Source organism: Alcanivorax sp. (assembly GCF_002726155.1).
In the GTDB taxonomy this organism is placed as follows: domain Bacteria; phylum Pseudomonadota; class Gammaproteobacteria; order Pseudomonadales; family Alcanivoracaceae; genus Alcanivorax.
Genome location: NZ_PBSH01000035.1, coordinates 1 through 57,671 on the forward strand (window position 1 = coordinate 1; position 57,671 = coordinate 57,671).

53 protein-coding genes (1 of these 53 running past the window's edge) are annotated in these 57,671 nt (G+C 57.8%); 41 read left to right on the top strand and 12 right to left on the bottom strand.

What is annotated here, in order from left to right; all coding sequences use genetic code 11:
- The first annotated feature begins 13 nt into the window (after window positions 1-13).
- The 7 genes from sdhA (at window position 14) to sucD (ending at window position 10,687) form a co-directional block, all read left to right on the top strand.
- The gene (gene sdhA / locus CL546_RS10490) at window positions 14-1,789 is read left to right on the top strand and encodes a succinate dehydrogenase flavoprotein subunit (RefSeq protein ID WP_290494760.1); all 1,776 of its coding nucleotides are present in this window, start codon (window positions 14-16) and stop codon (window positions 1,787-1,789) included.
- Window positions 1,790-1,801: 12 nt separating this feature from the next.
- Entirely contained in the window at window positions 1,802-2,518 is a 717-nt protein-coding gene (locus tag CL546_RS10495; protein WP_007151181.1) for a succinate dehydrogenase iron-sulfur subunit, read from the top strand.
- A 392-nt stretch (window positions 2,519-2,910) separates the two neighbouring features.
- Window positions 2,911-5,745, top strand: coding sequence for a 2-oxoglutarate dehydrogenase E1 component (locus CL546_RS10500; protein ID WP_290494761.1), 2,835 nt, complete (start codon window positions 2,911-2,913; stop codon window positions 5,743-5,745).
- A gap of 16 nt (window positions 5,746-5,761) precedes the next feature.
- Window positions 5,762-7,036: a 2-oxoglutarate dehydrogenase complex dihydrolipoyllysine-residue succinyltransferase gene (gene odhB / locus CL546_RS10505; RefSeq protein WP_290494762.1), complete on the top strand. Its 1,275-nt coding sequence runs from the start codon at window positions 5,762-5,764 to the stop codon at window positions 7,034-7,036.
- 97 nt (window positions 7,037-7,133) lie between these two features.
- A complete protein-coding gene (gene lpdA / locus CL546_RS10510) occupies window positions 7,134-8,573 on the top strand; it encodes a dihydrolipoyl dehydrogenase (protein ID WP_290494763.1) in 1,440 nt (479 codons plus the stop codon).
- A gap of 72 nt (window positions 8,574-8,645) precedes the next feature.
- Window positions 8,646-9,815 (top strand): ADP-forming succinate--CoA ligase subunit beta, encoded by a 1,170-nt coding sequence (sucC, locus tag CL546_RS10515; protein ID WP_290494764.1) that lies wholly within the window; start codon window positions 8,646-8,648, stop codon window positions 9,813-9,815.
- Window positions 9,812-10,687, top strand: a complete 876-nt coding sequence (sucD, locus tag CL546_RS10520) for a succinate--CoA ligase subunit alpha (protein ID WP_007150875.1) — start codon at window positions 9,812-9,814, stop codon at window positions 10,685-10,687. The genes sucC and sucD overlap by 4 nt, the downstream gene beginning before the upstream one ends.
- Before the next feature lie 54 nt (window positions 10,688-10,741).
- On the opposite strand, the gene CL546_RS10525 is transcribed toward sucD, so the two are convergent.
- A complete protein-coding gene (locus CL546_RS10525) occupies window positions 10,742-10,978 on the bottom strand; it encodes a PA3496 family putative envelope integrity protein (protein ID WP_007150109.1) in 237 nt (78 codons plus the stop codon).
- A 352-nt stretch (window positions 10,979-11,330) separates the two neighbouring features.
- Between CL546_RS10525 and CL546_RS10530 the strand changes: the two genes are divergently transcribed.
- From CL546_RS10530 to sixA, 5 genes are all read left to right on the top strand, one after another.
- A complete protein-coding gene (locus CL546_RS10530; RefSeq protein WP_290494765.1) occupies window positions 11,331-12,947 on the top strand; it encodes a hypothetical protein in 1,617 nt (538 codons plus the stop codon).
- Window positions 12,944-13,846, top strand: a complete 903-nt coding sequence (locus tag CL546_RS10535) for a TIGR01777 family oxidoreductase (RefSeq protein WP_290494766.1) — start codon at window positions 12,944-12,946, stop codon at window positions 13,844-13,846. The genes CL546_RS10530 and CL546_RS10535 overlap by 4 nt, the downstream gene beginning before the upstream one ends.
- A 141-nt stretch (window positions 13,847-13,987) precedes the next feature.
- A complete protein-coding gene (gene htpG, locus CL546_RS10540; RefSeq protein WP_290494768.1) occupies window positions 13,988-15,832 on the top strand; it encodes a molecular chaperone HtpG in 1,845 nt (614 codons plus the stop codon).
- 247 nt (window positions 15,833-16,079) lie between these two features.
- Window positions 16,080-17,111, top strand: coding sequence for an NAD(P)H-dependent glycerol-3-phosphate dehydrogenase (locus CL546_RS10545; protein WP_290494770.1), 1,032 nt, complete (start codon window positions 16,080-16,082; stop codon window positions 17,109-17,111).
- Window positions 17,108-17,584, top strand: coding sequence for a phosphohistidine phosphatase SixA (gene sixA, locus CL546_RS10550; RefSeq protein WP_290494772.1), 477 nt, complete (start codon window positions 17,108-17,110; stop codon window positions 17,582-17,584). The genes CL546_RS10545 and sixA overlap by 4 nt, the downstream gene beginning before the upstream one ends.
- 279 nt (window positions 17,585-17,863) lie before the next feature.
- On the opposite strand, the gene CL546_RS10555 is transcribed toward sixA, so the two are convergent.
- From CL546_RS10555 to xthA, 4 genes are all read right to left on the bottom strand, one after another.
- A complete protein-coding gene (locus tag CL546_RS10555) occupies window positions 17,864-19,075 on the bottom strand; it encodes a serine/threonine-protein kinase (RefSeq protein WP_290494774.1) in 1,212 nt (403 codons plus the stop codon).
- 72 nt (window positions 19,076-19,147) lie between these two features.
- On the bottom strand, window positions 19,148-19,651 hold the full coding sequence (locus CL546_RS10560; RefSeq protein WP_290494776.1) for a response regulator: 504 nt from the start codon (window positions 19,649-19,651) through the stop codon (window positions 19,148-19,150).
- Window positions 19,652-19,702: 51 nt separating this feature from the next.
- On the bottom strand, window positions 19,703-20,728 hold the full coding sequence (locus CL546_RS10565) for an ion transporter (RefSeq protein ID WP_290494778.1): 1,026 nt from the start codon (window positions 20,726-20,728) through the stop codon (window positions 19,703-19,705).
- 13 nt (window positions 20,729-20,741) lie between these two features.
- Window positions 20,742-21,557: an exodeoxyribonuclease III gene (gene xthA / locus CL546_RS10570; protein WP_290494780.1), complete on the bottom strand. Its 816-nt coding sequence runs from the start codon at window positions 21,555-21,557 to the stop codon at window positions 20,742-20,744.
- 159 nt (window positions 21,558-21,716) lie between these two features.
- Between xthA and CL546_RS10575 the strand changes: the two genes are divergently transcribed.
- From CL546_RS10575 to CL546_RS10600, 6 genes are all read left to right on the top strand, one after another.
- A complete protein-coding gene (locus CL546_RS10575; RefSeq protein WP_290494782.1) occupies window positions 21,717-22,526 on the top strand; it encodes an alpha/beta fold hydrolase in 810 nt (269 codons plus the stop codon).
- Between the two features lie 3 nt (window positions 22,527-22,529).
- Window positions 22,530-23,405 carry an alpha/beta fold hydrolase gene (locus CL546_RS10580; RefSeq protein WP_290494784.1) on the top strand — a complete coding sequence of 292 codons (876 nt, stop codon included), beginning with the start codon at window positions 22,530-22,532 and terminating at the stop codon, window positions 23,403-23,405.
- A 111-nt stretch (window positions 23,406-23,516) separates the two neighbouring features.
- Window positions 23,517-23,978: a MaoC family dehydratase gene (locus tag CL546_RS10585; protein ID WP_290494786.1), complete on the top strand. Its 462-nt coding sequence runs from the start codon at window positions 23,517-23,519 to the stop codon at window positions 23,976-23,978.
- A gap of 285 nt (window positions 23,979-24,263) precedes the next feature.
- Window positions 24,264-25,217 (top strand): hypothetical protein, encoded by a 954-nt coding sequence (locus CL546_RS10590; RefSeq protein WP_290494788.1) that lies wholly within the window; start codon window positions 24,264-24,266, stop codon window positions 25,215-25,217.
- Entirely contained in the window at window positions 25,210-26,298 is a 1,089-nt protein-coding gene (locus tag CL546_RS10595; protein ID WP_290494790.1) for a GGDEF domain-containing response regulator, read from the top strand. The genes CL546_RS10590 and CL546_RS10595 overlap by 8 nt, the downstream gene beginning before the upstream one ends.
- On the top strand, window positions 26,295-26,801 hold the full coding sequence (locus tag CL546_RS10600) for a DUF2505 domain-containing protein (protein ID WP_290494792.1): 507 nt from the start codon (window positions 26,295-26,297) through the stop codon (window positions 26,799-26,801). The genes CL546_RS10595 and CL546_RS10600 overlap by 4 nt, the downstream gene beginning before the upstream one ends.
- Window positions 26,802-26,852: 51 nt before the next feature.
- Here CL546_RS10600 and CL546_RS10605 read toward each other — a convergent pair whose 3' ends face one another.
- Window positions 26,853-27,674: an SDR family NAD(P)-dependent oxidoreductase gene (locus CL546_RS10605; protein WP_290494793.1), complete on the bottom strand. Its 822-nt coding sequence runs from the start codon at window positions 27,672-27,674 to the stop codon at window positions 26,853-26,855.
- A 58-nt stretch (window positions 27,675-27,732) separates the two neighbouring features.
- On the opposite strand from CL546_RS10605, the gene CL546_RS10610 reads away from it, so the two are divergent.
- Window positions 27,733-27,996: a hypothetical protein gene (locus CL546_RS10610; protein ID WP_290494795.1), complete on the top strand. Its 264-nt coding sequence runs from the start codon at window positions 27,733-27,735 to the stop codon at window positions 27,994-27,996.
- Here CL546_RS10610 and CL546_RS10615 read toward each other — a convergent pair.
- From CL546_RS10615 to CL546_RS10635, 5 genes are all read right to left on the bottom strand, one after another.
- Window positions 27,993-29,327 (bottom strand): dicarboxylate/amino acid:cation symporter, encoded by a 1,335-nt coding sequence (locus CL546_RS10615; RefSeq protein WP_290494797.1) that lies wholly within the window; start codon window positions 29,325-29,327, stop codon window positions 27,993-27,995. The two genes, CL546_RS10610 and CL546_RS10615, sit on opposite strands and share 4 nt — an antisense overlap.
- Window positions 29,328-29,423: 96 nt before the next feature.
- Window positions 29,424-30,056 carry a hypothetical protein gene (locus CL546_RS10620; RefSeq protein WP_290494799.1) on the bottom strand — a complete coding sequence of 211 codons (633 nt, stop codon included), beginning with the start codon at window positions 30,054-30,056 and terminating at the stop codon, window positions 29,424-29,426.
- Complete coding sequence (locus tag CL546_RS10625) at window positions 30,053-31,378, bottom strand: ammonium transporter (RefSeq protein WP_290494801.1); 1,326 nt, start codon at window positions 31,376-31,378, stop codon at window positions 30,053-30,055. Before CL546_RS10625 ends, CL546_RS10620 begins: the two co-directional genes overlap by 4 nt.
- A 136-nt stretch (window positions 31,379-31,514) precedes the next feature.
- A complete protein-coding gene (locus CL546_RS10630; protein ID WP_290494840.1) occupies window positions 31,515-31,994 on the bottom strand; it encodes an EVE domain-containing protein in 480 nt (159 codons plus the stop codon).
- Window positions 31,991-32,365: a DUF7793 family protein gene (locus CL546_RS10635; protein ID WP_007149949.1), complete on the bottom strand. Its 375-nt coding sequence runs from the start codon at window positions 32,363-32,365 to the stop codon at window positions 31,991-31,993. Before CL546_RS10635 ends, CL546_RS10630 begins: the two co-directional genes overlap by 4 nt.
- Before the next feature lie 160 nt (window positions 32,366-32,525).
- On the opposite strand from CL546_RS10635, the gene prmB reads away from it, so the two are divergent.
- The 3 genes from prmB (at window position 32,526) to CL546_RS10650 (ending at window position 35,914) form a co-directional block, all read left to right on the top strand.
- On the top strand, window positions 32,526-33,455 hold the full coding sequence (prmB, locus tag CL546_RS10640; protein WP_290494803.1) for a 50S ribosomal protein L3 N(5)-glutamine methyltransferase: 930 nt from the start codon (window positions 32,526-32,528) through the stop codon (window positions 33,453-33,455).
- Window positions 33,456-33,549: 94 nt separating this feature from the next.
- Complete coding sequence (aroC, locus tag CL546_RS10645) at window positions 33,550-34,641, top strand: chorismate synthase (RefSeq protein ID WP_290494805.1); 1,092 nt, start codon at window positions 33,550-33,552, stop codon at window positions 34,639-34,641.
- Between the two features lie 127 nt (window positions 34,642-34,768).
- Entirely contained in the window at window positions 34,769-35,914 is a 1,146-nt protein-coding gene (locus CL546_RS10650) for an MFS transporter (protein ID WP_290494806.1), read from the top strand.
- A gap of 29 nt (window positions 35,915-35,943) precedes the next feature.
- On the opposite strand, the gene CL546_RS10655 is transcribed toward CL546_RS10650, so the two are convergent.
- Window positions 35,944-36,819, bottom strand: coding sequence for a LysR family transcriptional regulator (locus CL546_RS10655; RefSeq protein WP_290494807.1), 876 nt, complete (start codon window positions 36,817-36,819; stop codon window positions 35,944-35,946).
- A 187-nt stretch (window positions 36,820-37,006) separates the two neighbouring features.
- Here CL546_RS10655 and leuC point away from each other — a divergent pair, with 187 nt between their 5' ends.
- From leuC to CL546_RS10750, 19 genes are all read left to right on the top strand, one after another.
- Window positions 37,007-38,425, top strand: coding sequence for a 3-isopropylmalate dehydratase large subunit (gene leuC / locus CL546_RS10660; RefSeq protein WP_290494808.1), 1,419 nt, complete (start codon window positions 37,007-37,009; stop codon window positions 38,423-38,425).
- An 11-nt stretch (window positions 38,426-38,436) separates the two neighbouring features.
- Complete coding sequence (gene leuD / locus CL546_RS10665) at window positions 38,437-39,081, top strand: 3-isopropylmalate dehydratase small subunit (RefSeq protein ID WP_290494810.1); 645 nt, start codon at window positions 38,437-38,439, stop codon at window positions 39,079-39,081.
- Between the two features lie 21 nt (window positions 39,082-39,102).
- Window positions 39,103-39,549: a hypothetical protein gene (locus CL546_RS10670; RefSeq protein ID WP_290494812.1), complete on the top strand. Its 447-nt coding sequence runs from the start codon at window positions 39,103-39,105 to the stop codon at window positions 39,547-39,549.
- Window positions 39,550-39,584: 35 nt separating this feature from the next.
- Window positions 39,585-40,661 (top strand): 3-isopropylmalate dehydrogenase, encoded by a 1,077-nt coding sequence (gene leuB, locus CL546_RS10675; RefSeq protein ID WP_290494814.1) that lies wholly within the window; start codon window positions 39,585-39,587, stop codon window positions 40,659-40,661.
- A gap of 78 nt (window positions 40,662-40,739) precedes the next feature.
- Complete coding sequence (gene asd / locus CL546_RS10680) at window positions 40,740-41,852, top strand: aspartate-semialdehyde dehydrogenase (RefSeq protein WP_007150277.1); 1,113 nt, start codon at window positions 40,740-40,742, stop codon at window positions 41,850-41,852.
- Between the two features lie 20 nt (window positions 41,853-41,872).
- The gene (locus tag CL546_RS10685) at window positions 41,873-42,889 is read left to right on the top strand and encodes an aspartate-semialdehyde dehydrogenase (protein WP_290494817.1); all 1,017 of its coding nucleotides are present in this window, start codon (window positions 41,873-41,875) and stop codon (window positions 42,887-42,889) included.
- Between the two features lie 165 nt (window positions 42,890-43,054).
- The gene (locus CL546_RS10690; RefSeq protein WP_290494819.1) at window positions 43,055-46,249 is read left to right on the top strand and encodes a motility hub landmark protein FimV; all 3,195 of its coding nucleotides are present in this window, start codon (window positions 43,055-43,057) and stop codon (window positions 46,247-46,249) included.
- Between the two features lie 190 nt (window positions 46,250-46,439).
- A complete protein-coding gene (gene truA / locus CL546_RS10695; protein ID WP_290494821.1) occupies window positions 46,440-47,243 on the top strand; it encodes a tRNA pseudouridine(38-40) synthase TruA in 804 nt (267 codons plus the stop codon).
- 73 nt (window positions 47,244-47,316) lie between these two features.
- On the top strand, window positions 47,317-47,973 hold the full coding sequence (locus CL546_RS10700) for a phosphoribosylanthranilate isomerase (protein ID WP_290494823.1): 657 nt from the start codon (window positions 47,317-47,319) through the stop codon (window positions 47,971-47,973).
- Window positions 47,966-49,177, top strand: a complete 1,212-nt coding sequence (trpB, locus tag CL546_RS10705; protein WP_290494825.1) for a tryptophan synthase subunit beta — start codon at window positions 47,966-47,968, stop codon at window positions 49,175-49,177. The genes CL546_RS10700 and trpB overlap by 8 nt, the downstream gene beginning before the upstream one ends.
- 113 nt (window positions 49,178-49,290) lie before the next feature.
- Complete coding sequence (gene trpA, locus CL546_RS10710) at window positions 49,291-50,094, top strand: tryptophan synthase subunit alpha (protein WP_290494827.1); 804 nt, start codon at window positions 49,291-49,293, stop codon at window positions 50,092-50,094.
- A 12-nt stretch (window positions 50,095-50,106) separates the two neighbouring features.
- A complete protein-coding gene (accD, locus tag CL546_RS10715; RefSeq protein ID WP_290494829.1) occupies window positions 50,107-50,988 on the top strand; it encodes an acetyl-CoA carboxylase, carboxyltransferase subunit beta in 882 nt (293 codons plus the stop codon).
- Entirely contained in the window at window positions 50,981-52,213 is a 1,233-nt protein-coding gene (locus CL546_RS10720) for a bifunctional folylpolyglutamate synthase/dihydrofolate synthase (protein WP_290494831.1), read from the top strand. Before accD ends, CL546_RS10720 begins: the two co-directional genes overlap by 8 nt.
- 34 nt (window positions 52,214-52,247) lie before the next feature.
- Window positions 52,248-52,883: an SPOR domain-containing protein gene (locus CL546_RS10725; protein WP_290494833.1), complete on the top strand. Its 636-nt coding sequence runs from the start codon at window positions 52,248-52,250 to the stop codon at window positions 52,881-52,883.
- 182 nt (window positions 52,884-53,065) lie between these two features.
- Window positions 53,066-53,560 (top strand): CvpA family protein, encoded by a 495-nt coding sequence (locus CL546_RS10730; protein ID WP_290494834.1) that lies wholly within the window; start codon window positions 53,066-53,068, stop codon window positions 53,558-53,560.
- Between the two features lie 11 nt (window positions 53,561-53,571).
- A complete protein-coding gene (gene purF, locus CL546_RS10735) occupies window positions 53,572-55,095 on the top strand; it encodes an amidophosphoribosyltransferase (RefSeq protein ID WP_007148625.1) in 1,524 nt (507 codons plus the stop codon).
- 128 nt (window positions 55,096-55,223) lie between these two features.
- On the top strand, window positions 55,224-56,438 hold the full coding sequence (locus CL546_RS10740; protein WP_290494836.1) for an O-succinylhomoserine sulfhydrylase: 1,215 nt from the start codon (window positions 55,224-55,226) through the stop codon (window positions 56,436-56,438).
- Between the two features lie 48 nt (window positions 56,439-56,486).
- Window positions 56,487-57,398 carry an AAA family ATPase gene (locus tag CL546_RS10745; protein ID WP_007150232.1) on the top strand — a complete coding sequence of 304 codons (912 nt, stop codon included), beginning with the start codon at window positions 56,487-56,489 and terminating at the stop codon, window positions 57,396-57,398.
- 51 nt (window positions 57,399-57,449) lie between these two features.
- Window positions 57,450-57,671 carry part of the coding region annotated (locus tag CL546_RS10750) for a DUF58 domain-containing protein (RefSeq protein ID WP_290494838.1) on the top strand (this coding region is incomplete at its 3' end). The annotated region continues 580 nt past the right edge of the window, so 222 of the 802 annotated nt are shown.

Below are 57,671 nucleotides of genomic sequence, written 5' to 3' on the forward strand. Positions count from 1 at the left end.
AGGGGCGTAATCCATGTCCATTCGCACTATTACGTTTGACGCTATCGTCGTAGGTGGTGGTGGTGCCGGTATGCGCGCCTCACTGCAAATGGCCCAGTCTGGTTTCAAGACTGCGCTGATTTCCAAAGTCTTCCCGACCCGCTCGCACACCGTATCCGCTCAGGGCGGTATTACCTGTGCGATCGCGTCTGCCGATCCCAACGATGATTGGCGCTGGCACATGTACGACACCGTAAAAGGCTCCGATTACATCGGTGACCAGGATGCGATTGAATACATGTGTAATGTTGGACCCGAAGCGGTTTACGAGCTGGACCACATGGGCCTGCCGTTTTCCCGTACCGAAGAAGGCCGTATTTACCAGCGTCCGTTCGGTGGTCAGTCCAAAAATTTCGGTGAAGGCGGTCAGGCGGCCCGTACTTGTGCGGCCGCTGACCGTACTGGCCACGCGCTGCTGCATACGCTGTATCAGCAAAATCTGAAGAACGGCACCCAGTTCTACAATGAATGGTACGCCGCAGAACTGGTGAAAGACGCCGATGGCAATGTTTGTGGTGTGATTGCCATCGACATCGAATCCGGTGAAACCGTGTTCTTCAAAGCCAAGGCAACCGTCTTCGCCACCGGTGGTTCTGGCCGCATCTACGCCTCCACAACCAATGCCCTGATCAACACCGGTGACGGCGTGGGCATGGCTCTGCGTGCCGGCCTGCCGGTCCAGGACATCGAAATGTGGCAGTTCCACCCCACCGGCATTGCTGGCGCCGGTGTACTGGTAACCGAAGGGTGCCGGGGCGAGGGTGGCTATCTCATCAATAAGGATGGTGAGCGCTTCATGGAGCGTTACGCGCCGAACGCCAAAGATCTGGCGTCCCGCGACGTTGTTGCCCGTTCCATGATGATGGAAATCCTGGATGGTCGTGGCGACGGCCCGGATGGTGACCACGTTTACCTGAAACTCGATCATCTGGGTGAAGAAGTGCTGCACAGCCGCCTGCCGGGTATCTGTGAACTGGCCATTACCTTCGCGCAGACCGATCCGGTGAAAGAGCCGATCCCGGTTGTGCCTACCTGTCACTACATGATGGGCGGTATCCCCACCAATGTTCACGGTCAGGCACTCAAACTGACCGGCGGCCATGAAGGCGAAGAGCAGTTTGTGAACGGTCTGTTCGCCGTGGGTGAAGTGGCCTGTGTATCCGTGCACGGTGCCAACCGTCTGGGTGGTAACTCACTGCTGGACTTGGTGGTATTCGGTCGTGCGGCTGGTTTGTACATTGAAGATGCCCTGCGTCAGGGTATGACACAGTACGAGCCTCGTGATTCTGACATCGACGAAGCCCTGTCCCGCGTTCGTCGCTGGGACGACTCCAAGGGCGGTGAGTCTGTTTCCGCACTGCGCAAAGAGCTGCAGAGCGTGATGCAGAACCATTTCGGGGTGTTCCGCAAGGGTGACCTGATGGCAGAAGGTGTGGCCAAACTGGCGGATCTGCGTGAGCGGATTGCCAAGGCGCACCTGGATGACAAGAGCAAGCCGTTCAACACCGCGCGTATTGAAGCGCTGGAGCTGGACAACCTGCTGGAAGTGGCGGAAGCCACCGCCATCGCGGCCGAGGGCCGTACCGAGAGTCGCGGCGCGCATTCCCGCTACGATTACCCGGATCGTGACGATGAGAACTGGCTGTGCCACTCCATCTTCGACCCCAAAGCCAAGAAGCTGGGCAAGCGTGACGTGAACTTCAAGCCGAAGACCGTTGACACCTTCCAGCCCAAGGCGCGGACCTACTAAGGGGAGCTAACGATGAAAGTCAGTATCTATCGCTACAATCCGGAAACGGATCGCGAGCCGAGCATGAAGGAGTATGAGGTCGATACCCAGGGTAAAGACCTCATGGTGCTGGACATTCTCGCTCTGGTGAAAGAGCAGGACGAATCCATGTCCTACCGTCGCTCCTGCCGTGAAGGTGTTTGCGGTTCCGATGGCATGAACATGAACGGCAAGAACGGCCTGGCCTGTATCACTCCGCTGTCCCAGGTGGCCCCGGGTGTACTGGAAGGCAAGAAGCCGCTGATCCTGCGCCCGCTACCGGGTCTGCCGGTCATTCGCGATCTGGTGGTGGACATGGGTATGTTCTACAACCAGTACGAAAAAGTGCAGCCATACCTGCAAAACAGCTCGCCGGCTCCGGCCATCGAGCGCCTGCAGAGCCCGGAAGAGCGTGAAAAGCTGGATGGTTTGTACGAGTGTATTCTCTGTGCCTGCTGTTCAACCAGTTGTCCGAGCTTCTGGTGGAACCCGGATAAGTTCCTGGGTCCGGCAGCCCTGTTGCAGAGCTACCGCTTCCTGGCGGATAGCCGTGACACAGTGACCGAAGAGCGGTTGTCCAAACTGGACGACCCCTTCAGCCTGTTCCGCTGCCACGGCATCATGAACTGCGTCAGCGTTTGCCCGAAAGGGTTGAACCCGACCCGGGCCATCGGCCATATCCGTTCCATGCTGTTGGAGCGGGGCATCTGACCCGAAACGAAAAAGGCGGCCTGATGGCCGCCTTTTTTGTATCTAATAACGTCGACGATGGCGTTTTGTGCTGTCTATTCGACGTTTTGCCAATGGCAGAAACATTCGGAAAGAGTCATAAGTTACTTTATGAATTCGGTGCCTAACAAAACCGAATTAAAAGGGCTACACTAGATAGCAGTTCGAGGTAATCCCTCGACGAGAGGTAGCAAGCTTCTACCCAGACCCGACCCGGTATGGGCGAGATAGCATGGTGCATCTCATGGGTGGAACAGGGCTTAAAAGGCGTTGTTCCGAAAAATACGAGCGTACGGGAACAGGGTCGCCCCCCTGTGGTCGCAGTTACTCATACCACAGAGTGTGACAACCTCCCGCCGAAGGAACGAGCTAACATGCAAGACAGTTCCATGCAGCGGCAATGGCAGTCCTCCCATATCGGGGGAGCCAACGCTGCCTATGTCGATGAACTGTACGAATCCTACCTGACCGATCCTAATTCCGTGCCGGAAGACTGGCGCGTTTATTTCGAAAAACTCCCCAGTGTTGATACCGCCGTCGAATCCGACGTGCCCCACGCCGCCGTGCGTGAATACTTCCTGTTGCAGGCGAAGAATCGCTCGCGTGTGCAGAAGTTTGGTGCCGGTGCGGTCAGCACGGAGCATGAGCGTCGTCAGGTCCGTGTGCTGCACTTGATTGCAGCCTACCGAAACCGTGGCCACCAGGTGGCCAAGCTGGACCCGCTGGGGATTATGGAGCGCGAAGCCGTTCCAGACCTGGAACTGGCGCATCACGGTCTCAGCACGGCTGATCTGGATACCGTATTTCAAACGGGCAACCTGTTTATTGGTAAGCCCGAGACCTCCCTCCGCGATATCGTTGACTGCCTGACCAGTACCTATTGCTCCAGCGTGGGTGCGGAATACATGCACATGGTCAACACGGCGGAAAAACGCTGGTTGCAGCAGCGCATGGAAGGCGTGCGCTGTCACCCGGAATACGGTACGGACATCAAGAAGCATATTCTTGAGCGTCTGTCCGCCGCCGAGGGCCTGGAAAAATATCTGGGCAGTAAATACCCCGGCACCAAGCGTTTCGGCCTGGAAGGCGGCGAATCGCTGATTCCGTTGATGGACGAAATCATCCAGCGCGTGGGCAGTTATGGCGCCAAGGAGCTGGTGATCGGCATGGCCCACCGTGGCCGTTTGAATGTGCTGGTCAACACCCTGGGCAAAAGCCCGAAAGATCTGTTTGAAGAATTCGATGGCAAGAGCTTCAACGAAAGTGGTTCCGGTGATGTGAAGTATCACCAGGGCTTCTCGTCCAACGTACAAACGTCTGGCGGTGAAGTGCATCTGGCCATGGCCTTTAACCCCTCACACCTGGAGATCGTTTCTCCGGTGGTGGAAGGGTCAGTACGTGCCCGTCAGGATCGCCGTGATGACGAAGGTGGCGAGCAGGTTGTTCCGATCATATTGCACGGTGATGCGGCCTTTGCCGGGCAGGGCGTGGTCATGGAGACATTCCAGATGTCCCAGACCCGGGGTTTCCATACCGGTGGCACCCTGCATGTGATCATCAACAACCAGGTGGGCTTTACCACCAGCCGGCGTGATGATGCCCGCTCTACTGAGTACTGCACGGATGTGGCAAAAATGGTGCAGGCGCCGATCTTCCACGTGAATGCGGATGATCCGGAAGCAGTATATTTCGTCACCCAGCTTGCGGTGGATTACCGCATGCAGTTCAAGAAAGACGTGGTGATTGATCTGATCTGTTATCGCCGTTCGGGGCATAACGAGGCGGACGAGCCGTCCTCGACCCAGCCGATGATGTACAAAAAGATCAAAAGCCACCCGACCACCCGAACCCTGTATGCCGAGCAGCTGATCAACGAAAAAGTGATCAGTGAACAGGAAGCCCAGAAAACCGCCGATGACTACCGCGACATGCTGGACGCCGGTAACCATGTGGTGAAATCCCTGGTGCGTGAGCCAAACAAGGCACTGTTCGTGGATTGGTCTCCCTACATCGGCCATAAGGTGGAAGATGACTGGGATACGTCGTACCCGCTGAAGAAATTGCAGGATCTGGCTACCCGCCTGGAAACACCACCGGAAGGGGTGGTCGTTCAGCGTCAGGTGAAGAAAATACTGGAAGACCGTCGCAAAATGACCGCTGGTGCCTTGCCCCTGAACTGGGGTTACGGGGAAACCATGGCCTATGCGACGCTGCTTGATCAGGGTTTTGCCATTCGCTTGACCGGCCAGGATAGTGGCCGCGGCACGTTCTCACACCGCCATGCGGTGCTGCACAACCAGAAAGACGGTGAGCAGTATGTGCCGCTTCAACACCTCTACGAGGGGCAGCCGCGCTTCGACATCTACGACTCGTTGCTGTCTGAAGAAGCGGTGTTGGGCTACGAATATGGCTACGCGACCACCACACCCAAATCCCTGGTGATCTGGGAAGCCCAGTTTGGTGATTTCGCCAACGGTGCGCAGGTGGTGATTGACCAGTTCATTTCTTCCGGCGAGGCCAAGTGGGGCCGTTTGTGTGGCCTGACTATGCTGCTTCCCCACGGTTATGAAGGGCAGGGGCCGGAGCACTCTTCTGCACGGCTGGAACGTTTCCTGCAGCTGTGCGCTGAGCACAACATGCAGGTCTGTGTGCCGAGCACTCCCGGTCAGATTTATCACCTGCTGCGCCGTCAGGCTGTAAGACCACTGCGTAAACCGCTGGTGATCATGAGCCCGAAGAGCCTGTTGCGCCATAAAAAGGCCACATCCGCACTGGAAGATCTGGCCCATGGCACTTTCCATTCGGTGCTGGATGACCTGGCTGATCTGGATCGCAAGAAGATCAAGCGTGTGGTGATGTGTTCCGGCAAGGTCTACTACGACCTGCTGGAAAAGCGCGATGGCGATGATCTGAGCGATACCGCGCTGGTACGCATTGAGCAGTTGTACCCGTTCCCGGAACAGCGCTTGCAGGAGATTCTTGAGAGCTATCCGAACCTGGAACATCTGGTCTGGTGTCAGGAAGAGCCCATGAATCAGGGCGCCTGGTATTGCTCTCAGCATCATATGTACCGTGTAGCAACAAAAGCTGGCGTGGGGCCTGTGCATTACGCTGGCCGCGATATGGCGGCCGCCCCGGCGGCAGGTTCAATGTCACTGCACGTGGAACAACAGCAGCGTCTGGTTCAGGACGCCTTCGAGATTAAGTAACAGTTAAGGATTAGGCATGGCGACTGATATCAAAGCCCCGCAGTTCCCGGAATCAGTAGCAGACGGCACCGTAGCCACCTGGCACAAGCAGGAAGGTGAAGCGGTGAAGCGTGATGAGCTGCTGGTCGATATTGAAACCGACAAGGTTGTGCTTGAAGTGGTGGCACCGGCCGATGGCGTGGTCAGCAAGATCATGGCGGCCGAGGGTGAAACCGTAGAGAGCCAGCAGGTATTGGGCACCTTCGACGAAGGGGCCAGCGGTAGTGCCGGCAAGAGCGATGAGAAGCCGGCAAAGGCAGAGAGCGATGATGGCTCTGCGGACAAAAAGGACGACAAGCAGGAAGAGAAAGCGGACGCCAAGTCCGAGCCAGCTGACGACGATGACAGTGCCGGCGATCAGGCGGGCCCGGCGGCCCGCAAGCTGATGAGTGAGCATGGTATCGCCGCAGATCAGGTGAAAGGCACAGGCCGTGGTGGCCGCATTACCAAGGGTGATGTGGAAAAGGCCATCACTGAGAAGGCAGAGAAACGTGCCAGCCAGCCTGCGCCGCAACAACCCGCGACTCTGGACGTACCGGGAGCACCGGGCGAGCGTGAAGAGCGTCGGGTGCCAATGACCCGCTTGCGCAAGCGGATTGCCGAGCGCTTGGTGTCGGCCCAGCAGGATTCGGCCATGTTGACCACCTTCAACGAGGTCAACATGAAACCGATCATGGATATGCGCAAGCACTACCAGCCAGAATTCGAGAAAGCCCATAACGTGCGTCTCGGCTTTATGGGGTTCTTTACCCGTGCCTGTGTGGAAGCCCTGAAACGCTTCCCGGCGGTGAATGCCTCCATCGACGGTGAAGACATCGTTTATCACGGTTATTACGACGTCGGTGTGGCTGTCTCCACCGAGCGGGGACTGGTTGTGCCTGTGCTTCGCGATGCGGACCAGAAAGGCCTGGCGGAAGTGGAATCGCAGATTATCGAGTACGGCCAGAAAGCCCAGAAGGGCAAGCTGTCCATTGAAGAGATGACCGGCGGTACCTTCACCATTTCCAACGGCGGGGTGTTCGGTTCGCTGATTTCCACGCCGATTCTGAACCCGCCGCAAACGGCGATTCTGGGTATGCACAAGATCCAGGAACGGCCCATGGCAGTGGATGGCAAAGTGGAAATCCTGCCAATGATGTATCTGGCTCTGTCCTATGACCATCGCCTTATCGATGGCAAGGAAGCGGTGCAGTTCCTGGTTGCAGTGAAGAACTTTATCGAGGATCCGGCGCGCCTGTTGCTGGATATCTGAATGTACGCCTGCACGCTTCATGCTGGCACGCGCACGCGCACGCGAATGGCGTGCCAGCGTGTTGCGTGAAGCGTGCCAGCGATAGAAGGAATTAAGCATGAGTGACAATTACGACGTCATCATCATTGGTGGTGGGCCCGGTGGCTATGTGGCTGCAATCCGTTGCGCCCAGTTGGGTCTGAATACTGCGTGTATTGAAAAGCGCATCAACAAACAGGATGAGCCTGCTCTGGGCGGCACCTGTTTGAATGTGGGCTGTATTCCGTCCAAGGCGCTGCTGGATTCTTCATGGAAGTACCACGAAACCGAGTCCGCTCTGGCAGACCATGGCATCAAGATCAAGGGTGCAGACCTGGACCTTGAAACCATGCTCAAGCGCAAGGACACCATCGTCAAGAACCTTACCGGTGGTATTGCCCAGCTGTTCAAGGCCAACAAGGTGACCTGGCTGCAGGGTACAGGCCAGCTGAAAAGCGGCAAGCAGGTGGAATTCCAGCCTCTGGAAGGCGACACACAGACCTTGCAGGCCGAGCACGTCATTCTGGCTGCCGGTTCTGTGCCGGTGGATATTCCCGTGGCGTCCGTCGACCAAAAAGTGATTGTGGATTCCACCGGGGCACTGGATTTTGACAAGGTACCCAAGCGCCTTGGTGTTATTGGTGCCGGCGTGATCGGCTTGGAGTTGGGCAGTGTATGGGGCCGTCTGGGCAGTGAGGTTGTTGTGCTGGAGGCGGTGGATGACTTCCTGCCTGCGGTGGACAAGCAGATTGCCAAGGATGCCCAGAAGCAGTTCACCAAACAGGGGCTGGATATTCGCTTGGGCGCCCGCGTGACCGGTTCTGAAGTGAAGAAGGATCAGGTCGTGGTGAACTTCACTGACAAGGATGGCGAACAGGAAGAAACCTTTGATCGCTTGATTGTGGCGGTGGGCCGTCGTCCTTATACCGAAGGCCTGCTTAGTCAGGATGCCGGTGTCAGCCTGGATGAACGTAATTATATTTACGTGGACAGCCAGTGCCGTACCGATGTCCCTGGCGTTTACGCCATTGGTGACCTGGTGCGTGGTCCGGCGTTGGCCCACAAGGCCATCGAGGAAGGTGTCATGGTGGCGGAAGTGATCATGGGCGAAAGCACCCAGGTGAACTACGACGCCGTTCCCGGGGTGATTTATACCCACCCGGAAGTGGCCTGGGTCGGCAAGACCGAAGAAGAGGTGAAGGATTCCGGTGATGCTTACAAGACCGGAGCCGTACCCTTTGCGGCCAATGGGCGAGCCATGGCGGCCGGTGAAACCGGTGGCATGGTGAAGTTTGTAGCCGACGAAAAGACCGACCGTATTCTGGGAATGCACGTAGTAGGCCCGCAGGCGTCCGAGCTGATTCAGCAAGGCGTTATAGCCATGGAGTTTGGGGCTACCGTGGAAGATTTGCAGCTGATGGTGTTTGGTCACCCAAGCCTGTCAGAAACCGTTCATGAAGCAGCCTTGGCCACGGACTTTAAAGCAATCCATGTGGCGCAGCGTCGTCGCAAGAAATAGCGACATTTGAACGGCAGCGATAACGGCGCTTGAACAGGGCGCCACTAATTCATTGATGATGGAAGTATTGGCATGAATCTCCATGAGTATCAGTCAAAACAGCTTTTTGCTGATTATGGGTTGCCAGTCTCTACCGGCTTTGCCTGTGATACCCCGGAAGAGGTAGCAGCAAAGGCGAAAGAGATCGGTGGTGACAAGTGGGTCGTGAAGGCCCAGGTACACGCTGGCGGTCGCGGTAAAGCCGGTGGTGTGAAGCTGGTGGATAGCCCGGAAGACGCGGCGGCGTTTGCAAAGCAGTGGCTGGGCAAGAACCTGGTGACGTTCCAGACCGATGAACACGGCCAGCCGGTATCAAAAATCCTGGTGGAAACCTGCACCGATATTGCTAAAGAGCTGTATCTGAGTGCGGTACTGGATCGTGCCAGCCGCCGTGTTGTCTTCATGGCCTCCACCGAAGGTGGCGTGGACATCGAAACGGTCGCAGAAGAAACCCCGGAAAAAATTCTCAAGGCGGAAATCGACCCACTGGTGGGCGCACAGCCCTATCAGGCTCGTGAGATTGCGTTCCAGCTGGGCCTGGAAGGCAAGCAGGTCAATCAGTTTGCCAAGATCTTTGTGGGCTTGGCCAAGCTGTTCATCGACAAGGATCTGGCGCTGATTGAAGTGAACCCGCTGGTGATTACCGATGAGGGCGATCTGCACTGCCTGGATGCCAAGATCAACGTGGATGGCTCCGCCCTGTATCGTCATCCGGACATCAAGGCTCTGGACGATCCCAGTCAGGAAGATGAGCGTGAACGCCGTGCTGCCGAGTGGGACCTGAACTACGTGGCGCTGGACGGCAACATCGGTTGCATGGTGAACGGTGCGGGCCTGGCCATGGGCACCATGGACCTGGTGAAGCTGAAAGGCGGTGCGCCGGCCAACTTCCTCGACGTGGGCGGTGGTGCTACCAAAGAGCGCGTTACTGAAGCGTTCAAGATCATCCTTTCTGATGATCAGGTGAAGGGCGTTCTGGTGAACATCTTCGGCGGTATTGTCCGTTGCGACCTGATTGCCGAAGGCATTATTGGTGCCGTGGAAGAAGTAGGCGTGACCGTCCCGGTTGTGGTTCGTCTGGAAGGTAACAATGCGGAGCTAGGTTCCCAGAAGCTGGCAGAAAGCGGCATGAACATCATTGCCGCACAAAGTTTTGATGATGCTGCCGAACAGGTAGTGAAAGCAGTGGGAGGTGCCGCATGAGCGTATTGATCGACAAAAACACCAAGGTTATCTGCCAGGGCTTCACCGGCAGCCAGGGCACACTCCACTCTGAACAGGCCATTGAGTACGGTACTCAGATGGTGGGCGGTGTCACTCCGGGTAAAGGCGGCCAGACGCACCTGGGCCTGCCGGTATTCAACACCGTGGCAGAAGCCGTGGCTGAAACCGGCGCCACCGCCAGCGTGATTTATGTACCCGCACCGTTCTGCAAGGATTCCATTCTGGAAGCCGCAGACGCCGGCATTGAGCTGATCGTCTGCATTACCGAAGGGGTTCCTGCACTGGATATGCTTTTCGTCAAAGAGTATATCTCCCGCATGGACGGTGTTCGTCTGATCGGTCCGAACTGCCCGGGGGTAATTACCCCGGGTGAGTGCAAGATCGGCATCATGCCGGGCCATATCCACAAGCCTGGCAAGGTAGGCATCGTGTCTCGTTCCGGTACCCTGACCTATGAAGCGGTTAACCAAACCACCAAGTTGGGCTTTGGCCAGTCTTCCTGTATTGGTATCGGTGGAGACCCGATTCCGGGCATGACATTCATTGATGCGCTGGAATTGTTCCAGAATGACCCGCAGACCGAAGCCATCGTGATGGTGGGTGAGATCGGCGGTACCGCAGAAGATGAAGCCGCGGCTTATATCAAGGAGAACGTCACCAAGCCGGTGGTGAGCTACATCGCGGGCGTAACGGCTCCGGCGGGCAAACGCATGGGGCACGCTGGCGCCATCATTGCCGGCGGTAAAGGGACAGCAGATGAAAAGTTTGCGGTTCTGGAAGCGGCGGGTGTGAAGACCGTGCGCAACCCGGCAGAAATCGGCAAAGCCGTGAAAGAAGCGACTGGCTGGTAAAGCCGCCGTTAGCGATACAAAAAAGGCCGGCATTTGCCGGCCTTTTTTGTGGGCTTAGTGGAGGAGGTCGTCGTCCAGGTCAAAGGACTCGTATTCATTGAGTTCCTTTTTCAGGCGGCGCTCTTCCAGCCGATCTTCGATGCGATGGCGCATGTCCATATTGAAGGAGCGGCTGCGAGCACTACGCTCTTCCTGCTCTTCCTCATCCACATTGTCATCCAGGATATCGAAATCTTCGTTCATCAGCAGATCTTCCGAATCAAGGTCTTGCTCATTACGATGGTTACTCATGGTGGCCTCCTTTCTGACCTCCTTAAACAACCTGTTACAAGGGCCCATCAGGTCCGGATTCCCGGTTTCCCGATGTCCTCAGCGCCTGTATATCCTCTGACTTTCAGCCTTACAAGTTTTTTTTTATTTTCAATGATGAGTGGCGCTGAATGTCCAGGTAGAAGGTCTGCGTAATGATGAATAACCGCTTGCAGCGGGCGGTTGAGGAAGGCTAAATGTGATGCATATCATGCCCTTCACTCTAATAGAAAAATCAGTAACTTAAGTGCTGGAATGCCCGTAAAAGGCTTTGTAAAGTGGGGGATGTTCGCCGGTTATCGGTAGGGCGACGACCCATGGAGAGAATAAGAATATGGCAGAACTGCTGATTATTGTTGGGGTAAGCGCACTCATCATCACCACGCTGGGGCTGATGCATGAAGCCGGTAGCCGGGGCCACAGCTCGCTTTTTTTTCTGGTGCCGCTGGTAAGCCTGGGGCAGGTGCAAAGCCATTGGGAATATTATCGCTGGTGGGCGCTGGGCCGTGTGGCAGCGGTGCTGACCACTGCGGTGGGCATAGGCCTGTTCGTGGTCACAGGCGGGAGCCTGGCAGGCGACGTTTCTGCGCAGCCGGTCTCCAGCCAGAGCGGTCAGGTACTGCGTGGTGAGAAAAAAGCCAGCAGCACGGCTTTTGTTTCTTCGGAAGAGTCCGCTCTGCTGGTCGTCGCAGGGCAGGGTAAGCGCCTGACCGGGCGTTTGCACGGTGAGACATTCCGCTACGACCGTGTTGCTCTCATTGATGGGGTATTAACCCTGAGCCAGGGCGAAGGCTTTCTGGCCGATCTGGAAGTACGCGTTCTGCTGGGCTGGAACCCGGAAGACATTAGCGAGCGCAGAACGTTGATTGTGGGCCCGTCTGATGAGGATGGCCCTGTGGTGCATCTGTCCTGGAAGCCGGAGAGTCAGGATTACCCTGAGACCCGGATTTTCGACGGCGGTTATCGTATGGAGCTGGCGCTGGCACCGCTGGATACCGGGCAGCTTTCCGGTTCCTTTGTGTTGGTCATGCCGGACAGTTTCAAAAGTTATTTGACCGGGGACTTCACCGCCCATACCAATCATCTGCGTTACCGTAACGGCCAGGTCGACCTGTACTTTGATCACGAAGATACCCTGGCCCATGTGGCGGAGGAATTTCTGCGAACCCAGTTTCCAGAAGGCGCCGTGAGCACGATTGAGGCCCGACATGTGACCCTGCGCCGAACGGAAAACAGCGGCCAGGTCATGGCCTTGGTGGAATTGAGTAATGGTGCTGTGCAGGAACGCACGGTACGCCTGGAGAAGAGTGATGTGGGCTGGGCTGTGGTTGCTGGCTCCATGGAAACCCGTGTTACCAGCGCAGCAAAAGAGGGTGGGCTGGAGCTGGTGACGCCGAGCGCCGAGAAGCCGGCTGAACCAGAACGGGCTGGGCCAGAACCGATTACGCAGACGTTCCCGGAACTGGTGGCGTACGAAAACCGGTCGGTGGTGCTGGAAACCATCGGAGGGCGGACTCTTGAGGGCGTCTTGCGCAAGGTGGGTGGCGATCGCCTGTGGCTGGTAATGAATGTGGGTAGCGGCAATGTGGAGCGCAGCGTGGGGGCGGATGAATTACAGTCCCTGATTCTGTCCTCCGGTCAGAAAGTGGTGCTGACGGCGCCTGAGGGTGATCAGCCGGAGGCCGCTGAGATTGAGCCGGCAGAGCCTGCGCCTGCCCCGAGCCATACCGCAGAGACGGTGCCAGCTGAACAAACTCCGGCTGCGAGCAGTGAACTCAAGGCACTGGTAGGGAAAAACGTGACGATTGAGGCCAATGAGGGGCCTCGGCGCACCGGAATTTTACAGGCAGTGGCCGACGATCACCTGACCTTGAGTGTCCCGTTGGGCGCGGGCAATATGGAGTACTTCTACGATATCGACAGTATTCGCCACATAGAGGCTGCCCGTTGAAGGTACTGATAACCGGTGGCAGTGGGTTCATTGGCCAGCATCTTTGCCGGCGACTGGCTGCCCACGGCCACGAGCTGACCGTTCTCACCCGAAAACCCCGCAAAGCCGCGCGCGTGCTGCCGGAAGGGGCGCGCTTGGTTACCTCTCTGGATGACATAGAGAACGATGCAGCGATTGACGGCATCGTGAACCTGGCTGGCGAAAGCCTGTTTGCCGGCCGCTGGACTGAACGGCGCAAGAAAACGCTGTTTGCCTCGCGGGTCGGCGTCACTGAAAACGTGGTGGGGCTGGTGTCCCGGCTGGATCGTAAACCGGCGGTGCTGGTTTCCGGATCAGCGGTTGGGTTTTATGGCAACGCGGACAACGCTGAACTGTCTGAAGAAAGCCCGGCGCGCAGGCGTGATTTCGGTTATTTGCTTTGTGACGCCTGGGAGCAGGCCGCCAGGCCGGTATCGCGCCAGGGAGTAAGGTTATGCCTGGTGCGCACGGGTATCGTGCTGGGTAGCGATGGCGGCATGTTGAGCAAGTTGCTCCCGGTGTATCGGCTTGGGCTTGGCGCCATGCTCGGTGATGGTAACCAGTGGCTGAGCTGGGTGCATATTGACGACATGGTGGCGGTGCTGGTGCGGGCGCTGGAAACCCCGGGCGTGGACGGTGTGTTTAACGCCTGTGCGCCGGCGCCGGTGACTCAGCGCGAGTTCCACCACAGCCTTGCCCGAAAAGTGAAGCGCCCGGCACTGCTGCGTGTGCCATCCGCTGCCCTCAAGGCGGGCTTAGGCGAGCAATCTGCCATGCTGATCGGCGGGCAGCGGGTTTATCCCCGCCGTCTGGAGCAGCAGGGCTTCATTTTCCGATTTCCGGACCTGGACTCCGCCCTGTCTCATCTAGTCAGGCGTTGATCTGACGCAAGCCGGCCCGCCGGTTATCTGTATAGTTTCAGGCAGGTAACCGGGCAGATAGCCCGGGCATGCCCCCCTTGAAAAAAAAACGGTTTGCCCCTATCTGTACCTCAACATTACCCGAAGGTTCAGGAGTTAATCGTGTCAGCAGAAAAACAGACCCATGGGTTTCAGGCGGAAGTCTCCCGCCTTCTTCACTTGATGATTCATTCCCTTTACAGCAACCGTGAAATCTTTTTGCGGGAGTTGATATCCAATGCGTCGGATGCGTGCGACAAGTTACGTTTCCAGGCGCTGGATAATCCTGCGCTGCTGGAGCAGGGTGATGAACCCCGTATTACCCTGCAAGTGGACAAGGATGCGGGCACGCTGACCATTACCGACAACGGCATTGGCATGGGCCAGGATGAGGTAGTGGATAACCTGGGCACGATTGCCCGTTCCGGGACGGAAAAATTCCTCGCCAACTTGAGCGGTGATCAGAAGAAAGACGCTCAGCTGATCGGTCAATTCGGTGTGGGGTTTTATTCGGCGTTTATCGTGGCTGACACCGTCACCGTGGAAACCCGCAAGGCCGGAGAAGCGGCGGCCGACGGGGTGCGTTGGGAAAGTGACGGGAAAGGTGAGTTTTCCGTGGAGTCGCTAACCCGTGATGAATCTGGCACAGCGGTGATTCTGCATCTGCGTGACGACGCCCGGGATTTTCTTGACGATTTTAAAATTCGCCAGGTGATTGGTCAGTATTCAGACCACGTGGCTTTCCCGATTGTGTTGGTGACAGCCCAGGACGGTGACGACGAGGCCAAAGAGGAAACGCTGAATTCCGCCACCGCGCTTTGGCAGCGGCCGCGAAGCGAAGTCACGGATGAGGAATACCAGAACTTTTACAAGCACATCAGCCATGACTTTCAGGACGCACTGACCTGGAGTCATAACAAGGTGGAAGGCAAGCTGGAGTACACCAGCCTGCTTTATATTCCGGCCCGGGCGCCGTTTGATCTGTACCAGCGTGAAGCCAATCGGGGCCTGAAATTGTACGTCCAGCGCGTTTTCATCATGGATGATGCGGAACAATTCCTGCCCCAGTACCTGCGCTTCATCAAGGGGGTGATTGATGCCCCGGATCTGCCCCTGAATGTGAGCCGCGAGTTGCTGCAGGATTATGGCCCGGTACAGAAGATTCGAGCCGCGCTGACCAAGCGTGTGCTGCAGATGTTGAAGAAACTCAGCAATGATGATGAACAGTACGCCACCTTCTGGGCGCAGTTTGGCCAGGTGATCAAGGAAGGGGTGGCCGAAGATCGTGACAACCAGCAGGCCATTGCTGCCTTGCTGCGCTTTGCCACAAGTAGTAGCCCGGATTCGGTGACTACCTCACTGGATCAATATCTGGATAACAAACCTGCAGAGCAGGACAGCATCTACTACCTGCTGGCGGACACCCCGTCAGCCGCGCGACAAAGCCCGCACCTGGAAGTGTTCCGCAAAAAGGGCATTGAAGTCTTGCTGCTCAGTGATCCGGTTGATGAGTGGATGGTGGGCTATCTGGAAAGCTACAAGGATGTGAAGCTGGTCAATGCTGCCCGTGGTGAACTGGACCTGGGCGATGATGAACAGGCGAATAACGATGATCCGCTGATTCAACGTCTGTCTGGCAGCTTGAGCGAGCATGTGGAAGCGGTGCGTGCGACGACGCGTCTGGTGGATTCCCCGGCCTGCCTGGTTCTGGCAGAAGACCAGCTTGGCCCGCAGATGCGCCGTATGCTGGAAGCTGCCGGCCAGCCTGTGCCGGAGAACAAGCCGGTACTGGAGGTAAACCTGAGCCACGATCTGTTGGCCAAACTGAGCAGCATCGATGCGGGGGAGCGCTTTGATGATCTGGCTGCACTGTTGCTGGATCAGGCTATGTTGGCGGAAGGCCAGCTGCCAAAGGACCCGGCGGCAACCGCGCGCAGAATGCATGAGATGCTTGTAAATGCTGTGTAGGAGCACCTCTCGAGGTGCGAACCGAGCGTAGTGAGGGCAGAGGTGGGTTTGCCTCTGCCCTTCCTATGTGTACCTGCCAATTCTTGAAAGACTTGATCAGCAGCCGGCGGTTTCCCCGCTGAGGCTCGGTTCGCGCCTCAAGAGGCACTCCTACATTCTCGTGCCATTAACTGGCTTGGTAGTCACTTTCGTTGTTTCGATTTCGATGGGCGCTTATGATGCCCGAAAGCGTAAACAAGGCGTTCCTATGACGCAGAACAAACATAATGCCGCCATTCTCGGCGGGGGCAGTTTCGGTACTGCCATGGCCAGCATCCTTGCCGCCAACGGCCACAGCGTGAACCTGTGGGTGCGCGATCCGGAAACCGCGGCGGCAATCAATATTGACCGCGAGAACAGCCGCTACCTTCCCGGTGCCGAATTACCGGAAGGGGTGACGGCCACTGACAACCTGGAAGAAGCCTTAACGCACGCCTCCATGGTCTTCGTGGCGATTCCCAGCAAGGCGTTTGCCGAGGTGCTGGAGCAGGCCCGTCAGTGGGTGCCGGACGATACCCTGGTGATCAGTTGTACCAAGGGGATCTATGCGGAGGGTTTCCTGCTGATGAGCGAGCTGCTGCATCAATATTGGCCGCATACCCGTATTGGTGTGCTCAGTGGCCCCAATCTGGCCAAGGAAGTGGTGGAGCAGAAATTCACCGGTACGGTGATCGCCAGCCCCGATGAGCAGCTGCGACAGACCGTGCAGGACGCGCTGAGCTGCGACTATTTCCGCGTGTATGACAACCCGGATATTTATGGTGTCGAACTTGGCGGGGCACTAAAGAATATTTATGCGGTGGCATCAGGCATGGCCGCTGCTATCGGGGTGGGCGAGAACAGTCGCAGTTTCCTGATTACCCGTGCGCTGGCAGAAATGAGCCGCTTCGCGGTGGAGCTTGGCGCTAATCCCATGACCTTCCTGGGCCTGTCCGGAGTGGGGGATCTGATTGCTACCTGTACCTCGTCGCTGTCACGCAATTACCAGGTGGGTTTCCAACTCGGCGAAGGCAAAAGCCTGGAGGAAGCGATTGCGCACCTTGGGCAGACCGCCGAAGGGATCAATACCATCAAACTGGTGGCTGACAAGGCAGCAGAGCTGGATGTTTACATGCCTCTGGCCACCGCGTTGTACAAGGTTGTCTATCACGGCAAGCCGCTGGAACTGGTCATCCAGAATCTGATGAGTGGTGAGTATAAACACGATGTGGAATTTCAGCTGGGTGCATTCAGCTCATGAAACTCTACCTTAGCCGCCACGGGCAGGCCGTTTCCCAGGCGGCCACGGATGCCCTGCGGCCGTTAACGGAAGCCGGGCGGGCGGCACTGCTATCGCATTGGCAATCCTTGCAAGGCCGTGGCGTCCAGATCAATGGCCTGATCGTGAGCCCGTACCTGCGTGCCCAGCAGACCGCAGATTGTATTGCCCAGGTATATAGCGGTTTATCCCGGCAGGAGTGTCCCTACCTGACGCCGGATAGCCACCCCCAGGCCCTGTTTGACTGGCTGCTGGCTAACCCGCCAGCGCCGAATACGGTGCTGGTCAGCCATATGCCGCTGGTGTCGCAATTGACCGCCAAATGGACCGGAGTGCCAGAGCGGGTGGGCTTCAATGTGGGGACGGTTGCCTGTTTCGATGTGGATGTAACCGCCGCCGACGGGGCGCAATTGCTATGGTTATGCAGTCCTGGCGAGGAGCTCACCAGCCGTTAATCGGTGATTCACCACCCTTGATAGCCCCCTGTGCACCGTTCACCGATCCGGTCTTTGCAACGAGAGATTGGCGTCGTAGCCTGAATCTGGTGACACAACGAACGCATGGCAGACTCCTGAACCGTGTCACCGGAACCACACCTGAGGGGGGAAATCATGGTGTCTCCTTGCACCGTGAGGCTTAGGTCGAATTAAGCACCAACTATCGGTTGGTGCTTTTTTTATGCCGTTCAGCGGTCCGGGATCTGAATCGTTACTGTCTGTTTTCTACGGGGTGGTTCAGGGCTGCTGCGTATTCGCGGCGCTGTTTTCTATAGGGCCCCAGGCCAGTTTTTCGATGGGGTCGCCATCGGAACCCACCAGGTTGATGGCCATGGGAATACGGGCCAGAAATTCCAGCCCTTCTGTTTTTCTTAATTCTTTCAGATATTGCTTAACCCGGCCGCTGATCCAGGGGTGCAGTGTCGCCTTGATGGTGACGGCCTTGCCCCGCGCGCCCCGTTGCTGGAACCAGTCCATCAATGCGGACCGCATGACCGGAAAGTGAGCCTGGAACTGCTCAAAATCATCAGCTACCAGGTAGATGTCGTATTGGTACAGGTTGCCTCGCCAGCTCAGGCCCAGCTTGGACTCTTTCAGGCGCAATCGTGGGGCCAGTGGCGTTGTTGTGCCCTGTTCCTGGGGCCGGTAGCGGGAGCGATCTACGGTATAGTGCCCCGGGCCGGGCTCCAGATTATCCAGTTGGGCAATCAGCGCATTGCCGCTTTCCGGGCGGTCTGCCGCGTCTTTGGCCAGTAGCTGACGGATCAATGGCTGATAGCGGCGTAATGCCACTGGCAGCAGGGGGATGGGGTCGCGCAGGTGGGCCAAGCCCATGCTGCGTGCGTCGGGGGCGCTAAACGGGGGCTTGCCCGCCAGCATTTCGTAGAACACGCAGCCCAGGGAATAGAGATCCGATTGTAGCGTGAGCGGCTGGGAGCGATGTTGCTCGGGGCTCATGTACTTGGGCGTGCCCATGATGGCATTGGACTGGGTCACGCTGGTGTCGCGCAGCACGTTGGAGGCGATACCGAAATCCACCAGCAGAGCGGAACCATCGGCGCGGAACAGCACATTATCGGGTTTGACATCGCGATGGATAAAACCGTGTTCGCCGGCATAGTTCAGCGCGCCGGCCAGCTGGCGCAGTATGCTCACGGCATGCCCCTCATCAAGTGCGTCGTCGGCGAGGCGCTGTTTGAGGCTGCCACCGGTCACGTATTCCATGGTGAGGTAATAGTAGCCCTGATGTTCCCCCACGTCGTAAACCGGCACGATATGGGGGTGGTTGAGGCTGGCAACGGTGCGCGCTTCCTGCATGAAGCGCTCGGCAAAGCGAGGTTCCAGCGCCAACGTCGGCGTCAAAATCTTGATGGCAACCTGCCGCTCAAAGGAGTGCTGGGTGGCAAGGAACACATGGGACATGCCGCCTTTGCCCAGCCGGCTGGTCAATCTGTATCCGGGAATTGAAATGGCCATGATATTTTTTATAGGTCGTCCTGACCGTCGCAGTATAGCCGGGGGCTATTCCGGTTGCTCACCGTACAGGGCATTCATTTCTGCCTCTGATCGGCGTGCGCGCGCTAATTTGGCTTCCAGCCGTTTTTTCTGCTGATCAAGACCAAGGAAAAACGACACCTTGCTTTGTAAGAGCTGGGGATCGATGGGCTTGAACAGATAATCCACCGCGCCACTGCGGTAGCCCTGTTGCACAAAGCGGGTTTCCTTGGAGATCGCGGTAACAAAGATGATGGGCACGTTCTGGGTGCGCTTGTGAGAACGCATGATACCCGCGACTTCAAAGCCATCCATTTCGGGCATCTGCACATCCAGCAGGACCAGGGCGTAGTCTTCCTTGAGCAGTTTGGACAAGGCTTCGTTGCCACTGCTAACGCTATCCACCTGGCAATCCAGGTCCTCGAGCACCACTTCCAGGGCGACTAGGTTCTGTGGGGTGTCGTCCACCAGAAGCACCCGGGAAGCGGGGAGCTGGAGGTCGTCGTCACCAGTGGGGGAGATGCTGTTCATGCTGTGGTCCGTACCGTGCCTGAGTTGATACTTTAAGCTGACACGAGCGTATCAACTTTTTACTGATTCGTCTCCTTCTTCAAGCTTCCACTGCTGAACGGCAACCTGGCTTTTTACCTGCTCGAGGACGTCCAGCAGGGTGTCGCGAACCAACGCATCCAGTTGCTCCCCTTCACCGCCGGCGGCGTTGATCAGGTCGTGTAGCAGCTGTTCCAGTTGCGGGCGATTGGCGGGGGAGGCCAGGTCATCCACCAGTTGGTCCACGAAGGCGCTGCCGGTTTCACGCACGGCATCGCCCAGCAGGGCGATGGCTCGGGGACCAGCAACAGGGATGGCGGCCAGGCGCCGTCCTGCCTGGGTGCGCACCAGGGATTCGTCGGTCAGGTGAGAAAAGTACTCGGCCAGTTGATCGCGATACTGGCCATGGCTTTTCTGGGTGGCGTTGGCGATGCGGGCGGCGGCAAAGCTCACCAGTTGCTCCTTGCGCGGAGCCAGGACCTGGGATTCGATACGATGGAGCAGGGGGCTGCCACCACCAATTTCTCGCTGAGCGCCACTGAGCACATTGACCACCACTCGGTCGGAGATTTCTTCCACAACGATGCCGTAGTACTTGAGGATCGTTTGCCCCAGCCAGGTTTGCGACAGGTCGACGATACCCATGCGCTGCAGCCGGAACAGCAGGCTGATGACGCGCAGAATACGCAACCAGCGGAAGCTGCCCACGGGGATGCAGCCAAGTAGGTCGTACCAGTGCGCAAAGGGGTAGAAGAACCAGCGATGGTACGTGCGACGGGCGATGGCGACGATCCAGCGAATAGTGAACTCGGTGAGGTAGACCGCCACGAAGCAGAGGTCGTAGAACAGGAAATCGTTGTGAATGGTGTCCCGGTAAAAGTCATGGAATGCCGGCGTCAGTGACGCCAGCAGTTCCTGAACGGGAGGCACCTGAAACAACCAGTCGAACAGGATCAGGCCCAGATTGGCGATGACCAACACAATCATGCCCAGGTCGATGATAAAGCCAACGGTATCCAGGTTGGCTTTCAGCTTCTCTGGGTGCAGCCTGATCTTCATGGGAAGCCCCTGTTCAGCCGTTGAAACGTGCCCATACCGGGCAATGGTCCGATGGTTTTTCCATGCCACGCATATCGTAATCCACACCGGTGGTATCCAGCTTGGCCATGAGCGGCTGGGTGGCCAGCACGGTGTCGATACGCAGCCCACGACGGGGTTCGCGGTCAAAGCCTTTGGAACGGTAGTCGAACCAGGAGAACACATCATCGATGGAGGGGTTCTGATGACGGTAAGTGTCGGTCAGCCCCCAGCCCACTAGTCGCTCCCACCATTCCCTCTCTTCCGGCAGGAAGCTGGTTTTGCCTTCGCGCAGCCAGCGCTTGCGGTTGGCTTCGCCGATCCCGATATCCAGATCGGTGGAGGAAATATTGAAATCACCCATCACCGCGACCTGATCGCTGGGCTGGTGATGATTGATCAAATAATGCTGCAGATCTTCGTAGAATTTTTTCTTGGCCGGAAATTTTGTCGGGTGTTCGCGGTTTTCCCCTTGCGGGAAATAACCATTGAGTACGGTGATCAGGCTGCCGTCGCTATGTTTCAGGGTGCCGATGATCATGCGTCGCTGGGCATCTTCCTCGTCAGTGGGAAAACCGTACTGCACGGATTCCAGTGGTTCACGAGTAATCAATGCCACCCCGTAGTGGCCTTTCTGGCCAAAAAAATAGGGGTGATAGCCCATATCCCGAACCGCCTGCTCCGGGAATTCCGGGTCGTGGACTTTGGTTTCCTGCAGGCCGATCAGTGCGGGCTGGTACTTGTCGATCACCGCCTGGAGCTGATGCAGACGAGCACGGATACCGTTGATGTTGAATGAAATCAGGGTCATAGCGCCTCCTTCGTGCCGGCATTGTACACTACCTGAAAAGCACCGGCCGCATATGCCTCGCCAGGATGTATGGCGTTATCGGCCATGGTGTCGCTGTTGCCAGTACCGCTATGATGTGCCTTTTGTTTGGGCCGGACACCCTGGCCCCAGGGAGAGTTCATGCCTGAACAATCAGGCCAGCGGCAGGTGCTTGCCTTTGCACACGCCAATGGCATACCTGGCCACAGTTACGACACTTTTCTTGAGCCGCTTGCTGATGACTACGAGTTGCTGGTGCTGGATCGAGTCGGCCATGATCCTGCCTTCCCGGTGGATGATGGCTGGCACAGCCTTAGTCTGGAACTGGAGGCTCAGCTGGCGCCGCTGCCTAAACCCATCGTGGGGGCGGGGCATTCGCTGGGGTCGGTATTGATGTACCTGGTGGCCCAGCGCCATCCGGACTGGTTTTCCTGCCTGATCATGCTCGACCCACCGATGATGAATGGTTTGCATGGGGCCTTGATGCACGCAGCAAAACTGACGGGGCAAATCGATAAAGTGACCCCGGCAGGTAAAAGCCGTGGGCGCCTGGATTACTGGCCTGACTGGGATTCCGTGGTCAGCTATTTTTCTTCCCGCGGGCTGTTCAAGGCGTTCGATCCCCGTTGTTTGTCCGATTACCTGAAAGCCGGTGTGGAACCCTGGCAAGACGGCTGGCGTCTACGTTTTCGGCCGGAAGTGGAAGTGGAAATTTTCCGCCATACCCCGACAAACGCAACCCGGTTACCGCGGCTGAAAGTGCCGGGCGCTATCGTAACCGGCAAGGATTCCCCGTCACCCTTCCATGACAGTGCCAAGCGCCACGTGAAACGCCATCGCATGCTGCATCGCATTGCGGAGGGCTCGCACATGTATCCGCTGGAAAAACCTGAGCAGACCTTGGTGCTGTTTCGGGAATTGCTGGATGAATTGCAACCAAAGGGAGTCTGAAGCATGGACGCCATCGAACGAAAATTCAGTGTCTACGGCCAGACGCTCAGCGCGCTCGAATGGACGGGCCGTGACGACGGTGAAACTGCTGAGCCAGTGCTGGCCTTGCATGGCTGGCTGGATAACGCGGCTTCATTTTCGCCTCTATCGACGTATATGAAACGGCCGCTGCTGGCGCTGGACGTATCCGGCCATGGTCATTCCGACCACCGTCCCGATGGTGTGGTCACCCATTTGGTGGATCATGTTCGTGATGTGCTGGCCGTGGTGGATCAGTTGGGCTGGGAGCGTTTTACCCTGATGGGTCACTCCATGGGGGCGGGGATTGCCTGCCTGTTCGCGGCGGCCTGCCCGGAACGGGTATCCCGACTAGTGCTGATCGAAGGGTTGGGGCCGCCGAGTACGGATGGCAAAGATGTGGCTACCAACCTGCGTAAAGCGCTGGATGATTCTGCTTCCCTGGCCGGAAAGCGCAAGCCGGTGTATGCCCGTGTAGAGGATGCGATTGAGGCGCGTACCAAAGGGTTTGGTGGATTGAACCATGAAGCGTCTGCGCTCCTGAGCGAGCGAGGCTTGATGCCGGTGGAAGGGGGGTGGACCTGGCGGGCGGATAGTCGCCTGCGGCTCACCTCCTTTTTGCGCCTCACTGAAGAACAGGTCGAAGGCTTTATACGAGCCATCAAGGCGCCTACCTGCCTGATCATTGGCGAGCAGGGCATGGGTGGGAATGGCATGTTCGATCACCGGTTGGGCTGGCTGGAGGGGGCTTCGATTGTGCGATTGCCAGGGCGCCATCATTTGCACATGGAAGCACCGGAAAGCGTAGCCGCCAGCATTAACGATTTTCTTTGCGCCACGGATGCAATCATTGAAGACTGACCAAAACCACCAGGGTATGCATTGATCCGGTTTTAATCGGTCATGGTGCTGTGAAGCTGTGCGGTTATCCTCGGAAGAAATCGAGACAGATTCCGTCAGGAGAGCAGTATAATGAAAGTGGTTGAAGCGGCAGGATTGGCTGATTACGTTGGCAAGGAATTGGGTGCTTCAGACTGGTTTCAGATCGATCAGGAGCGCATCAATGCCTTTGCTGATGCCACTCTGGATCACCAGTTCATCCACGTGGACCCGGAGCAAGCCCGCAGTACACCGTTTGGCACCACCATCGCCCACGGTTACCTGACCTTGTCTTTGCTACCGTATCTGCAGGCCTCCATCGACGATTTCCTGATGCCCAAAGGCATGAAAATGGCGATGAATTATGGCTTCGACAAGCTGAGATTCATGGCCCCGGTGAAAGAAGGCAAGCGTATTCGCGCACGTGCCACTTTGCTGGAAACTGCCGAGAAACGGGAAGGGCAGTGGTTACTCAAGTTTGCCTTTACGGTCGATATTGAAGGTGAAGACAAACCTGCGCTGGCCGCTGAATGGTTGCTGATGTATTTCGTTTGACCGGCTTTGCCTGCGGTTTGTGTAAACGACGGGCCGCGGGCAGTTTTACGCAGGGGGCGGTGAAGCAAAAGCATTGACGGTTCACTGGATTTTTTCCCGGCTTTGCACTTCTGTGATCTCTCTTTGGTGATTTCCTGTTATTCTTGATCTGCTGATTTCGTCGTACTGTGTCGTATTGTGGTGTGTCGACGGCGTTAGTGCCTCCCCAGGCGCATTCTCCGACATGAGCGCAAACACACACGCTCGGTACATAAGAAAAACAGAATAGAAAGGCAGGGCAGGAAGATGTTGCACCGTCCCCGGCAGTGGTTACGCCACATCGTAGATAACCGTTCCGCCATCCGTCGGGATCTGCGCCTTAGCCTGAATCACCTCACCGACATTCCCCGCATGGTCATGCCGGCAGGGGATGAGCCAGGTATTCGTTCCGAACTTTCCTGGTCGTCCTATTCCAGTCGCGGTGAAGCCCTGTTTTCCTTGCTGCAACTGCTGGTTCCCGCTACCCGGGAATCCATCAGCCAGGGTACGCTGGTGTGTCACCCGCCCAGGGCAATACGTGAGAACACGCGCAGCCGCTGGTTCTTCATTAATGGCATGGGCACAGCGGGGCCGGTGGCGTTACTGAATGCGTCAGAAATTGCCCGCTTGTTTGGGCGTCCGGTGCATCTGATTCATACCCCAACCTGGGGATTGCTGCGCGATGTGGCGGAATCGATTACGGCCAGAACCTTGCGCAAGGATGGCAAGCTGTCACGGCCAGCAATGCACATTCTGGTGGATGCACTGGAAAACAATGATCGCGTTGTGCTGGTGTGCCACTCTCAAGGTTCCATTGTTGCCAGCTACATCGTTCGCAAACTGTTGCGCCATCCCAGTACCCGCCCTCTGGTCAAGAAGCTGGAGCTGTATTGCATCGGCGGCGTGGCCGACAGCCTGGATATCGATCCGCAACTGACTCTGGCAGCAGGGCACCCGGTGCCGTATGTGGAGCACTTTGCCAACGGACGCGATTACCTCGCCCAATTGGGCATTCTTTCCCATCTTGATAGCACCGCAGGTACGGTTTACTGCATGGCAGCACGGCCTGGACATCTTCTCAACGAACACTATTTGCCTGCTATTGCGCGGGGGGACTTCTGTCAGCGCCGGTCACGGCTTTATGGTTATGTGCGCGGGCGTGAGCCCGGGCCGCAGGGGGCGCTGGCGCTTTTGAAAAAGGAAACCGGCAATCATGGATAAGGCGCCTAAACCCTTACTACTGTTTGTGGATGACTCCAAGGTAATGCGCCTGGCGGCAGACAAGATGCTCGGTGGCGAGTTTCGTGTCGAAGTGGCTGAAAATGGCCTCCAGGCCTGGACCATGATTACCAACAACCCGTCCATCAGTGTGGTGTTTTCTGACCTGGCCATGCCGGAGATGGATGGCTTTGCATTGCTGAAAAAAATTCGCACCAGTGAGGATGAAGGTATCGCTGGGTTGCCGGTCATCATTGTTACCGGTGCGGAAAATGATGAAGAGGCCCGGGCAGAAGCGCTGCGCCTGGGAGGAACGGATTTTATCAGCAAGCCGTTTAATTCCACGGATTTGCTGGCCCGGGCCAGAGCCCATGCCAATTACCAGAACGAGCGCAAGGAGCTGGCCAAGCAGGCAATGATTGACCCGCTGACCCGGCTTGGCAACCGCCGTTATCTGGAGCACCGCTTGCGCCAGGAGCTGGCATTGGCCGCGCGCCAGCAGTACAAGCTATCAGTCGTGCAACTGGAGATTTACCAATTCAATCAACTTTTCGTACAGCTTGGTAAAAAGCGAACGGATATGGTGTTGTTGAAGTTGGCGCAATCACTGCGGGGAGTGATCCGCAAGGAAGATTCTCTGGCGCGTAGCAGCGTGGCGCAATTTACTGTGCTCCTGCCTAGTGCCGGGCCGGCGGGCGCCAAACGGTTTGTGGAACGAGCGTTGAAAGTCAGCGAAAAGCTGGCCTTTCAGTTTCGGGGCAAGGTGCAGCGTTTGCCTCTGACTGTGATTATTCAGACCCCGGCTGCTCATGCGGGATTGACGCCGCGTCAGGTACAGCTGACGCTGGATGAACAGTTGAAACAGGCCCGCAACCTGGGGCCGGGTGCGGTACTCAGTGATGATGCTGACACCACCTTGTCGGTGGATGACGCGGCCCCCATATTAACGATTGAACAGGCATTGGCGCTGTTGCGTGCGGGGAAATCCCGTCCCGTTGTCAGTGCCTTGCCGGATTTGAAACGCCAGCTGACACCGCTGTTACAGTTAATGAAGCGGGTGGCCTCAGGGCAGGAGACAGTATGAAAGTAATGGTTGACCGCCAGTACCCCATCGGTGTGGACCGGCTTTACGAAATCCTGACGAGCAAAGCGTTTTATGAGACACGCTACGAATGGAGCAAGGTGGACAATTACCGTTTTGGCGCCTTTGAGGATACGTCGCGGGGAAAGTTGATTCAGCTGATCCAGCCCATCGAAATACGCACAGACAAGGTGCCGTCCATGGCACGTCGTTTCTTGCCGGAAAGCGCGGATTTGCTGACAGAATTTCTCTGGACGCCCACCACACAGGCCGGCCGCTATCAGGCCGAGTACCGGTTTGAGTTGGGCAATGTTCCCATGAAAATCAGTGGTGTCATGGTACTCACCGGGGACGACAAGGAAGCGGTTCAGCATACCGAAGTGGAAATAAGCAGTTCGGTGCCGCTGGTGGGCAAAAAACTGGTATCGCTGGTCGCACCGAAAATTGATGATGCTCTGGCGGGGGATTACCGGCATACGCTGCGCTATGTGGAGACCTTTGCCTAGTCTGTTATCGCGGTGCCAATGCGTTCTTGAGCAGCCTGCGCCAGCCCCGGTTTACGGTTCGGGCTCCCTGCGGCGATAGCGCTGTCCGCGTTGCTGCATTTTGTTATCCCAGCGTTTTCTGAACCAGCGTTTAAGGCGCCAGTGCGCCCGGGTAGGCGCTGAGGGAAGGTGCAGGGTTGCTGCGCTCTCGGCTTTGTCCAGCATTGCCATGATATCGGCACTCAGGGACTGCGCAGTATCCAGGCTGTCACGGATCTTGCGTTCAAAGCGGGCCTGGCTGAGCGGGTCCGTGGCATCCAGCTGTTCAGACAGCTCCCGGTAAAGGGGCAGTGCGATGAGGGTGGCGTTGACCGGGCCGCTGGCCAGTTCGCTGTTCAGGCTTTCGGTGAGGGCGACAATACCTGCGTAGGTGCTGCTGCTTGCGGATGTCAGCGGTCCGGCCAGTAAACCGCAATCGGGCACCACATTAATAATTCTTCCGTTTCCCTGCTTCTTCATGGCCGTCAGGGCACTTTGGCAGTTGTGCACGACGTGCATGTTCTGCTCGCTGGCCAGCGTTTGCCACTGTTGTTCCTGGGTGGCTTCAAAAGGCCCTACCAGCAGGTTTCCAGGCAGGTTAATGATCACATCCAACTGCTGCCAGCGGCGCAGAACCCGATTTATACCCCGTTGAATATCCTGAGCATTCCCCGTGGTTGTCTCGATGAAGAGGGCTTCATGGCCGTCTTCATGCAGGCTGCGGCACAGCGCACTGCCGGTGCGTGTGTCGTCACTGGCGATGGCAACCCGGTAGTGGCCGGCGGCAGCACGGGCCAAGGCCTGGCCGAGTGGACTGCAGCCGTGGGTAATAAGGAGGGTGGGCGATTGTTTCAACGTGCCTCCATAGGCGAGAAGCGAAGCAAAAATAATGTTGTGAACAGGTGTTGACTTGGTGAATTATAAAGTTAACATGTGTTCACATAAAGCATTAAAGGGAGCAATTGTTATGACTTTATTCTCACGTTTGTTCAAAGATACCCTGGCCCTGATGATTGCGGTTGCCGTAACGGTTTTGCTCGTTTCAGGCCTTGAAAACAACGGTGAAAACCTGTTTTCCGCAATGCTGGCGTTTGCCTTCATGGTGCCTGTGATTGGCAGTGCTGCTGTTGCCATCAAGCGCGACTGGGATAATAGCGGGTCTGCACACGCATTTTAAGGCTGTTCACTGACGGTTGCATCTCGGTCCGTATGTCCGGCGGTTGTCGTTACCGTTTCCATCTCGGAGACCGGTAGCGACAACACCTGTTCTTCCCCTTCACTCCGTGCCAGCACCACGGTGACCACGCTATCGCCCCAGACGTTGACCGCCGTGCGGCACATATCCAGTACGCGGTCGGTGACCAGAATCAGCCCGATGGCTTCCGCCGGCAGGCCGATGGCGCCAAGAATCACCGTAATCGCCACCAGTGACGCAGCGGGAATGCTGGCCACGCCGATGGAGGTGAGCAGAGCGGTGATCACGATCATGAACTGGGTGGTCAGCGACAGGTCCATGCCGTAGGCCTGAGCGATGAACATGGCCGCTACACACTCATACAGGGCGGTTCCATCCATGTTGACGGTGGCGCCCAACGGCAGCACGAAGCTGCTGGTGCGTGTCGATACCCCGGAGCGTTTCTGCACACATTCCATGGTCAGAGGCAGCGTTGCGGCCGAACTGGCAGAGGAGAATGCGGTGAGTAGCGCGGGCATCATGGCCTGGATATGGCGAAGCGGTGAGCGCTTGGTTGCCAGGGCAATCAGGATCGGCATGAAAACAAAAGCATGTAGGCCCAGTGCTACCAGTACGGTGAGGAAGAACCAGGCGAGTGGCTCGATGGCATCCATGCCGGTGCGGGTTACGGTCGCGGCGATCAGGGCAAAGACGCCCAGCGGGGTGAAGCGGATGACCAGCATGGTGATTTTCATCACTACCTGGTAAATGCCGTCGATAATATTGCGCAGGCTTTGGCCGGAGGGCGAGCGCTCGGTACGCAGGAAAAAGCCGAACAGTAGTGAAAAGACGATCAGCCCCAGCATTTGCCCGTTGGCTGCCGCCGCTATCAGGTTGGGTGGCAGCATCTGGCGGAGGATGTCGGTGAAATCACCGGCCCCGCGGCCTTCAATTTTAGCCAGCGCATCCTCGGTTTCCGTGGCCAGGCCGAGTAACTCCCGGGCGGGCTGATCATTGATAATGCCGGGGCTGAACAGATTGACCACAGTGAGGCCGATCAGCACGGCTACCAGGGTGGTGGTCATGTACAGGGCAACGGTTTTCAGGCCCATCCGGCCCAGATTCTGCCCATCACCGACGCCCACCATGCCGTTGATAATGGCCGTCACAATCAGCGGGATGACGACCATTTTCAGGGCATTGATAAACAGGGTTCCCACCAGATCGTAGCCACCGAGCACTGGTAGCCCGAACAGGGTGCTGGATTCGGCGGTGAAACTGCCTGCCAGTGCGCCGGCGAGCATGGCAATGAATATCTGGTGGTGTAATTTCACTGTCTCCCCCCTGGTGACCATCAATGGTTACCCGTGCCTTTACTCATTCCATTCCTGAGAGTACCTGATCCTGTCTCTGTGCACAGCGGGGCAGTGCTACATCAGGGATTGCAGGGCCTCCTTGTCATCCAGCAGGGCCAGAGTTGCCTGGTAAGCAGCCTTGAGTTGCCGATCCGCTTCGACAGGCCCCAGCTGTTCGCATAACAGGACATAGGTGCGGTTCAGTTGGTCACGCAAGCTGGCCAGGGGCAGGGGGCTTAGTGATTTGTCCGGTGATTGCAGCCAGTATTCCATGGTCAGTCGGGTTTCGGCACTAACACTGGCATGGCGCAGTTGTGCCCCCAGATCAAGCTGTAACTGGGTAGCTGCCCGTTTGCCAAGTCTCTGCCACAGGGCCTGCAGCAGGCACTGAAACGCATGGGTGCACGGGTGCGCTTCGGTGTGGTTGTCATTGCTGTTGGCCAATGGATCGGCGGCAAGTTCGCTGTCGGACAGCGTCATCGCTTGTACCAAACTCATGTGAATCTGGTGGCGCCGCTCGGCCAGGTCGAACAGCCGGCATAGATCGCTGACAAAGCCTTGCAGGGAAAAGCTCGGTCGTTCCGCGTAATGCAGCTGCCAGTGGCTGATCGCCTCCAGCAGTACCGGCTCATTCATGTAGGGCGCCAGGCCGGTGACGATAGCGCGTCGCCGACGTTGGAGGCTTTGGTTAATAGCTGCCGGGCTCATGGACGCAGCTCCTGCCCGCGGGCTTTGTCTGCGTTGTAGGTATCACTGTTGTAGAGCGTGTTCTGAGGGAATTCCGGATAGCCGGTTTCCGCGTGCTCGCTGAGGTCCAGACCCCGTTGTTCGTGCAGCGCCGGCGCCCGCAGGCCTGCCAGAATGGATACCAGCATGTACATGATCAGTGCGGTGAAGAATGCCCAGCCGAATGCCACTATTATGCCCAGCAGTTGCACCATCACGCGCTGGCCGTTGAACAGGTCGCCGTCGTAGAACAGACCGGCAGCCAGGGTGCCCCAGGCACCAGCGAAGGCATGCACAGGAACGGCGCCGACCACGTCATCAAGGCGGAAGGCGAGCAGAATGCGGGCGCCGAAGGCCGCCAGCGCGCCGGCCACCAGGCCGGTGATGACGGCAAAACCGGGTGCCATGACGGCGCAGCCGGCGGTCACCGCCACCAGCCCCGCCAGGCTGCCATTCACGGTTTCTGTCAGCAGTATCGGGCGACGACTTACCATCCGATAGATGACGCTGCCTACGGCACCGGCCGCGGCGGCCAGCTGGGTATTCAGATTCACCTTGGCGATATCCACGCTGGCAGAGAGGGTGGAGCCCCCGTTGAAGCCAAACCAGCCGAACCAGAGTATGAAGCCGCCCAATGCCACATAGGAAAGGTTATGGCCGGGAATAGTGCGCGGGTTGCCCTGGCTATCGAAACGACCCAAGCGCGGGCCTACCACCATAATACCGGCCAGTGCGCACCAGCCACCGATGCTGTGGACCACTGTGGAGCCGGCGAAATCGATAAAGCCCATCTGGGCCAGCCAGCCATTGCTGTTCCAGGCCCAGTTGCCGAATAACGGGTAGATAAGGCCGGTAATTACCACGGCGCCGCACAAATACCCCACGTAGCGGGTGCGTTCCGCCATGGCGCCGGAGGCAATGGTGGCGGCAGTAGCCGCGAACATGATCTGGAACAGGAGTATGACCCAGGTGCTGTCATCGGCCTGGTTGAGCATGAATTGATCCTGCCCGAACCAGCCATTGGTGCTGGTGCCGAACATCAGCCCGAAGCCCACGGCCCAGAACACCAGGGTGCCAACACACAGGTCCATGTAGTTCTTCATGACCACGTTCAGCGAGTTCTTTGCCCGGCTAAGGCCGCTCTCAAGCAGTGCAAAGCCCGCCTGCATGAAAAACACCAGCGCCGCGGCGATGGCAATCCAGACGGTATCGGTGGCAGTCAGGGTATCGGCGTGAGCGAACCCGGGAAGAATCAGCAGAGAAAGCCAGTGATAGCGTCGCAACAGCATAGCGGTGAATCCCATTCGTTATTGATTATGAGAGGGGATTGCAACCGCTGTGCCAGTGCGTAAGGCCGACGGAATCAGGGGTTTTGTAGTTCTTTTGTCTTAACGAGTGCCCTGTTGTGGTGCTGGGGTTTTTTGTGGTGCGCAACGTGCCCTATGCGGTGGCGTCCACGGGCTGGCCCATCTGCCGGATGAGCTGGAGCTGCCGCTCGGACACTTTCTGTACCGACAGGCGAGGCCGCACCACAAGCTCCATGTCGGCAAATTCGGGATGGTGTTTGATCTGTTTTAGCGTCAAGGGCTGCGGGTAGTGGCAGACGAACTGTATATCGGCCTGATACCAGCGGGGCATTTCGCGAGTGCTGCGTGGATCATAGCCATCCGCATCGGGGTCGAACTGGGTCGGGTCGGGGTAGGGGGCGCTGGTGACGCGGGCTTCGCCAACAATGGCGGGAACCGCACAGCTGGAATGATAAATCAGTACGGTATCGCCGGCTTTCATCTCGTCACGCAGGCGATTGCGAGCCTGGTAATTGCGCACGCCATCCCAGCCGCTGGTGGCATTCTTGCTGTTGCGCAGATCATCGATGCTGAAGGCATCCGGTTCTGTCTTTAATAACCAGATAGTGCTCACTCCTGTGGGTGATGTTTGAGAAGGCACTCCTTGGCCTGGCTGATGCTGCCACAAATGTAAACGGGAAAGGCCGGTTTGTTAAGCTTCAGCATCATATTGGCATAGGTCCGGTTGAGTACGCTTTCCAGCACCATGGCCTTGGCTTCGGTAATTTGCGCAAAATCCTCACCACAGGAGTAGCGGGCGGCGGTGTAATCGAGTCCTTTGATATGGCCGACGTAAATGGTGAGCTGTTTACGCTGCTGGTGCTGATTGAACAAACGCAGCCGTTGGCGGTAAATGGACAATTGAACGCGCATGTCCACCTGGGTGCCTTTCTTTAGCTCGACCAGGGCGAAGGGGCCCTCCTGCGTTACCGTAACCGCACTCATTACTGTCCTTTTACTGCAAGCGTGACAGGCTTTTATAACCGATTCTGTGCTAATCTTCAGCGCTTCTTTTTACGGGTGTGCGTCAACGGTGCAGGATCAAGGGTGATCGGCGCAGTTGTCAGCAGCGTGTTGTCGGCGGAGTGCCGGTGGAGGTGGATGCGTGATCAGTTCGCAACAACAGAATGAGGCCATGGCCACCCTGCAAACAGTCCGTGACTGTCTGCGCTTTGGGGAAAGCATGTTGCGCAGTGGCGGGGTGTTCTATGGTCACGGTAATGACGACCCGTGGGACGAAGCCCTGGCCCTGTTGATGCACCAGCTGGCGTTGCCGCTGCAGAGTGATCCGCGGATTCTCGATGCCCGTTTACTGCCCTCTGAAATCAGTGGCTATGTGAGTCAGTTGGTCAAGCGGGTGAATGACCGCGTGCCGGTTCCTTATCTGACCCATGAAGCCTGGTTCTGCGGCCTGCCTTTCTATGTAGATGAGCGGGTGCTGATACCGCGCTCGCCGTTGGCTGAGCTGATTGAGCAATCTTTTACGCCCTGGGTCGATCCTGACCGAGTGCATCGGGTGCTGGATCTGTGTACCGGCAGTGGTTGTATCGCGATCGCCTGTGCCTACGCGTTTGAGCATGCGCAGGTGGATGGCAGTGATATCAGTGCTGAGGCATTGGCGGTATGCGAGGAAAACATCCAGCGCCACGGGCTTGCGGAACAGGTACGGGCGCTACAATCCGATGGGCTGGCCGCGGTGGATGGCCCCTATGACCTGATCGTCTCCAATCCGCCCTATGTGGATGCCCAGGATATGGCAAGTTTGCCGGACGAGTACCGCCATGAGCCAGAGCTGGCGTTGGCATCCGGTGATGACGGCCTCGATTTCACGCGCAAACTGTTACTGGATGCACCGGATCAGCTTACTGAAGAGGGTGTATTGATCGTGGAAGTGGGCAACAGTTGGGAAGCCATGTTGCAGACTTGGCCCCAGGTGCCGTTCTTCTGGTTTGAATTCGAGCGAGGCGGGCACGGGGTGTTCATGCTTACCCGCGCGCAGCTGCTAGAATACCGAGATGATCTTCTGGCTGATTGAGTCAGCGATGCGGCAAGAACCTTTGTCAGCCTGAAGCGATTTGGCGGTTTTTTTGGTAATAGATTGATTTTATTAATTTTTCAAGAGGGGCAGCATGTCCGGTAACAGTTTCGGTGAGCGTTTTCGCATTACCACTTTCGGTGAAAGTCATGGTCCCGCCCTGGGCGCTATCGTGGACGGCTGCCCCCCGGGCCTGGAAATCAGTGAAGCGGACCTGCAGGTTGAACTGGACCGTCGTAAGCCGGGCACCAGCCGCTACACCACCCAACGGCGTGAACCGGACCAGGTGAAGATTCTCTCCGGGGTGTTCGAAGGCAAGACCACCGGCACGTCCATTGGCTTGCTGATCGAGAATACCGACCAGAAATCCAAGGATTACTCCAACATCGCTGGCACTTTCCGTCCTGGCCATGCGGATTACACCTACACCCAGAAGTACGGTTTCCGCGATTACCGCGGCGGCGGACGTTCCTCTGCCCGGGAAACGGCCATGCGCGTGGCCGGCGGCGCCATTGCCCGCAAATTCCTGGAGCAGCGCCTGGGCATCCGTATCTATGGTGGCTGTACCCAGATTGGTGATGTGAAGGCCGAGTCCTGTGACTGGTCGGTGGTGAACAAGAACCCGTTCTTCTTCCCGGATGAAAGCAAGGTGCCGGCCCTGGAAGACCTGATCAATGCACTGCGCAAAGACGGCTCTTCCATCGGCGCCCGCGTGGAAGTGTTTGCCGATGGCGTGCCGCCCGGCTGGGGCGAGCCGGTTTTTGATCGCATTGACGCGGATCTGGCCAAGGCAATGATGTCCATCAATGCGGTGAAGGGGGTGGAAGTCGGTGACGGCTTTGCGGTGGTGAATCAACGCGGCGAACAGCATCGCGATGAAATGACCCCGGACGGTTTTTTGAGTAACCACGCTGGTGGCGTACTGGGCGGCATCAGTTCCGGGCAGACTGTTCGCGTGGCCATGGCGCTCAAGCCCACTTCCAGTATTCTGATTCCCGGCAAGAGCATCGGGCTGGACGGTGAGCCCGCCGAGGTAGTGACCAAGGGTCGCCACGATCCTTGTGTCGGGGTTCGCGCCACGCCCATTGCTGAAGCCATGCTGGCTATCGTGCTGATGGATCATTATCTGCGCCATCGTGGTCAGAATGGGGACGTGGTGCCGCCGTTTGCACCGATTCCGGGGTAAGTAACGCCTGACGCCAGATGCTGGATGCCTGACAAAGATAAAGCTTCGTGCCTGGTGACTTAGCTGCGCACTTACACTGATTGGAGTCAGGCGTCAGGCTTTCAGCCAAGAGCAAGGTTCCTCTTTCATGCCCTATTACTGGCGCCTTTCCGGCTTCTACTTTTTTTACTTCGGCCTGCTCGGCACCCTGGTGCCGTATTGGTCTCTGTACCTGAAAGACCTGGGCTTCAGTGCGGCCGCCATCGGCGGTCTGATGGCCATTCCCCAGCTCACCAAAATCGGCGCTCCGAATCTGTGGGGTTGGCTTGCTGATCGTAGCGGTCAGCGCCTGCGTATCATTCGTGCCGGTAACCTGCTGGCGGCCATCGTATTTCTGCCCGTGTTCTGGGTGGACACATTCTGGTCCATGGCCGCGTTACTGGTGTCTTTCAGCTTCTTCTGGAATGCGGTATTGGCGCAGTTCGAAGTGCTCACACTGCAATCTCTGGGGCGCCAGTCACACCGCTACAGCCATGTGCGGCTGTGGGGCTCGGTGGGCTTTATCGTGGCGGTGCTGGTGCTCGGCGAAGTCCTCGACCGGGTGGGCACGGGAGTGCTGCCCTGGGTGCTCAGCGGCCTGTTGTGGCTACTCTGGCTGGGAACGCTGACCCTGCCCGCGGGCAATGCCCCGCGAGCGCAAGCCGGGGAGCAGGGGGAATCGGTGTGGCAGATTCTGTGTCGCCCGGCGGTCAGTCTGTTTCTGGTGGCGGCTTTCCTGATGCAGCTGTCCCACGGGCCGTATTACACCTTTTACAGCATCTATCTGGAGGCTCTGGGCTTCAGCAAATTTATTGTCGGTTTGTTGTGGTCCCTGGGTGTCGTGGCGGAAGTAGGGTTGTTCCTGGTCATGCATCGCCTGCTGGCACGCTTTCATATTCCCTGGCTTCTGGTTGCCAGTTTGCTGTTGGCATCGCTGCGCTGGCTGATGATTGGTGTCGCTGGCGATTCCCTGTGGCTGCTGGCGCTGGCCCAGCTGCTGCATGCGGCCAGTTTTGGTAGCTTCCATGCAGCCAGTATTGCCTGGGTGCACCGTCAGTTTGGGGAAGCGCTGGCGGGTCAGGGGCAAGCGTTGTACTCCAGCCTGGGCTTTGGGGCCGGTTGGGCTGCCGGAGCTGGCTTGTCGGGGTTGCTGTGGGAGCAATGGGGCGTGCTGCTGTTTTTTGTGGCGTCGGCGGTGGCGGCGGTAGCGGCTTCGCTTTTGATTGCCGGCGGTGCTACCCGGTCGCCACGGTAGGCGGCTGGGGTCAGCCGCCTGCCTTTTGTTCAGGCAATCTGGCTGCGCAGGGCGCGCAGGAAGGCTTTCGCCGCGTTGGACTGGCTGCGGGCCGGATGCGTGACGACGCCGAGTTGGCGCTGTGGCAGCGGAGCGTCCACGGGTAGCTGCACCATGCCTCGATCTACCATGGTGGCGGGCAATACGCTCCAGCCCAGACCGATGGACACCATCATGTGAATGGTCTCCAGGTAGTTGGTGGACATGGCGATATCCAGCTTCAGGTTGTGCTCATCAAACAGCCGCTCCACGATACCGCGGGTAAAGGTGACTGGTGAAGGCAGGATGGCACTGTGATCGGTGAAGGCTTCCAGGGTCAGGTTTTCCTGCTTGGCCAGTGGGTGCTCCGGGGCGCACATGAACACCAGTGGATCGTTCCAGATCACCTCGCTGTGCAGGCGCTCATCCGGTTGTGGTGGCAGGGTGACCACCCCCATTTCCAGCTCCCCGTGCAATACGCCTTCCCAGGCTTCTTCGGAATCAATGAAATGGATATCCAGTTTCACCAGCGGGTAATCCCGGGAAAACTGGCGTAGAACCGGCGGCAGTCTGTGCAGTCCAATATGGTGGCTGGTGCCGATTCGCAGTTTGCCCCCCACTTCCCCGGACAGATCGTGGATGGCGCGGGCCATGTCTTCCACGTCCATCAGTACCTGGCGTGCCCGTGGCAGGAGCGAACGGCCGGCTTCGGTCAACTGAATCTGGCGACCTACGCGGTCAAACAGGCGGGCCTCAAGCTGTTGCTCCAGCAGGGCAATCCGCTTGCTGATGGCGGGCTGAGTGATGTAGAGGCGCTCAGCCGCGGCAGAAAATGAGCCGGTTTCGGCAACGGCCATAAAGGCGGTTAGCGTTGGGGTGTCGATCATTCCCGGGGCATCCACAGTGTCGGTACGGGGGATAATAATTGGTTATCTTAAAAATGAAAAATATGAATTGGATTTATTGATGGCGTAGTTCTACATTAATTACCAGTGAGAAACCAGCCCCAGTGATAAACCCGCCTATAGTTGTGACAATACGCTGCGGCACTACGCTACGCTTCAGGAGAAAGGCATGGCAGGCAAGACCCTCTATGACAAATTGTGGGAAGCCCACCTCGTTACCCAGCGCGAAGATGGCTCTGCGCTGATCTATATTGATCGCCAGATCATCCATGAGGTGACCTCGCCGCAGGCGTTTGAGGGCCTGCGTCTGGCGGGCCGTCAGCCGTGGCGTACCAGTGCCAGTGTGGCGACCATTGATCACAATGTGCCGACGACGCCGTTCAAGAGTGCCGCCGATATTGCTGACGATACCTCGCGGATTCAGGTGCAGACACTGCAAGACAACACCCGTGAATTCGGTATTACTGAATTCGGAATTGGTGATGTGCGCCAGGGGATCGTGCACGTGATGGCGCCGGAACAGGGGGCCGTCGTGCCCGGCATGACCGTCGTCTGTGGTGACTCCCACACCTCTACCAACGGTGCCTTGGCCTGCCTGGCCCACGGTATTGGTACCAGTGAGGTAGAGCATGTGTTGGCGACCCAGACCTTGGTGGCCAAGAAAATGAACAACATGCGCGTCTCGGTTGAGGGTGAGCTTGGCGCGGGCGTGACAGCGAAAGACGTGGTGCTGCACATCATTGGCGTCATTGGTACCGCTGGCGGCACCGGGTACGCGCTTGAGTTTGCGGGCAGTGCCATGCGCAGCTTGAGCATGGAAGGGCGCATGACGGTCTGCAACATGGCCATCGAAGCCGGCGCCCGTGCGGGCATGGTGGCGGTGGATGATGTGACCATCGATTATGTGAAAGGCCGCCCGTTTGCACCCCAGGGTGCAGATTGGGACAAGGCGGAAGCGTACTGGCGTACGCTGGTCTCTGATGCCGATGCCCGCTTCGATGAGGAGGTCAACATTGATGCGGCGGACATCAAGCCCCAAGTGTCCTGGGGCACCAGCCCGGAAATGGTGGTGCCGGTGGATGCCAACTTGCCGGACCCGGCGGCGGAGAGCGATGAAGTCAAACGCTCCGGCATGACCCGTGCTTATGAGTACATGGGCCTGACGCCAGGCATGCCGGTGACGGATATCAAGGTGGACCGGGTCTTTATCGGGTCTTGCACGAATTCGCGCATCGAAGATTTGCGCGCCGCGGCGGAAGTGGCCAAGGGCCGTCAGAAGGCCGGTAGCGTCAAGCAGGTATTGGTAGTGCCGGGCTCCGGCTTGGTCAAGCAGCAGGCGGAGAAAGAAGGCCTGGACAAGGTCTTTGTTGAGGCCGGTTTTGAATGGCGTGAACCGGGCTGTTCCATGTGTCTGGCTATGAACCCGGATCGACTGGAAGCCGGCGAACACTGCGCCTCCACCTCGAACCGTAACTTCGAAGGGCGCCAGGGTAACGGCGGCCGCACGCATCTGGTGAGCCCGGCCATGGCAGCAGCAGCAGCGGTGGCAGGCCATTTCGTTGATATTCGCGAACTCGATCAGGCATAAGGAGCAACACCATGGAAAAGTTTGTGCGTCATGATGGCCTGGTTGCCCCGCTTGATCGTGCCAATGTGGACACCGACCAGATCATTCCCAAGCAATTTCTCAAGTCCATCAAACGGACCGGTTTCGGGCCTAATTTGTTTGATGAGTGGCGTTATCTGGACGAAGGCTCCCCTGGCCAGGACAACAGTGTTCGCCCGGTAAATAAAGACTTTGTGCTCAATTTGCCTGCCTTTCAGGGAGCCAGTGTTCTGATTACCCGTCGCAACTTTGGTTGTGGCTCCAGCCGTGAACATGCGCCCTGGGCGTTGATGGATTTCGGCTTCAAGGCGATCATTGCTCCGAGCTTTGCCGATATCTTCTACAATAACTGCTTCAAGAACGGCTTATTGCCCATTGTCTTGTCGGAAGATAACGTGGAAGCCCTGTTTCAGGCTGTTAACGGCAAGGAAGGCTACCGGCTCACTATTGATCTGGAAGGCCAGCAGGTGATTCCCGAATCCGGGGCGGCGCTGCCTTTCGAGATTGATGAGTTCCGCAAGCACTGTTTGCTCAACGGTCTGGACGAAATTGGCCTGACCCTGAATGAAGCGGATGCGATTCGTGCTTACGAGAAAGGTCGCATGGAGCGCGAACCCTGGGTTTTTGCCGACCATTAAAAGAATAACCAAGGAGGTTGTATGTTGCGTTTACTTTCGCTGTCACTGGTTTCGGTATTGATGCTGGCTGGCTGTGCTTCCACGGGCATGTACGACGCCCCCACCGGAGAGCAGGCGGCCACGTTGAGCGTGGATAACCAGCTGTCGGCCCCGACAGCGCAGGGCGAAGACGCCGGCTGGCAAATGCCCACCAGTAGTGAAGCCAAGGCATCCCTGTTCAAGGTGGATGGCGAGCGCATTGCTGAGCAAGCGGGTGCACAGAGTGTGCAGATTGAAGCCGGTAAGCATTCGGTGGAAGTGTTTGCCGACCAGGCGGGCATTCTTCGTTTCGGCAAGTTCCGCCACAACTTCGCACAAGGTGGCATCTATCAGGTTCGCATCAGTGCCGCTGAGGGCAAGAAAGATTACACCCTGGAGCTGGTAAAGGCGTCCGCGCCCGATGATGTTCTGGTAACCAAAGACTTTTAATCGCCCGCAAGGGCAGTAGTAGACAGGAAGCAGTAATGAGCAAGGTGTTGGTGTTGCCCGGTGACGGTATTGGCCCGGAGATCGTGAAAGAAGCGGTCAAGGTGCTGAGCGTGGCCAAGCAGAAGTTCGGGCTCGAGGTGGAGCTGGATGAAGCCCTGGTCGGGGGCGCAGCGGTGGATGCGGAAAATGACCCGCTTCCGGAAGGTACGCTGGAAAAAGCCCGTGCCGCCGACGCTATTTTGTTCGGCTCCATTGGTGGTCCGAAATGGGACACCATTGAACGCGACAAGCGCCCCGAGCGTGGCCTGTTGCGTTTGCGCTCGTCACTGGAGCTGTTTGCCAACCTGCGCCCGGCGATTCTGTTTCCGCAACTGGCGGATGCCTCCAGCCTGAAACCGGAAGTGGTATCCGGGCTGGATATCCTGATTGTGCGCGAGCTGACCGGCGGCATCTATTTCGGTCAGCCTCGCGGTATCAAGGAAGAAAACGGCGAGCGTGTGGGCTTCAATACCTATGTCTACACCGAGTCGGAAATGCGCCGGATCGCGAAAGTGGCCTTTGAATTGGCCATGAAACGTGACAAGCGCGTGTTGTCGGTGGACAAGGCCAACGTGCTGGAAGTCACCGAACTCTGGAAAGAAGTGGTCACCGAGGAGGCAAAGGCCTACCCGGAGATCGAGTTGTCACACATGTATGTCGACAACGCGGCCATGCAGCTGGTGCGTGCGCCGAAACAGTTTGATGTGATTGTCACCGGCAATTTGTTTGGTGACATTCTCTCCGATGAAGCCGCCATGCTCACCGGCTCCATCGGGATGTTGCCCTCCGCGTCGCTGGATGAAAACCGCAAGGGCTTGTACGAACCCTGCCACGGCTCGGCACCGGACATTGCCGGCCAGGGCATCGCCAACCCGCTGGCGACCATTATGTCGCTGGCCATGCTGATGCGTTACAGCCTGGAGCGTGGTGATGTGGCTGATGCCATTGAAGCCGCTGTAGAGCGTGTTCTTGATCAGGGGCTACGTACTGCGGATATCTACACCGAGGGCACTCGCAAAGTGGGCACCGAAGAAATGGGCAGCGCCGTTGCTGATGCTTTGTCACAAGCATGACTGAGGCATGACGCACAGGCGCAACACGCGCATTGATTCACTGATAGAAAGGGCAACCCTTTCAGGAGACAGTTTCTAATGAAGAAAGTCGGTTTTGTCGGCTGGCGTGGCATGGTGGGTTCCGTATTGATGGAGCGCATGACTGCCGAAAATGATTTTGCAGATATCGAACCGGTCTTTTTCTCGACCTCCCAGGTTGGACAGGCAGGCCCGGACGTGGGCAAGGATATTCCGGCCCTGGGCGATGCCAAGAATATTGATGAATTGAAAGCGCTGGACGTGATCGTGACCTGTCAGGGTGGCGATTACACCAGCGAGGTCTACCCCAAGCTGCGTGAAGCGGGCTGGGATGGCTATTGGATTGATGCAGCATCCACGCTGCGGATGCAGGACAACAGCGTCATTGTGCTGGACCCGGTGAACCGTTCCGTGGTGGATTCTGCTCTGGATAGTGGCACAAAGGACTTTGTTGGCGGCAACTGCACAGTGAGCCTGATGTTGATGGCGTTGGGCGGTCTGTTCAATGAAGGGCTGGTGGAATGGGCCAGTGCCCAGACCTACCAGGCTGCGTCCGGTTCTGGTGCACAGAACATGCGTGAGCTGATTGCCCAGATGGGCAAGATCCACGGCGATGTTTCCGATAAATTGGCCGATCCGGCCAGTGCCATTCTGGATATCGATCGCCAGGTGGCGGCAAGCATGCGCAGTGATGCCATGCCTCGTGAACATTTCGGCTTCCCGTTGGCCGGCTCCCTGTTGCCCTGGATCGACAAGGAAATGGAGAACGGTCAGAGCAAGGAAGAGTGGAAAGCCCAGGCGGAAACCAACAAGATTCTCGGTCGTAGCGGCAATCCGATTGCCCTGGATGGCACCTGTGTCCGTATTGGTGCCATGCGTTGTCATGCCCAGGCGCTTACCGTGAAGCTAAACCGCGATGTGCCCATGGACGAAGTGAACGACATCATTGCCAAGTCCAACGACTGGGTGAAAGTGGTGCCGAACACCAAGGAAGACACGCTGCGGGATCTCACACCCACTGCCGTGACCGGTACGCTGGGGATTCCTGTGGGCCGTCTGCGCAAGCTGAACATGGGCGGCGAGTTCCTCAATGCCTTTACCGTGGGTGACCAGCTACTGTGGGGTGCGGCTGAACCGCTGCGCCGTATGCTGCGAATTCTTCTCGAGCGCTAAGCGCCAAATAGAGGTAAGTGATGGATCGGTCTATCAATCTGGCCATCGTCGGTGCAACCGGCCTGGTCGGAGAGGCCATCATCAAACTGCTCGCTGATCGGAAATTTCCGGTCGGCGAGCTTTTTGTTTTGGCTTCCGAAAATGGCGCCGGCAGCAAGATCGCGTTTGCCGGCAAAACCCTGACAGTGCGCCCCGCCGAGGATTTTGATTTCTCTCAGGTGGAAGTGGCGCTGTTTGCAGCGGGAGCGTCGGTGAGCCAGGCCCTGGCGCCGGCTGCGGCAGAGTCCGGCGCGGTGGTGGTGGATCTGTCACCGGCCTACCGTTATGAGGCGGACATTCCGCTGGTCGTGGCCGATGTGAACGACGAGATGCTGGCCCATGCCCGGGAGCAAAACCTGGTGGCCTGCGCTGATGCGTCCACGGTTCAGTTGCTGCGCGCCTTGAAACCGCTGACCGAACTGGGCCCCCTGCAGGACGTGGTGGTGACCCAGTTCCAGGCGGCGTCCGCCACCGGCAAGGCCGGCGTGGATCAGCTGGCCCAGCAAAGCGTGCGTCTGCTCAATGGCCTGTCTCCCAGTGAGGCGGCTCAGGCCCAGATCGCCTTCAATGTGCTGCCGGTGAGTGGTCAGATTCAGGAAAACGGTTTCACCAGCGAAGAGCTGAAATTGATGCTGGAAACCCGCCGTATTCTGGCGGATCAGCCCCTGTCCATCCAGGTCACCACGGTGCGAGTACCGGTTTTTTATGGATACGGGCAGAGTGTCACCGTACGTAGCATGCAAGGGCTGTCGGCAGCGCAATGCCATGCCCTGTGGGATGACGGTGGCGATATGTCGGTGCAGGACAGTGATGATCCGCAAGCCATGTCCCCAGTGGCGATGGTGGAAGGAGAGCCTGTAATGCGACTTTCCCGGGTCCGTGAAGAGATGGAAGCGGGCGGGGCGTTGAGCTATTTTAGCGTTGCCGATAATGTCCGTTGGGGGGCTGCGTTGAACGCGGTGAAAATAGTCGAGAAGTTGCTAAAAGACTATCTGTAATGGATACTTACTGACATTATGTGACGCGGTTTCTAGGTTTTGTCTCTGGCCTGAGGCAGAATGTGTGAACGGCGTCATATAGGACAGCTTGCCGCCACGGGTACATCCGTAAGGCCCGCGGGATCGGGCTGAGCGCGGGAAACATAATAAATAAAGGGTTCGACCATGCTTCGAAAACTTGGGTTTGGCTTAACAGCTGTGGCGATGATGGCGCCTGGCGTAGCGGCAGCATTGGGGGTAGGGGAATACCAGCTTAATTCCTATTTGAACCAGCCCCTGGATATGGATGTCTCTCTGCACGAGGTCGGCGACCTGACTGCAGAAGAAATTCTGGTGAATCTGGCGCCCCAGTCAGAGTTCGATGCTGCTGGCGTTGATCGCAGCTATTTCCTTAATCGACTGGCATTTTCTGTAGAACTTCAGGAGGGCGACAAAGCCCAGCTGCATATTTCTACGGACCAGCCGGTGCGTGAGCCTTACCTGAACTTCCTGGTTGAATTCCTGTGGCCCACGGGTCGATTGATGCGTGAATACACGGTATTGCTGGACCCGCCCAGCTTTGCCGATAGCGCCGTGACCGCTGCGCCGACCATCAGTCGTGTGCCCCAGCCGGTGACGCGCAGCGAACCGACCCCCGCATCGGCACCCGCGCCTGCGGCAACGCCAACCCCCCAGCCTGAGAGTACCCCTGAGCCCGCCATCGAATCGGAACCTCAGCAGGCCCAGTCTGCCCCGGCCGTGGCCGATAGCGGTCCCCGCAGCCGTTATACCGTACGTTCCAGCGACACCATGTGGCAGATTGCCCTGAACAATCGCCCCTCAAACAGTGTATCAGTGCAACAGATGCTGGTGGCGATTCAGGAAATGAATCCTGATGCCTTCATCAACAACAACGTGAACCTGGTGCGTGAAGGCACGGTTCTGCGTATTCCTAACGAGCAGGAAGTGCGTAACATCTCCACCCGTTCCGCTATTGTGGAAGTGGCAGACCAGAACCGCCAATGGCGTGACATGCTGGAAAAGCGTGGCATCCAAACCCCACAGCGCGCCCAGATTGATGGCTCCCGCCAGGTGGCTGACAGCGATGATGAGGCTGAGGCACCAACCCGTGGTGAAGTGAAGCTGGTGGCTCCGGAATCCACTGCCGGTGTGGATGATGGCGACAGCACGGGTTCTGACGAGCAAGGTAACGCGAATACCGCGGTGCTCGAGAACGAGCTGGCGATTCGCGATGAAAGCCTGGATCGTCTGGACCGTGAAAATTCCGAACTGAAATCCCGGCTGAGCGATCTGGAAGCGCAGAACTCCACCAGCGAAGAGCTGTTGAAGCTGCGTAATGACCAGATTACCCAGTTGCAGGAAGAACTGCGCCAATTGCGCGAAGAGCAGGGCGTGGCCTCCCCGGACAATGACCCGTTGATGGAAGAGCCCGCTGAGCCAGCGCTCTCTGCGGACGCTGACGATGCGGCGGGTGATGATGAGGCGAATGAGTCTATCGCCGCTGCTGATTCCGCTCAGGAAGACGGCGAGCAGACCGCTGACGATGACGTTGCTGTTCTGGAAGGCTCCGACGAACAAGCAGCGGAGCAGAGTGGTGTAACCGATGCCGCTGATGCCGAAGGTCCACAGAGTGCGGCTGACAGTGCCGGTAACAAAGAGGCTGAGGCGGACAGTGCAGTTAAACCGGTAGAGCCGGTGTCCAAGCCTGAGCCAGTGGCGCCTGCACAGCCGCCGGTTGCCCAGAGTGGCGGCATTGTCGATCTGATCATGGAAAACCTGCTGTACATTGCGCTGGGCTTGCTGGCCATTTTGCTGCTGATTGCCCTGCTGCTGCGCGGCAAGAAGAAAAATGACAATGAAGATCTGGATGGTCCGCTGTTTGATGATGTTGACGACCAGCAGGACGATGAATTTGGCCTGAATCTGGACGATGATAGCGCACCGACCGTTGCTGCCGTTGATGATAACGCTGACGATGCGGCCCCGGTACAAGGCCAGGGCGGTAGCCAGGATCCGCTGGAAGATGTGGAAGTGTATGTGGCCTACGGCCGCTATCCGCAAGCGGTTGACTTCCTGCGCAATGAAATCAATAAATCACCAGAGCGGGCCGACCTGAAAGTGCGTCTGCTGGAACTGCTGAAAGAAATGGGGGACGACGCGGCATTCCAGCAGCAGGCAACCACCTACGCCGGCACCGGTGCCGATGTGGATGCGGCCATTGCCCGTTTGGGTGGTGCGGCAGCGCCGGCAGCGGCCCAGGATGATGACGAACTGTCTCTGGATGATCTGGAGATGGGCCTGTCTTCTGATCTGGGGAATGGGTCTGACAGCGCGCCGACCATTGAGGCGGAAGCGCCGTCTCTGGAACCGGAAACGGAAAGCACGGACGAGTTGGCGGATTTCGATTTTGAGCTGGATTCTGCCGAGGCAGACAACGAAGACGCTACCGTCATGCTGAATGCGGACAGCGAAACATCGTCTTCTTCTGCTAATGCGCAGGATGATGATTTCAGCCTGGATTTCGACAGCGAGGATGACGCGGTAAAAGAACCGGAAATGTCTGACGCAGACAAGCAGTCAATGTCTGCTGATTCGCTGTTGGAACTGGATGATGTGGGCAGTGCGACTCTGCAAGATGACACCGAATTCGGTGAGCTGAATCTGGATGACATGAATGCAGAGTTCGATGATCTGTCTGCCGAGCCGGCAGCAGACGAAGAGCTGGATCTGTCGCTGGATGATCTGGACCTGTCTGATGAAACGGGCAGCGCACCGCAGTCGTCAGATGACGATACCCTGTCAGACCTGGATATCGATCTGGAGCTGGACGAAGCCGAGAAGTCCCTGAGTGGTAGCACCCAGGCAGAAGAGTCACTGGACGATATCACCGCGCTGGATCTGGACGCACCGTTGGAAGAGGCTGCGCCGGTGGCAGACACACAGATCGACGCGGACGAAGTGGCCGCCGCAGATGACGGCTCGCTGGAAGATCTTCTGGGTGATGACGAGCTGAATCTGGATGACGACCAGACCCTGTCTTTCGATGCCCCTGAAGCTGCCGACGCTGACGTCAGCGATGCGCAGCCGCAGGAGGAGACTGTGTCCATCGAGCCGACTGTTGCGCCCGCCGCTCCGGTGGATGAGACGCCGGCTCCATCCAGCGCTGATGTGCTGGCTGATGAAGATGACTTCGACTTCCTGGGTGAAACCGACGAGAACGCGACCAAGCTGGATCTGGCCAAAGCCTATATCGATATGGGTGATAACGAAGGCGCCAAGGATATCCTCAACGAAGTGATTTCTGAGGGTAATGACCAGCAACAGTCCGAAGCCCGAGAGCTGCTTAGTCAGGTGGGTTAAACTCTCCCTCGCTAGGCAAAAAGGGGGCGATGCCTTATGGTATCGCCCCTTTTTTTGTTTTAGTCGAAAGTGAAAAGCGGTAACGCGAGGGGCTCTGGAATAGCGAAGGGTGTTCCCGGCCGCCTGAGGTTCAGATCGCGTTCCTGCGTTGAATGTTCAACGCGTCACTCAACTCATCTCCGAGGGTTCCATGACACGTATTGCGCTGGGTATTGAGTACGATGGCACCGACTTTCGTGGTTGGCAGACGCAGCAACCCGGTGTGCGCACGGTGCAGGAATGCCTGGAAGCGGCGTTATCCAAAGTGGCCAACCACCCAGTGGCCGTTGTCTGTGCGGGGCGAACGGATGCGGGCGTACACGGTACCGGTCAGGTGGTTCATTTTGACTCAGCGGCCCCCCGTGAAATGAAAAGCTGGATCATGGGGGCCAATACCAATCTGCCGCGGGACGTGACCGTGCGGTGGGCAACGCCGGTGGATGATGCCTTTCATGCGCGCTTTTCCGCAGTGAGTCGCCGTTATCGTTATGTCATCTACAACCATGCCCGCCCGCCGGCCCTGTATCGCAACCATGTGACCTGGAATTATCGACCGCTGGATGTGGCCGCCATGCGTGAAGCGGCTGCGTATCTGGTCGGTGAGCATGACTTCACTGCCTACCGAAGCGTGCACTGCCAGGCGAAATCACCATTGAAGACGATGCACAGCCTGACACTCTATGAGCACGGCAAGGTGTTGGTACTTGAGGCACACGCTAACGCGTTCTTGATGCATATGGTGCGTAATATAGCCGGGGTGCTGATGAGCGTGGGGGCGGGAAAGAAACCCGCCACCTGGGCCAGGGAGGTGCTGGAGGGGCGTGATCGCCGGAAAGGCGCTGCCACAGCACCGCCATTTGGCTTGTACCTGGTGGAAATCGAATATCCTGACCATTTTGCGCTGCCTCAAGATGCTTTGGGACCACTGTGGTTACCGGATGACCTTCAGGCATAATGATTAATTGCGATATGCGGCACGCCTCATGCCCCACGCTAAAACCCCTGGTTTTTGTTACACTGGAGAACCCATGACCATACCCCGGGTCAAAATCTGCGGTATTACCCGAATTGAAGATGCCTTGGCGGCGGCGAAGTCCGGTGCCGATGCAATTGGTCTGGTTTTCTATGGGCCTAGCCCCCGCGTAGTGACTGAGGCCCGCGCGGCGCAGATCTGCGCCAGCCTGCCCCCGTTTGTTACCACGGTGGCGCTGTTTGTGGATGCCCCCCGTGACCAGATCAACCGGGTGCTGACCACCGTGCCGGTGGATGTGCTGCAGTTCCATGGTAATGAAGACCCGCAGTACTGTGATAGTTTCGGGCGCCCCTGGATCAAGGCGGTACGGATGAAGGACGATGTGGACTTGCATGAGTACGCGCAGGTGTACCACAACGCGTCGGGGTTACTGGTAGATAGCTATGTGCCGGGGCTGCCAGGCGGCACCGGCGAAGTTTTCAACTGGGGCAGGGTTCCGAAGGACCTGCCCTTGCCCGTGGTGCTGGCTGGTGGCCTGCACCCGGAAAATGTGGCGGAAGCCGTGACACAGGTTCGGCCATGGGCTGTGGATGTCAGTGGTGGCGTTGAGCAGAAGAATGTTCAGGGTCGTCGCAGCGGCGGCATTAAGGATGCCTCCGCCATTCGCGCCTTTATCAATAGTGTCAAAACACGAGGAGTAGCTGGTGTCTGAACGCCCTGATTTTTCTGCTTTTCCTGACGCGCGTGGCCACTTTGGCCAGTTTGGTGGCAGCTTCGTTTCCGAGACCCTGATGGGGGCTTTGGACGAACTGACGGCCATGTATGCGCGTCTCAAGGACGATCCGCAGTTCCGCGCGGATTTCGACTACGACCTGGCCCATTATGTTGGCCGCCCGTCTCCGCTGTATCTGGCGGAGCGATGGTCGAAGCAGCTCGGTGGCGCAAAAATCTGGCTCAAGCGTGAGGATCTCAACCATACCGGCGCGCACAAGGTGAATAACACCATCGGTCAGGCGCTGCTGGCCAAGCACATGGGCAAACCGCGGGTCATCGCGGAAACCGGAGCTGGCCAGCACGGTGTAGCGACCGCCACTGTCGCGGCTCGCCTGGGCCTGACGTGTCAGGTCTACATGGGGGCTGAAGACGTGGAGCGTCAAAAGCTCAACGTCTATCGGATGAAGCTGCTGGGTGCAGAAGTGATTCCGGTGACCTCGGGGTCGCGGACCCTGAAAGACGCCATGAACGAAGCCATGCGTGACTGGGTTACCAACGTGGATGATACCTTCTACATCATCGGTACGGTTGCTGGCCCGCATCCTTATCCGCAGCTGGTGCGTGATTTCCAGTGCATTATCGGTCGTGAAGCCCGCGAGCAGAGCCTCAAGCAGGCGGGGCAGCTGCCGGATGCCCTGGTGGCCTGCGTGGGCGGTGGCTCCAACGCCATTGGCCTGTTCCATCCGTTCCTTAACGATGACGATGTGGCCATGTATGGCGTGGAAGCGGCGGGCGACGGTATTGAAACCGGTCGCCATGCCGCACCGCTCAATGCGGGCCGCCCCGGGGTTCTGCACGGCAATCGTACCTACCTGATGGAAGACGACAATGGTCAGATTATCGAGACGCACTCGGTATCAGCCGGCCTGGATTACCCCGGTGTGGGGCCTGAGCATTCCTGGCTGAAAGATCTGGGCCGGGTGAAATATGTGGCCGCGGATGATCAGGAGGCGCTCTCGGCATTTCGTGAGTTGACCCTGGTGGAAGGCATCATGCCCGCGCTGGAATCGGCCCATGCCTTGGCCTACGCCCGCAAGCTGGCACCTACCATGTCGCCGGACCAGAACATCGTGGTGAATCTCTCCGGACGGGGGGACAAGGATATTCTGACCGTAGCTGCCATCGACGGGATCGATGTCTGATTCTGTGATTGCCGGCTGGCTTATTAGTGAGGTTGTTGCCATTGCCCAGCGCCATGGCTGCAATCTGGAAAGGCCCCGCGGGGCGTTTCCACTACCTGTTTTAAGGAGCAGAAATGCGTCGTATTGAAAGTTGCTTCCAGCGCCTCGCCGGTCAGAACCGCAAGGCCCTGATTCCTTTTGTAACCGCGGGTGATCCGGTAAAAGAAGTGACGGTGCCGCTGATGCACGCCATGGTAGACGCTGGCGCGGATATCATTGAATTGGGCGTGCCGTTTTCCGACCCCATGGCAGACGGGCCAGTGATCCAGCTGGCCTGTGAGCGCGCACTGGCGCACAACACTTCCACCCGCGATATTCTCGGCATGGTGAAGGCATTCCGCGAAACCAATACGGATACCCCTGTGGTCCTGATGGGTTACCTGAACCCGGTGGAAGTCATGGGCTACGAGGCCTTTGCCAAAGCCGCAGCGGATGCCGGTGTGGATGGGGTGTTGCTGGTGGATTTGCCGCCGGAAGAAGCACTGGAAGTGAAACCGGTAATGGATGCCCAGGGCCTGGACATGATTTTCCTGGTCGCGCCCACTACCTCGGATGCCCGTATCAAGCTGATTGGCAAAGCCGGCTCAGGCTATCTCTATTACGTTTCTCTGAAGGGCGTCACCGGCTCCGCAACCCTCAACGTGGATGAAGTGGCGAGCCGGGTTGAAACAATTCGCAACCTTGCTCAATTGCCCATTGGTGTCGGCTTTGGTATCAAAGACGCTGAATCTGCGCAGGCGGTGAGCCGGGTAGCCGATGGTGTGGTCGTCGGCAGTGCCCTGGTGAATCAAATTGCTGAAAACAAGGATACCCCGGACGCGATTAACGACGCGGTTGGCGGTATTCTCAGCGCTATGCGTAACGCCATGGATCAATAACGGGACCTTTGCATGAGCAATAGCAACTGGCTGGAGAAAATCCTCCCCGCCGTACGTCGCCCCCAGGAAAGTCGGCGCAATAATATTCCTGAAGGGTTGTGGCGAAAGTGCCCGCGTTGCGAAGGGGTGGTTTATCGGCCGGAACTGGATCGCAACATGGATGTGTGTCCCAAGTGCGATCACCATTTGCGTATTGATGCCCGTCGACGCCTGAAACTGTTTCTCGATGAAGGTGCTCAGACGGAAATTGGTGCTGAGCTGGCGCCGGTGGATCGTCTCAAGTTCAAGGACTCGAAGAAGTACAAGGACCGTTTGGTGGCAGCCCAGAAAACCACCGATGAAAAAGATGCCTTGGTGGTGCTGAAAGGGGCGTTACATGGCGAACCGCTGGTGGCCTGTGCCTTTGAGTTTAATTTCATGGGCGGCTCTATGGGGTCCGTGGTGGGGGAGCGTTTTGTTCGTGCCGTGAATGTCTGCCTGGAGCAGAAACTACCTCTGGTGTGTTTCGCGGCTAGTGGCGGGGCGCGTATGCAGGAAGCCCTGTTCTCGCTCATGCAGATGGCAAAAACCAGTGCCGCGTTGGAGAAGATGCGCCAGGCCGGTTTGCCGTTTATTTCCGTGCTGACGGATCCGGTTTATGGTGGCGTTTCTGCATCACTGGCCATGCTGGGGGATGTCAATGTGGCAGAGCCCAATGCCTTGATCGGTTTTGCGGGCCCGAGGGTCATTGAACAGACCGTGCGGCAGAAATTGCCGGAAGGCTTCCAGCGTAGCGAATTCCTGCTGGATCATGGCGCCATCGACATGATCGTGTCCCGGCATGATATGCGTGACACCCTTCACCGTTTACTGGCCAACATGATGGGCTGGTCACCACTGGCGCTGAATGACTGATACTTCCTTGCCTGATTCCTTGGCCGGGTGGCTGCGCCGCATCGAGGCCATGCACCCGGCAGAGATTGAACTGGGCCTGGATCGGCTCCATGGCGTTGCTGCCCGCCTGGCGGTGGCGCATTTCTCTGTTCCTGTGATTACCGTTGCCGGTACCAATGGCAAGGGCTCTACGCTGCGACTGATGACGGCCTTGGCTGAACGCCAGGGCCGCAAAGTCTGTTTGTATACCTCTCCCCATCTTCACCTGTTCAACGAGCGGGTCCGCCTGCCTGAAGGTCTGGCCGGTGATGCGCAGTTATGTGCCGCGTTTGCCCAGGTGGAGCAGGCGAGGGGCCAGGTGCCGCTTACCTATTTTGAATTCACTACGCTGGCTGCGCTCTGGTTATTCAAGGCCAGCGAGGCGGATCTGATATTGCTGGAAGTGGGGCTGGGTGGCCGGTTGGATGCGGTGAATATTGTGGAACCCGACGTGTCTGTAGTGACGTCCGTAGGACTTGATCACCAGGACTGGCTGGGCGATACCCGCGAGGCCATCGCTGCCGAGAAGTGTGGCATTGGCCGGGTGGACAAGCCGCTGGTGTTTGGCGAAATGAACTGGCCAGACAACCTTGTTTCGCTGGTCGCAACGCTGGGTGCGAGGCCGGTGTTTGCCGGCCGGGATTTTCATGCCCAGGACGAGGCGCTGGTTTTGTCAGGTGACCGACAGTTGTGTTTGCCCGCGCAGGTGCGCCTGGGGGCAGACAATCTGGCCACGGCCTGCCAGGCGTTATCTCTGGCGGGTGTAGAGTGCGGCGATGCGGATGTGGCGGCGGTGGCTAAACTGGGCCTGTTTGGGCGTTGCGAGCAGCAGCATATCGGCGGGGTATCCTGTTGGTTTGATGTGGGCCACAATCTGCCGGCGGTACAGCGTTTTCTGCAGCAGCTTCCGGCCTGTGCCGGGACCCGGCATCTGGTGTTCGGTATGATGGCCGATAAACCCGTTGATGCAGTGATTGGGCTATTCGACGGCATGGCTGCCCGATGGTATCTGGCCGCACCACAGATTCCCCGTGCGGCACCGACGGCAAGACTGCGAGAGGGGCTACCTGACACGGCGCAGTACCAGGAGTATGCCAGTGTGGCGGCGGCCGCTCGCGCCGCGCTGGATGCGGCTGGTGGTGAAGATCAGGTGGTCGTCTTTGGTTCCTTTTATACTGTGGCAGAAGCTCGGGAGCAGGCGCAGTAACGGCAGCGCTAGCGAATGCTGAATGGAGAAACCGGTGGATAATCGAGCGCGTCAGCGCATTGTGGGTATTGTACTGTTACTGATTCTGGCCGGCGCACTGGCACCGTTCCTGTTCCGTACCCCTGAGCAGGTGCGCAATGCGTTGGATATGCGTATTCCCGAGCCGCCGGAACACAAAACCGTACTGGTTGAACCTGTAGTGCCGCAGGAGCGTCTGGACACGGCGGACGAGCGTATCGAGGCTGATCGTGAGGCGATTCAAGACGCTGCTGAGCAACAGCTCGGTGACCAAGATGGCGACGAGGACACGCAAACCGTTCCGCAACAGCCGGAACCGGTCGCGCCAGTGGAGGACGATGCGCCAGTACCTCCGCCGGAAAATCCTGTGACGCCGCAGCAGGTCGATCCCGCCGATGGCCCTGTGCTGGCCGGTTTTGTGGTCCAGACGGGCAGTTATTCCGATGCGGATAATGCCAGCGGCATGGTCGATAAACTCAAGGCCGCAGGCTATCGGGCATACATACAGACCGACAGCCATGAAGGGAAAGTGGTGCATCGGGTGATGGTCGGGCCGGAAATTCGCAAGGACGATGCTGAATCCACCCGGCAGAAGCTGGCCGACGACGAGCGTTTCAAGCTTAAGGGGCTGGTGCGGATTTACGTACCCTGACGGATGGCAGCCCGTGTGGTTGTGTCCCTGTTTCGTGCAGTGGGAAAACCGGGCATGCATGGGCAAGCGGGTTCGCCTCTGATAAACTGCGCCGTCTGTATTTACAGGGTGCCATGTCTGCCTTTTCCTGGTCCGGCATTGCCCTTTTTCAGCCCTAACCCGCCGGCGAGAGCACGCTTTACATGAATCTGGCAGACGGCATCATTCTGTTTGTTATCGCAGTCTCCGCACTTCTGAGTGTGCGCCGTGGATTTACCCGCGAAGCCTTTTCGTTGCTCACATGGGTAGCGGCCTTTATTATCGCGCGCCTGTTCAGCCCGGCCCTGGATCTCCTTCTCCAGGAGCAGATCTCCCCCCCCAGCCTGCGGGCCGCTGTCGCTTTCGGCAGCCTGTTCGCCTTGACGTTGGCGGTGGGAGCCCTCATCAACCATTTGCTCGGTGAGCTGATCCGCGTCACCGGCCTGAGTAGTACAGATCGATTGATGGGTATGGTGTTCGGCGCCCTGCGTGGGGTCTTGCTGATGGTCGTACTGGTTGCCCTGGGTCGGCATCTGTTTGCCGCTGACCCCTGGTGGCACGAATCTACCCTGGTGCCGCATCTGGTGATGATGGAAGCGTGGACCCGGGACGTTGGCGAGAGTCTTCTCGCCTTTATCATGAATGTAAGCGGCAGCTAGAGGTAAGTACCATGTGCGGCATTGTGGGTATTGTCGGTCATAGCCATGTGAACCAGGGGATCTACGATGCCCTGACCGTTCTCCAGCATCGTGGCCAGGATGCGGCTGGTATCGTGACCTGTGACGGTGATCGTCTCTACCTGCGCAAGGATAACGGCATGGTGCGCGATGTTTTCCGCACCCGCCATATGCGTCGGTTGGTCGGTAACATGGGGATTGGCCATGTACGCTATCCCACGGCAGGCAGCTCCAGTTCGGCGGAAGCCCAGCCGTTCTATGTAAACTCTCCCTACGGCATTACGCTGGCCCACAACGGCAACCTGACGAATGCGGAAGCGCTGGCCGAGCATATCTTTCGTGCCGACCTGCGCCACATCAATACCACCTCCGATTCCGAAGTTCTGCTGAACGTGTTTGCCCACGAGCTGCAAAGCCGCGGCAAATTGCAGCCAGAACCTGAAGACATCTTTGATGCGGTGGCTGCAGTCCATCAACGGGTGGAAGGGGCCTACGCCGTGGTGGCCATGATCACTGGCTACGGCATCCTGGCTTTCCGCGACCCCCATGGTATTCGCCCGGTGTGCTTTGGCCGCAAGGACACCCCGAACGGACCCGAATATATGGTGGCTTCCGAGTCTGTGGCTTTGTCTTCCCTGGGTTTCCATGTGGAGCGTGATCTGGCCCCGGGCGAAGCGATTTACATCACCGCTGATGGTGAGATGCATACCCGTCAGTGCGCGCAATCCCCGAGCCTGCATCCGTGTATTTTCGAGCAGGTTTATCTGGCACGACCGGATTCCATCATTGATGGTATCTCCGTGTACAAGGCGCGCCTGCGCATGGGGGAAAAACTGGCCGAGAAAGTGGAACGTGAATGGCCGGACCACGATATCGATGTGGTCATCCCGATTCCTGATACCAGCCGAACGTCCGCCTTGCAGATGGCCAACCATCTGGGCGTGAAATACCGTGAAGGCTTTATCAAGAACCGTTATATCGGTCGTACCTTCATTATGCCGGGCCAGCAGCAACGTAAGAAATCGGTGCGCCAGAAACTCAATGCCATTGAGCTGGAATTCCAGGGCAAGAATGTATTGCTGGTGGATGATTCCATCGTGCGCGGTACCACCTGCAACGAAATTATCCAGATGGCTCGGGAAGCCGGCGCGCGCAAAGTGTATTTCGCCTCAGCGGCGCCTGCGGTGAAATACCCGAACGTCTATGGCATTGATATGCCGGTGGCCCAGGAACTGATTGCCCACGGCCGTACCACCGATGAAATTGGTGAACTGATCGGCGCTGACCGGTTGATCTACCAGGATCTGGATGATTTGGTGGAAACCTGCCAAGAGGGCAACCCGAATGTGGCGTCCTTTGATTGCTCCGTGTTCAATGGCGAGTATCTGGCCGGCAATATCACCCCGGACTATCTGGCCAACCTGGAAGCGCGGCGCAACGACGCGGCTAAAGGTAACAGCGAGAAAACCCAGGCCCTGGCGGATAACGAAATTATCGACCTGCATAATGCTAATTAATGCGGGCACGCAGCACGCCACAGGCAACAAGGCAGTGCTGACAGATGCATGAATCCGTCGCTGCGAATGAGCACAAATCTCTGACGCGTTGTTGTCTGTCGCGTGCGGCATGAAAGCGAGAATAAACCATGAGTGATGATCTGGATCCGACAACCTTGAGTGTGGAAACCCTGGCCATTCGAACGGCGCAATTGCGCACGGATGAAATGGCGCATTCGGATCCCATCTTCATGACCTCCAGCTTCGTCTACGAAAACGCGGCGCAAGCAGCGGCGCGATTTAGTGGGGAAGAGCCCGGCAACATCTACTCCCGTTTTACCAACCCTACCGTACGCGCCTTTGAGCAGCGGCTTGCGGCTCTGGAAGGCGGCGAGGCCTGTGTGGCTTTCGCGTCCGGGATGGCGGCGATCAGCGGCACGTTTTTCGCTTTGCTGGCGCCAGGCGATCACATCGTCAGTTCTCGCAGCGTGTTCGGAACGACCAACGTGATCTACGATCGTTACCTGAAGAAATTTGGTATCGACACCACGCTGGTGGACATGAGCGACCTGTCCCAGTGGCAAGCGGCGATTCGTCCGGAAACCAAGATGCTGTTTCTGGAAACACCGTCGAATCCTCTCGCGGAAGTAGGCGATATTGCCGCTTTGGCCAAGCTGGCCCATGACAACGGGGCGTTGCTGGTGGTGGATAACTGTTTCTGCACCCCGGCCCTGCAAAAACCTATTGAGCTGGGTGCTGACCTGATTATCCATAGCGCCACCAAATACCTGGACGGGCAGGGGCGTTGCCTCGGTGGTGCCGTGGTTGGCCCTAAAGAACCCATGAATGACGTCCTCGGGTTTGTGCGTTCTGCCGGTTCTTGTATGAGCCCGTTCAATGCCTGGGTCTTTATCAAGGGGCTGGAAACGCTGAGCCTGCGAATGAAGGCGCAAAGCGAACGGGCTATGGTGTTGGCTGAGTGGCTGGAATCGCAGCCGGGCATTGCACGTGTACATTATGCTGGCCTGAAAAGTCATCCACAGCATGAACTGGCGGGCAAGCAACAGTCGGCCTATGGCGCAGTGATGTCCATTGAAGTGGAAGATGCTGCGGGTAATCGTGATCGTCAGGCAGCCTGGCGCTTTATTGATGCCACTCGCCTGATTTCCATTACGGCCAACCTTGGCGATGTTAAAACAACCGTGACTCACCCGGCGACGACTACCCATGGGCGAGTCAACGAAGAAGAAAAGCAGCGAGCCGGTGTGACAGAGAACTTGATTCGTCTGGCCATTGGCCTGGAGGCGGTTGAGGATCTGCAGGCAGACCTGAGCCGCGGTCTGAAGGCGCTGGCCAACGCCTGATTTCCCGCCTCGCTGTCCGTATTGGCAATGAATGCATAAAGGGGACGCATGCAGGCACTGGATAAAGCTCTGGCCCAGGTAGGCCGTGTTGTACTGGGCAAAGAAGAACAACTGAAACTGGCGCTCACTTGCATGCTGGCCAATGGCCATCTGCTAATCGAAGACCTGCCGGGCATGGGTAAAACCACGTTGGCCCATGCGCTGGCCCGCGTGTTCCAGCTGGATTACCGGCGGGTGCAGTTCACCAGCGATATGCTGCCGGCGGATATCCTTGGTGTGTCCGTATTCGATCCCAACACCCAGCAATTCTCCCTCCGCGAAGGCCCGGTATTCACCCAGCTGCTGCTGGCTGATGAAATCAATCGTGCCACGCCGAAAACCCAGAGCGCCTTGCTGGAAGCCATGGAAGAACGGCAAGTCACCCTGGATGGGGTGACCCGGCCATTGCCCGCGCCATTTTTTGTGGTGGCGACGCAGAATCCCGTGGATCAAGCCGGTACTTTCGTGCTGCCGGAATCCCAGCTGGACCGTTTTCTGATGCGTATCTCCCTGGGCTATCCGGCTCCGGATGTGGAGCTGGAACTGCTCGCGGGCGGTGATTTGCGCCAGCAGGTGCGCGAGTTGAAAGCGGTAATTAATGGCGAAGGGCTGATGAAGCTGGCCCAGGTAGTGGGCAAAATCCGGGTGACCCGCGAGCTGCTCGACTATGTACAGCGACTGCTTGACGCTACGCGCTCCGATGACCGCTTTGTGGCGGGGCTGTCACCCCGTGCGGGTTTGGGGCTGTTACGTGCCGCACGGGCCTGGGCGCTGATTACCGGCCGTGACTATGTGCTGCCAGAAGACGTGCAGGCGGTCTGGGCCTCGGTGGCAGAGCATCGCCTGAGTGCTCGGCAAGGGGGCAGCGTGGCTGCCATTAGCCAGTCATTGCTCCAGTCCGTGCCTGTGGTACGGCGCTAGGGCGGCATCGTGAGGCTTCCTCAAGGACCGCGCCGGCTGTACGAGCGATGGTTGGCACGCCGTTTGCCGGCAGCCAGTCAGATCGTTTTCAACCAGAAACGTATTTTTATTTTCCCTACCGGCTACGGGTTCTTCTATCTGTTAGTGGCCGCTCTGCTGTTTATCGGTGGCATCAATTATGAAAACAACCTGATTCTGGCGCTGTCGTTTCTGATGGCAAGCCTGTTTCTGGTCGCCATTCTGCATACCTTCCGCAATTTATCCGCCCTGGGC

Excerpts from the sequence above, each read along its gene's own strand:
- sdhA (WP_290494760.1), top strand. The coding sequence starts at position 14 with ATGTCCATTCGCACTATTACGTTTGACGCTATCGTCGTAGGTGGTGGT.
- CL546_RS10495 (WP_007151181.1), top strand. The coding sequence starts at position 1,802 with ATGAAAGTCAGTATCTATCGCTACAATCCGGAAACGGATCGCGAGCCG.
- CL546_RS10500 (WP_290494761.1), top strand. The coding sequence starts at position 2,911 with ATGCAAGACAGTTCCATGCAGCGGCAATGGCAGTCCTCCCATATCGGG.
- odhB (WP_290494762.1), top strand. The coding sequence starts at position 5,762 with ATGGCGACTGATATCAAAGCCCCGCAGTTCCCGGAATCAGTAGCAGAC.
- lpdA (WP_290494763.1), top strand. The coding sequence starts at position 7,134 with ATGAGTGACAATTACGACGTCATCATCATTGGTGGTGGGCCCGGTGGC.
- sucC (WP_290494764.1), top strand. The coding sequence starts at position 8,646 with ATGAATCTCCATGAGTATCAGTCAAAACAGCTTTTTGCTGATTATGGG.
- sucD (WP_007150875.1), top strand. The coding sequence starts at position 9,812 with ATGAGCGTATTGATCGACAAAAACACCAAGGTTATCTGCCAGGGCTTC.
- CL546_RS10525 (WP_007150109.1), bottom strand. The coding sequence starts at position 10,978 with ATGAGTAACCATCGTAATGAGCAAGACCTTGATTCGGAAGATCTGCTG.
- CL546_RS10530 (WP_290494765.1), top strand. The coding sequence starts at position 11,331 with ATGGCAGAACTGCTGATTATTGTTGGGGTAAGCGCACTCATCATCACC.
- CL546_RS10545 (WP_290494770.1), top strand. The coding sequence starts at position 16,080 with ATGACGCAGAACAAACATAATGCCGCCATTCTCGGCGGGGGCAGTTTC.
- sixA (WP_290494772.1), top strand. The coding sequence starts at position 17,108 with ATGAAACTCTACCTTAGCCGCCACGGGCAGGCCGTTTCCCAGGCGGCC.
- CL546_RS10560 (WP_290494776.1), bottom strand. The coding sequence starts at position 19,651 with ATGAACAGCATCTCCCCCACTGGTGACGACGACCTCCAGCTCCCCGCT.
- CL546_RS10565 (WP_290494778.1), bottom strand. The coding sequence starts at position 20,728 with ATGAAGATCAGGCTGCACCCAGAGAAGCTGAAAGCCAACCTGGATACC.
- xthA (WP_290494780.1), bottom strand. The coding sequence starts at position 21,557 with ATGACCCTGATTTCATTCAACATCAACGGTATCCGTGCTCGTCTGCAT.
- CL546_RS10575 (WP_290494782.1), top strand. The coding sequence starts at position 21,717 with ATGCCTGAACAATCAGGCCAGCGGCAGGTGCTTGCCTTTGCACACGCC.
- CL546_RS10580 (WP_290494784.1), top strand. The coding sequence starts at position 22,530 with ATGGACGCCATCGAACGAAAATTCAGTGTCTACGGCCAGACGCTCAGC.
- CL546_RS10585 (WP_290494786.1), top strand. The coding sequence starts at position 23,517 with ATGAAAGTGGTTGAAGCGGCAGGATTGGCTGATTACGTTGGCAAGGAA.
- CL546_RS10590 (WP_290494788.1), top strand. The coding sequence starts at position 24,264 with ATGTTGCACCGTCCCCGGCAGTGGTTACGCCACATCGTAGATAACCGT.
- CL546_RS10595 (WP_290494790.1), top strand. The coding sequence starts at position 25,210 with ATGGATAAGGCGCCTAAACCCTTACTACTGTTTGTGGATGACTCCAAG.
- CL546_RS10600 (WP_290494792.1), top strand. The coding sequence starts at position 26,295 with ATGAAAGTAATGGTTGACCGCCAGTACCCCATCGGTGTGGACCGGCTT.
- CL546_RS10620 (WP_290494799.1), bottom strand. The coding sequence starts at position 30,056 with ATGAGCCCGGCAGCTATTAACCAAAGCCTCCAACGTCGGCGACGCGCT.
- CL546_RS10625 (WP_290494801.1), bottom strand. The coding sequence starts at position 31,378 with ATGGGATTCACCGCTATGCTGTTGCGACGCTATCACTGGCTTTCTCTG.
- CL546_RS10635 (WP_007149949.1), bottom strand. The coding sequence starts at position 32,365 with ATGAGTGCGGTTACGGTAACGCAGGAGGGCCCCTTCGCCCTGGTCGAG.
- aroC (WP_290494805.1), top strand. The coding sequence starts at position 33,550 with ATGTCCGGTAACAGTTTCGGTGAGCGTTTTCGCATTACCACTTTCGGT.
- CL546_RS10650 (WP_290494806.1), top strand. The coding sequence starts at position 34,769 with ATGCCCTATTACTGGCGCCTTTCCGGCTTCTACTTTTTTTACTTCGGC.
- CL546_RS10655 (WP_290494807.1), bottom strand. The coding sequence starts at position 36,819 with ATGATCGACACCCCAACGCTAACCGCCTTTATGGCCGTTGCCGAAACC.
- leuC (WP_290494808.1), top strand. The coding sequence starts at position 37,007 with ATGGCAGGCAAGACCCTCTATGACAAATTGTGGGAAGCCCACCTCGTT.
- leuD (WP_290494810.1), top strand. The coding sequence starts at position 38,437 with ATGGAAAAGTTTGTGCGTCATGATGGCCTGGTTGCCCCGCTTGATCGT.
- CL546_RS10670 (WP_290494812.1), top strand. The coding sequence starts at position 39,103 with ATGTTGCGTTTACTTTCGCTGTCACTGGTTTCGGTATTGATGCTGGCT.
- leuB (WP_290494814.1), top strand. The coding sequence starts at position 39,585 with ATGAGCAAGGTGTTGGTGTTGCCCGGTGACGGTATTGGCCCGGAGATC.
- asd (WP_007150277.1), top strand. The coding sequence starts at position 40,740 with ATGAAGAAAGTCGGTTTTGTCGGCTGGCGTGGCATGGTGGGTTCCGTA.
- CL546_RS10685 (WP_290494817.1), top strand. The coding sequence starts at position 41,873 with ATGGATCGGTCTATCAATCTGGCCATCGTCGGTGCAACCGGCCTGGTC.
- CL546_RS10690 (WP_290494819.1), top strand. The coding sequence starts at position 43,055 with ATGCTTCGAAAACTTGGGTTTGGCTTAACAGCTGTGGCGATGATGGCG.
- truA (WP_290494821.1), top strand. The coding sequence starts at position 46,440 with ATGACACGTATTGCGCTGGGTATTGAGTACGATGGCACCGACTTTCGT.
- CL546_RS10700 (WP_290494823.1), top strand. The coding sequence starts at position 47,317 with ATGACCATACCCCGGGTCAAAATCTGCGGTATTACCCGAATTGAAGAT.
- trpA (WP_290494827.1), top strand. The coding sequence starts at position 49,291 with ATGCGTCGTATTGAAAGTTGCTTCCAGCGCCTCGCCGGTCAGAACCGC.
- accD (WP_290494829.1), top strand. The coding sequence starts at position 50,107 with ATGAGCAATAGCAACTGGCTGGAGAAAATCCTCCCCGCCGTACGTCGC.
- CL546_RS10720 (WP_290494831.1), top strand. The coding sequence starts at position 50,981 with ATGACTGATACTTCCTTGCCTGATTCCTTGGCCGGGTGGCTGCGCCGC.
- CL546_RS10730 (WP_290494834.1), top strand. The coding sequence starts at position 53,066 with ATGAATCTGGCAGACGGCATCATTCTGTTTGTTATCGCAGTCTCCGCA.
- purF (WP_007148625.1), top strand. The coding sequence starts at position 53,572 with ATGTGCGGCATTGTGGGTATTGTCGGTCATAGCCATGTGAACCAGGGG.
- CL546_RS10740 (WP_290494836.1), top strand. The coding sequence starts at position 55,224 with ATGAGTGATGATCTGGATCCGACAACCTTGAGTGTGGAAACCCTGGCC.
- CL546_RS10745 (WP_007150232.1), top strand. The coding sequence starts at position 56,487 with ATGCAGGCACTGGATAAAGCTCTGGCCCAGGTAGGCCGTGTTGTACTG.